Raw genomic sequence first — 56467 nt, 5'->3', positions numbered from 1 at the left:
GGCAACAAAAGCTTATCAACTAAATCGCTATACAGAATCAATAATCGGTTCAACAACAAAAGCTATATTATCCCGACAAATGATCCTGACTTTGGTGCCTTTTTTTATCACAGTACCATCACCTAAAGCAGTCCAATCAGTACCCAAACAGCTAATTCGACCGGTTTTTTGACCAGGGCCAATGGCTTGTTTAACGATAGCGACTTGATTATAGAGATCCGCCTCTTCATCAGTATTGTCGACATGAGAATCGCCGCCCACTAAACGCTGGGTCACATGACGAAAACTCAGTAATAACACCATTGAAGCCATAAACCATAATGTCAGACTTTGTACCAAGCCATCAATAATGCCAACAGCTTGTGCTGATGCGACAATAACGCAAGCCGCACCTAATAAAATAACGATACCACCCGGAATGATAATCTCCGAGATCATCAATAACAGCCCAAGCACTAGCCAGACTGCAATCGGATTTGAAAGCTCCATATTCTCCCCCATAAATGAGAATGTCCGTAAATTCACTATAACAGCTTTATTTATTATTGCGACATATTATGTCAAAGCGTTGTTACGAACAGTAAACGGGACAAACAATTCATCAACTTACCATTACCGCAAGAATGTGTATCGCTAATAATGAGTATTCCTATCAAAACCTATATTGCTGCAAAGTGACGTCTTATTTATCACCATAGTGATATTCGTTAAAATTAGATAACAGCGCCAATCAAACACTTTATGCGTTGCATCACACTAGCAGTGTTAATACCTGCCATAAGATTATATTGATGATGAAAACAATGAAATCTGTACATTCTAGTCGGTTTTAATTGTGCTCTTTCAAAATATTGAATATATTGCGCCCCATTGTGCACGATTGGGAATAATAGGTCACAGATTTAGCCTCGATCGCTATAAAACTTACCTTTAAACTGTCAAAATTGACGTATCTGATCATTTTACTAACCGGAAGAAAAATGAAAAAAATCTGCCTTTTAGCCACACTTGTACTCTCACAAAATGTTTTTGCTGACGATATAGTCCAATGGTGGGATGTTAGCGCAACTGTCTTGCATGGCGAAAACTATGACTTAGCACCATCAGAAAGACAAACTACCATCACCTTAGAAACAGCCGGTGGTTGGAAGTATGGTGATTGGTTTGCATTCCAGGATTTTATTAATTTCAATGGTAATAATAACGGTGTTGATAGCACGACTTATGGCGAAATATCTCCCCGCTTTAGTGCTAGCAAAATATTGGGCCAACCAGTGAGCTTTGGTGCGATAAAAGATGTCTCTTTAGCGTTAACTTACGAAGAAGGCGAAGGCCCAGTTAACAGCATGCTTTATGGTATTGGTGTGGACCTTGACGTGCCATTTTTTAGCTACTTACAACTGAACACTTACCGTCGTGATGCAATAAGCAGTGGTAATATCAGTGATGGTTGGCAGTTTACGCCAGTATTTAGAATCGACATGCCAGTGGGCAATGCCAATATTATTTTTGATGGTTTTATTGATTGGGTATTCTCTGCCGACAACAACGGCTACGACGAAAACCTGCACATCAATCCACAAATAAAGTATGACTTAGGTAAAACATTGTTTGGTGATCACAAACAAAACAAACTGTTAGTGGGTTTTGAATATGATTACTGGCAAAGTAAATACGGTGTTGCGGGTATCGACCAAAATACCTATTCAATTATTGCGCAGTATCATTTCTAATTTATGCCGCTATTGATATAAGTTAGATAACAAAAAAGGTGCCTAGGCACCTTTTTTAATGATTACATTTCAACACTCATTGATTTGAGGCAATTTGTTTTGCGCAATCAGTTTTAACACCATCAGCCTTAACACAATCTGTTTTTACACAATATCTTGTTTTGACGTGATGGTTAAAACGTTAGCTTAAGCTAACAATTTTTTCGCTGCTGCTACAACAATAGACACTGCACTTACTTCAGTCTTCTTCATTGTCGCTTCATCAGGGATCTCTTGCTGTGTGCGATTTACAATAACACCGGCAACACATGCTGCACGCCAACCTTGAGTTGCACACATTGTAAATAGCGTAGCTGATTCCATTTCATAGTTCAGCACACCCATTGACTGCCACTCTTTCATAGAGCCAACATAACGCTGAGTAATGCGACCAGAAACAGTATCGTAACGCTCTTGACCTGGATAGAAAGTGTCAGAAGAAGCAGTAATACCAATGTGCGGCTCTAAACCAGCGTCACGGCAAGCTGCAACCATAGCAGTGGTACATTCAAAGTCTGCTGCTGCTGGGAACTCAAGCGGTGCAAAGTGTAAGCTTGCGCCATCTAAACGCACAGAAGCTTGAGTCACAATCACATCACCCACGTTTACGTGCGGTTGGATTGCGCCAGTTGTACCTACGCGTAAGAAAGTTCTCACACCTAATTGTGCTAATTCTTCAACCGCAATAGAAGTTGATGGTCCACCGATACCTGTTGAACAAACAACCACGGCTTTGCCATCGATATAAGCTAAGTAGCTTGTGTATTCACGATGGCTCGCTAAGAACGTTGCGTTGTCCATTAGCTCAGCAATACGCTTAACACGCTCTGGATCACCAGGAACGATTGCTAAGGTAGCGCCATCTAACATTTTTTTAGTTAATCCTAAGTGAAATACATCGGACATTGTGAAAACCCCTTTCAGTTTTGAATATTAAATTCTTATAACCCAGACTTTAACCTAGTCTTTAGGTGGATAAGGTTAACTTGATCACATATAAATTCATAATAGTTAATATTCTTTCGTTAAATTATTACTAACATATGTCCAAAACCCACCAAATACACTGATTTCAGCATAGTTAAAGGTCGATAAAACAACAAATATCATATCTCGCCTAACAATCATTAACGTGATTTACATCAAGTTAACCTCGCAAAAATGGTTTTAGGCTGAAGGTAAGCGTAACCAATGAGCATAAAGTTAATCAGTATTAGATTCAACACATCTCATTTTTCAAGCTGTATTTGGTGCTGAAGTAAGCATCATTGTTATTGGAATAACATCTTGTTAATGCAAAGTGAAATGAGCCCTAAATCTACTGACACAACTTACAAGGAGTAACTTATGTTTCCAGAGTACCGAGATTTGATAACTAAACTTAAAGTAACCGATAAGCACTTTATCAAAAAATTTAACGACCACAATCAACTCGATGAGCAAATTACCGCACTAGAAAAGACCAGTAGCAGTGATGCGACAACTGAATTAAAACTAATGAAAAGCACGAGATTACATCTTAAAGAACAAATATTGGATATTTTAAAAAGTCATCAGCAAGAGGTTTAGACGCACATAAAAATAAAGGACGCTAGTGCGTCCTTTATGATGTTGTCAAACTACACCATCAATTAAAGGTAATAATCTTTAAGTGGTGGGAAGCCGTTAAAACATACTGCTGAATAGGTCGTGGTGTAAGCACCAGCGGTTAACCAGTACATGCGGTCACCAATGGCTAAATCAACCGGTAAACCATAGCTATAGTGCTCATACATAATATCTGCACTGTCACAGGTTGGACCGGCAATGACACACTTGTCTAACTCACCTTTACGCTCAGTATAGATTGGGAATTTAATCGCTTCGTCCATGGTTTCAATTAAACCAGAGAACTTACCCACATCTGTAAATACCCAGCGCTCTAATGCAGTGTTCGACTTACGAGAAATCAATACCACTTCAGATACTAATACACCAGCATTTGAAAGCAAAGAACGACCAGGCTCTAGAATAATCTCTGGTAATTCATCACCAAAGTCTTCTTCTAGGAAATGCTTAATCTGCTGAGCATAAACACCTAGCTCGTTCGTTTTGTCCATATAGTTGGCAGGAAAACCACCCCCTAAATTGATCATCTTTAGTACGATGCCGTGTTCTTCTTTTAAACGGTCGTAAATACTTTTCACTTTACCGATAGCAGAATCCCAAGCACCGATATCACGTTGTTGCGAACCCACGTGAAAAGAAATGCCATGCGGTTGCAAGCCTAACTCTTTTGCCAATACTAATAAGTCGTACGCCATTTCATTTTGGCAACCAAACTTACGTGACAAAGGCCAGTCAGCTGTGTGTGTACCTTCAGTTAAAATACGCAAGTACACTTTTGAACCAGGAGCTTCTTCAGCAATCATGCGTAAATCGGCTTCAGAGTCTGAAGCAAACATACGTACGCCTTGTTCAAAGAATGATCGTACATCGACACGCTTCTTAATGGTGTTACCGTAGCTAATACGGTCTGCAGAAACACCTATCGACGTTACCATTTCAAGTTCGTAAATGGATGCGATGTCAAAGTTTGAACCTTTATCTCGCAACAAGGTTAAAATTTCTTTGGCCGGATTTGCCTTAACCGCATAATAAATATTTGCGAAAGGAAAATTGTTAACCATATCATCGTATTGTTTCGCAACGATTTGGGTGTCAATAACTACAAATGGCGTTGGCTTATCTTTAGCAAATGCCTCAATGCGGTCAAACGTGTCCTTGTCATAATAATCTGCAACATCAATCGATTGAAATTGGCTCATTAGGCCAGTGCCTCCTGTAAGTAGGGCGATAAAAGTGTCATTACGAATCTGTAAAAACATGCGCAGTAAACGATATTTTCAATCAATACGCAACGAATTTTTATGCAAAAAGTATAATTTTTTATTCTTCGAGAAATATCAATAACACGCAACGTGTTACTCGCTAAATTCACTGCGTTATTGATTGGTTTCTGCGCCTAGAAAGTATAGACATTTGCCAGAAAAATGCCCATTAAGTCGTTAAAAATATTTTCACAGTGATGGCACTTAACACCCATCACAGATTTACACCTTAGAGTAAAAAGTTGTTATCATCCAATTTGATAACATCTTAACGTGCTTCAATAAGGAACATAGAATGAACGAACCCAGTTTAGATCAAGAGCTCCAACAACTGCAAAATGTCTATAGCGTCATCACTGAGTTTGTTGTTGAGTACAGCTTTCAAATTGCTGGTGCGATTATTATTTTCTTATTGGGGCTTTGGGTGGCAAACAAAGCGGCCAATGTTGTCGCTGCTCAACTGAAAAAACATAACATTGATATCACCCTCAGTAACTTTGCTTCCAACTTAGTTAAAATCATCATTATTGTGATGGTTGCCGTTATCTGTTTAGGAAAATTAGGCATTAGCGTAACACCAATGGTGGCTGCTATTGGTGCCGCTTCACTTGGAGCTGGCTTGGCATTACAAGGAATGTTATCTAATTACGCAGCCGGCATTACCATTATTGTCACCCGCCCTTTTGTGGTTGGAAATACCATTGAAATTAAAGGTGTCGGCGGTGTGGTTGAAATAATTAAACTGGGCCAAACCATATTAACTAATGAAGAAGGCGAACAAATTAGTATTCCCAATAAGCACATTGTCGGCGAAATTTTACATAACTCATTTGCTTATAAATTGGTTGAAAACAAAATAAATATTGATTACCACGCTGATGCCGATCATGTTATCCAATTAATTAATGACGTACTTGCCGCTGCTCCGGCAATTTATCAAGACAAAAAACCATTAGTCGGCATCAATGGATTTAATACTGTGGGTATAGAGATTGGCGTACGTTACTGGGTTCCGACAACACGCTATTTCGAAGAGAAGTACCACACTAACCTCGCCATAATCAAAGCACTCAATCAAGCCAAAATTAAGATACCTTGCCCGGTAAAGGAAATACATTTACAGCACTAGTTTTAGTGGCACTAGTTTAGTAACGAGAGTATTAACAGTGCTAGTATTTACAGTTCTAGTGTTCACTCTGCTGCCGGTACTCTTCATCGTGTAAAGTATTACGATTGTAAGTGCAACAAATAAAACGCCAATAAAGCAGCCGTTGCAGTTTTTAATCCATTCAATCTCACTGGCCCTAACAATCTGAACTGGGCCAACAAACTATTGCCGCCAATGGATATTCACCCGAGGCTCTATTGAATTAAGCAATTCACGCGCTGTAGTGGGAAGCTCAGCAAAAAATGTAATGAGAATGATAGTGCCGATGCAATAAGCCAGAATAATCAACAAGTTTGCCCCTATAAGTACGCTTACTCACCATACATTTATTATCCAAAGCTACTGCGAACAGTATGAATATTATAGTGTGTGAAGTAACCCAACCTCTTCTTTATTATGTACATTAAATGAAGCTCATGCAGCTAAGCTCATTGAAATTAATGCTGTCGAATCATTCACGCCCCCCAAATTACCAATAACGGATAGCAAACGAACCAACTCGTTCACTTTGCATGTTAAGCTCTTGTCTTTATCACAATTTATTTTCTGCAAAAGCACTATATTTCATTATGAAAAAACTAAGTCGAAATGAAAGACTGGCTGTTATTCTCAAGTTGCTTAACATGCATAAAGAACTGTCTAACCAAAAAATATCCACATTACTGGCGGTAACCGCTAAAACGGTTCGTTGTGATCTCGTTCAACTGGAAAAAGACGGCCTGGTAAAACGAGTTCATGGCGGAGTCTGTCAGTCTGAAGGGGTGGATATCAAAAAGTATAGCTTGGATGCCATGCTGGCAGAATTACTCGACCGCAGCATACTGAACGACAGCATGGCACTCGACTCAAACCAAGGTAGATTAATCAAAATGAAACATAATGTATTTGTACTTGGCTCATTCAATGTCGATATTGTTGCGAATCTAGCACGTTTCCCCCAACCAGGTGAGACCTTGCATTCAAGTAGCAGCAGTATTGGCGCTGGCGGCAAAGGGGCAAACCAAGCTTATGCTGCGGCTAAAAATGGTGCCAATATTAGCTTCATGACTAAAATTGGTACTGATCAATTTAGCCAATTTGCGCGCCAACATCTCAGCAGTACCGGCATAGACAATACGATTATCCTCGAGTCCTCAACTAGCCCGACTGGTACCGCGCTGATTTATGTTAGTGAACAAGCTGGCGAGAATATGATTGCGGTCAACGAAGGCGCAAACATGACGCTGACCGATGATGAAATACACTCAGCCAAACAGCATATTATTAATGCACAACTGTTTTTAACCCAACTTGAAACCAACTTTGATGCTATCAAGCTCGCGATGAGCATTGCCAAAGACAACGGTGCTAAAGTGATCCTCAATCCGGCGCCATATCATCAAAGAACTCTCGAGTTATTACCTTTAGTTGATATGATCACTCCTAATGAAACAGAAGCTTCGTTAATGACTGGGATCTCAGTAACCGATCTAGACAGTGCTAAGCAGGCCGCTATTGCAATACATGCCTTAGGCGTAACGTCGGTGGTGATTACTCGCGGATCTGATGGGGTATTACTTTATGAAAACGATCAATTTACCCTAATCGAGGTGTTAAAAAGCGCGGTTGTTGATACCACTGGTGCAGGCGATGCTTTTAATGGCGCTTTGGTCGCCGAGCTTGCTAGAGGCAGTACACTGCATCAGGCCGCTAAATATGCCAACGCTTATGCGTCACTCGCCGTTGAGCGCCTAGGCGCAGCAAACATGCCAGATGGCTCACTTGTCGCAGCTAGACTTAATGCTTAATAGCGAGTGCTGATTTCTAATGTAAAGCGCTAATGTAAAGCACTAGAGTCGAACTCCCATGAAAAAGCGCAGTGATTACTGCGCTCGTTTTAGGTAAGCGATATTAGTCCGCCAGATGCCGACAGTGCTATTTCATCCTTGCGGCATAACGGATAATACTGTGGCGATATAATTCCAACAGTTCGGCATCTTTCACCGTAACAGCAACCTGTTGTGGTGCTTGGTTCATCCATTCATCATGCGGGTAAACACGGTCATCAATTTTCTGAATGGTCATCCCTTCGGCAACACCATCGACAACCACTCTTATTGGCCCAGCTCTAAGCGTGAACAACTCTGGATTAATCACATAGGCAATGGCGGATGGGTCGTGCACATGGCAAGCTTCTAAGCCCACTTTTTCACTATAAAACCTCAAATAGAACCGGCTAACATCCCAAATAAATTGGCCAACGTCGCCTGCATTGTCACGTAATTGGTCAAGATAATCACGAGTAAAAAAGCTTTGTTCAGTCACGTCTAAACCAATCACAACCACAGGCCATGAGGCCGTCAATACCATATCAGCAGCATGAGGATCATCATGAATATTAGCTTCGGCAAAAGGGGTCACATTACCGCGATGACCGTTCTCACCAAAAGCGCCACCCATAATGACCACCTTGTTAACTAAGTCGACAATGCTTGGGTCAGCCTGAAGCGCTAGCGCAAGGTTAGTTAACGGACCAATGGCCACTAAAGTAATCTCACCAGGCTCCGCCTTTACAGCGTCAATGATGTATTGATACGCAGGCCGCGGATCAGCTTGTCCTTCTATTTCAGCTGGGACATTCACATCACCAAAGCCACCTTCTCCGTGTACAACGACAGTTGGGCCAACTGGAGATCGAACGATAGGCTTACTCGCGCCAGTGACAATATCGGCTTGCAACTGAAATTTTTGTTTAAGATAAAGCGCGTTACGGGTCGCATTTTCAATGGTTACATTACCATAAATAGTAGTAATGGCCTTAAGTTCAATATCGGGGTGTGCTTCGGCAAACAGAATAGCAAATACATCATCAATACCGGGATCTGTGTCTAATATTATTTTAGTTTTCATGGGGATCACTGTCCTACTTTTATTAAGTAAATCGATACACTATAAGGTTTTACCGAATATCCTGCGATGAGACTCACAGGCCTTTCAATGCATACCAACAAGATATTCGAAGATGATTAACGACTGCGACAAACGAACTGTTACAGGGTCCTGAGAGTCATTAAAGCCCTTGGCACTATACAAAAATAGTGCACAAAGAAGTGTGATTGCTCGTCAAACTTTTATCTGTAAATGAACATAATGGTTCACTTACACCTGTGCAACTAACTATGACAAATGCATCAGCGATAACATCACTTTACTAAACACCTACAGATATTCATTTCAGGCGTAGATGAGTAAATCCACTCTACAGTTTAGTTTTGCCATCAATACATTCATTAACCTAATCTGGCTCAATAAGTTAGTTTTTAGCTGCAATGCAATGCACTGCACTGCACTAGTCCAATCATTTTGACTCAGTCATTAATGTAACCTCTTAACCCGAGTTGAGGTTAATTTACAACACATCAAAAAGTAAAGCTTACTTGACAACCACGAATAGATTGCTATAACTTAAAGTCAAGCTTAGTTGACATAATGACAACTAAGCACGACCAAAGGGATGTTGATAATGTCACCACTAACACACAATAAAGACTGGAAAAATACCAACAAACATAATACAACTCGTTTAGCTAAATGGACCCTAGCGTGGGTGATAAGCATGGCCGTCGCTAACTTTGGTCCACAATTTATTTGGCAGCAAGATTTAATCACCATAATGGCCATAGGCACTAATTTCATGATGGGTATTGGGATGATTTTAGCCAATAGACGCCAACTACTTGGCTTAGATGAATTGCAGCAAAAGATTCAATTAAATGCGATGGGCCTCAGTCTGGGGGTGGGGCTAATTGTTGGCTTGAGCTACTCAAATTTAGACACGACAAACTTAATAGCAGGTCACGCGGAAATTTCTCATTTGGTGATCATTATGGGGCTAACCTATTTAGTCGGTATTATTCTAGGCCATAGGAAGTATCAATGAAAAATCGCTTAAAAGTGCTCAGGGCAGAACAAGACTTGACCCAAGCACAACTAGCAGACTTACTTGATGTGTCCCGGCAAACCGTTAACGCGATCGAAACCGGTAAGTTTGATCCGAGTTTGCCATTGGCCTTTAAAGCGGCACGTTTATTCAAGTTACCGATTGAAAGTATCTTTGAAGACGAGCAATAAAGCTAAGGCTGTCACTAAGCAGAAAATACAGGCTAGTTAATTAACCCATTCAATAAACTGGTTAGTATCATTGTAAATGCCGCTACAAACCCCGTTGCCATTCTTGTCGCAACGGGATCATTCCGTGTAATGCCTGCTCAATTTGAGTGATTAATGCAGACTTATCTTTGCCTAAAATACCTTTAAGCACTAAATAGTTCGAAGCATGATCTGAACGAAAAATGGTTTTATCCAACTTCAGATGGCTCAATAGCGTGTGCATTTCTGTCAATAAACCGCTTTGATCTGGCAATACAAACTTACCATCAAAAACATTATCCATGCGCTCAGTTCCCAGCGGTAATGTTACCACCAGTGTGGATAAATAATCGGGCTGAGCCGCATTCATTAATTCAGCAGAGGCTATCGCATGTTGACGAGATAACTGCACACCACCTAATCCCATGAGAATCATCACTGATGATTTTATGCCTGCTTGGCTAATCTTCTGTAACGCAGCTAAAGATGAGGCAAACGTTTCGCCTTTTTTAATGCGTCCAAGCACTTCATCATCACCGCTTTCACAGCCAATATACAAAATAGATAAACCCATTTGTCGTAATTGTGCTAATTGCTCAACCGTTTTATTGCTTAGGTTACGCGGGAGACAATAACTGCTAATCCGAGTGACATGAGGCAGATGAGTATTAATCAATTCACAAATCGCTTTTAAACGATTAAACGGTAACGTCATCGCATCACCATCGGCTAAAAAAACACGGTTAAATGGATAACCAGATGCGGCAGCAGTAATAATATCATCTTCAATTTTATCGAGTTTCTGTGCTCTAAACTGTTTTTGTGGCTGGGTATACATGTCGCAAAAACTGCACTGATTCCAGCTACAACCATTGGAAACCTGTAAAATTAATGACTTTCCCTCTGAAGGAGGACGAAATACTGGTTCAATGTAATTAAGCATCAGAGTGTCCAAATTGATGAAAATGTGAGTTAGCTAATGAAATTTGGGATTTTTCATACAAAATGCGTTCAAAAAACTATCATTCAAAAGTATTATTGTTATAGTAATGTTGTAAATAATAAATAAACAATTCAAAAGACTTAGGTGAAAGGATTATGACTCAAGTTGCATACCAAATAAATGATCGACGTGACAAGGATGTAATTCATCACGATGAGCATTGGAATTTAACCACAGCAGACCAAAAACTCGCACTGTATGACTTACATCGTTATGGTTATCGATTATTGTTCGTTCGTCATATGCTTAAAGGGCCAGTGGCTGTCATTAGTCAGCAAGATGATATCGCAGCCATTTACGCCGACGGTGAAGTCGATTTAAGGCCCTTAATTACCCTTAGAGAATCTCACTAACGCCTTTAAAAATGATTTCGCGTTATAAAAAAACCTACCGATGTTATGGTAGGTTTTAGCGTCTCTTTATGATTTTCGAGTTAACTTATAAACGGCTTCATTAAGCCAAGGCACGTGTTTATTCATAAACCTCGGATTGTCAGCCAGTACATCAACACACTCCAACAATTCAACATCAAAATATGGCGTTAAATAGCTTTCAACCCAACGTGGACTGACTGCAAATGGTGGCCCTTTTAGAGTCTCTTGTAAGTAATCTAGGGTGATTAATAAGCCACTTACATTCGCCGGTATAAGCGCAGCGAGTGCTTTAACATATTGTTGGCGCATTTCTTCTGGCCAAGCAATCAGGGCAGCACGATCGTAAAAACCACTAATCGACGCTGTTGCACTTTTAGGGAGAGTAAAAATATCACCTTGATATAAGGTCACTTGAACGGTAGAAAAGACCACATGTTCGTCGGTATGATTGACTTGATAAGTCAGGCCATTGTCGGTAAAAAATTGTTCAACCGCGAGGGTATTGAGTTCACATCCCAGCACAGAATGACGCTGCTCGGCCAAATAAAACATATCCAACGATTTACCACATAGAGGAACGAATACCTCAGTGTTTTCATTCAAACCAATATGCGACCAATATTTTACTAAAAAAGGGTTCACTTGGTTTTGGTGAAAACCAATTTGTTGTAACTGCCATTTTTCATGCCAAAAGCTGGGTTCCATGATGCTATTCTTCAGTCAAGTTGCTAATGAGATGCTGGCTACTTTAAAGACTAAAAAAAATGGATGCAACCTCCCTTGATGATTTGGCATTCAACTTACTAGGCTTTACCGTCTAGAGTCATTTGTACTTGCCTTAACCAACGACAGTTTTCACATTGGCACTTTCTACGCGACATATGATGCGGGCTTAAATTTGAGTCAATGTAATCGACCGCGATTAATAATTGTTGCTTTAATTGGTCAACCGACTTCATTTCAAGCGCAACCATTTCATCGTTATGATTAATCCACAAACACTCCTCTCCCTGATGACAGGTTATGCATTGCTCATCACTTTGATTAAAAAACACTGCATGGGGACAATGGGTAACTTCCATTGATTGTAAAATTCGCTGCCGAGGAAAATTAAACAACTGAATTAAATCAGTTTTATTTATATTATGCATATAACCTCTCATAAAATCGTTAATTAACTATTACAGCCATAGTACCTAGTGTTGATTGATTTTGATTTGATATAGGTCAAGGTTTACTTATCGTAATTTTTTAGATAGGAAGCGACCATTTACAAATCAAAAAGCTTACTCACAAAACAATACTGGGCGGTTTTTAGTAAAAGAACAGCCATGTTTAAATAGACTGTGCTGATGTGTGGATGGAATCTGTTGTTTTATATAAGAAGCACTTGCCGCAGTAAGGTTAATCAAGGTTTAATGGGCTTAAAAAGGAGGCTTACCTTTGCAAACACCGCAACTGCAACACTTTTATATCAATGAAGAGCAGTCCATCTACCTGCTCAGCGCCAATGATGCACGCAAACATAAGGCTTGGATTCGCCTGTGTAAGCAACAGCTGAGTAAATTGGGATATCAGCAAATTGAATTTATTGGTAAGGGAGCCTATGGCTTTGTGTTTGCGGGTATCAATGAATTTAGCCAATCACATGTTTTTAAATTCTCAAGGGTAAATTTACCTCAAAGCGTCCAAGATAGGCTTGAAGAAGAAGCCTATATGCTTAGCCAAGTAAAACACCCAAACATACCAGGGGCGATAAAATTTGAACGGGTTGGTAAGCAAGGCATTTTAGTAATGGAGCGGGCTCAAGGCGAAGACCTCGACAAAATTTGCCAACGATTAGGCGCTTTGCCACCAGTAATGGTCGTCAGTATCGCAAGACAATTAGCCAATATTTTATATTATCTTCGTAAAGGTAAGCCTTTAGTGCATGGCGATATTAAGCCATCTAACTTGGTTTATGATATTGAAACCGACAAGTTGTCGTTAATTGATTGGGGCTCTGCGGTATTTGCTCAGCGAGATGAACACGGCCGCGCGGTTGATGACAATGTCATGTCCTTACTATCAAGCGACCAACAGCACACTAACGCGCGTATGGGCGATGTGTATTTTATTGGTGACGAACAATTGAGCGGTGCGTTATCTACGCCTCGATTTGACGAACAAGGCGCTGCTGCAACCTTATATGCACTCGCGTCAGGACAAATTAGTCGTTTCGGCACAAAAATCATTCCTGCAACCAGCATAGGGTTACCTATCGAACTGGCAAAAATACTTGATGCAATGCTCAGTGATGATGTTGAACGGCGCAATCTTGCGGGTGATTACTTTCTCAAAAGTCTACGCCACAGTCATCGAATGCATTTGCCGATACTATCCACCCCCCCCCTCGCCCCCGACATTCCGGTATGGGCTCAACCGCGTTCGAAAGCCGTCGAAACGGTGAGTTACAGCTCGCGTAAATCGTTTTTGAAAGAGCACAATACTCAAGATCCCATTGCCAAAATGGATGATGTGCAATTAGAGAAATATTATCGCAATTTTATGGTGGGTATGGCCGATACCGAAAAAGGCTTTATTGCCGCAGTAGGCCGTTTAGCACAGTATCCTATCGTCGGCGGTTTGGTGATCCATTGGCAAGAGTCTGGCGTGTTTATCGACTCCAATTTAGCCATCTACGATCCAGACAGTAAAGCGCCGCTCGTGTTAGCGGTAAATAATATGGTCACCATGGCGCGAGGAATTAAGCGGATTGGGGTGTTCAAAGCTTGCTTTTTTAATGCCAAAGACACCTTACACCTTGAGCGAAAAAGTACCGAGCACCAATATAAAATAACCGGTGAACTGCAAATGCCGTTTGAAGTCGGTGATGTGCCCACCTTGGAAGATAAATCTCGGCTGCACTCATACTTTGAAGACGGTAAAGATCCGGAAGAAAACTTGGAACTGCCAGCAGAAATCATGACTGAACTTGGGTGGTTAAATCAAATCCATCATACTGGCTGTATTATCTTTGAAGCGTTACCAAACCATTTAAAAATCCACAGTTATTTACGTTTATTAAATCCACGAAAACAAGCAGCATTTCGAGCCTGTTTGGATAGAATTATGACTCACGCAAATAAAATTCAAGGTCATGGTATTTCAGGTTTTATGAAACTGCCCTATAAAAACACCCGTCAATTTAGCCATATCGATCGTAAAGCAGATGATTTCTATCCTAGAAACCCTAAAGTCATCGTTGCAGAACCCACTTTACCGCAAACAAAATAGTCATATTTTAAACGCTATCATCAGGTTATTGCACTGATACAAAGCAATACGCGACCCCAATAGAGGTCGCGTATTATCAGCTATACATCACTCAACACTATCACCAAACACTATCAGCCAACACTTAAATTGGCGAGCCAGGAGGCAAGTCCATCGGCTTGGTGATTAATCGATAAGTAGGATCGGTCATGCCTTTCGTTACACCTTGAAACAGCCAATCGTAATGCGCCGATTGATAATCGCTGCCACGGTTACTGCGGCGCTTAAGCTGCTTAATAATATAGTCAACTCTTGCGGCTAACTGCGCTTTAACTTCAGGTGCTGTTTTAGGGCTATGGTACGTTGCTAATAGACTATCAATCACCACAGTATTGACTCGCATTTGCATCGCTAGACCCTGACCACTCGGTAAATCTTGATACAAACTGGCACCCGCAAGCTTATCGATTAATTGAATCACCGACAGTTGCTGACTGTCTTCCATATAAGCCTGACTGACACGGTTTAAACGTTCAGGGGTTAATAACTGCGTCACTATATGACGGCTCAACACTTCAGCCATCGCCACTGGATCGGTTATCACGCCTAAGTTTGACCCAAAGCTTTCACGAGTTTTTCGATAATTGCCGGCTTTGGGCACTAATGCTTGTAACACATGACTTGGTACTAATAAGCTCTCGGTTTGCAAACTCGCCAATAATGCATCGAGTGCAGCAAGTTGCATTTTAGGACGAATATAATTCCAACGTACGCCTGAACCTACTTGTTGATAACTGTAATCAGTCCCGCCAATCCACTTTGCTGCGGCTTCTATTTGGTAACGCGTGAGCAAATATATGGGCACAAACACATCGGCTAATTCGCCATGAGGTTCATCGGCCAATAAAGCATCTGAATTAAAGTCCTCAATCGCTTTACGGCGCACTGTTTCTAAACGCACTAATTCCGCTACTGCATCGTTACCACGGTCCCATAAACTGGCATACGCATTACTGGCACTGGCACTACGAGAGTCTGCTTCCCCAATATAACGAAAACCTTTAGTTAAGGTCGACGTTAACAAAGACTCGGTCTGCGTAAGGCCTCCATAACCATAGGCTATGGTGTATTTGTCCCACTCACCCATTCCTTCGGTGTAAGGCGTGGCAATATCAATTTTATCACCTTCAATACTCACGTACGGATGTGGGTAATCCATTACCGAAGCATTATCGTTTGTTGATGCAGCAAAGTTATGGTCAAGCCCTAGCGTATGGCCCACTTCATGGGCAGCTAACTGGCGAATACGGGCAAGCGACAATTCCATGGCGGCATCAGCAGCGGCTTTACGATCGGGCCAACCAGCAGTGAGCCCTCGAGCAATGAGATGGTCTTGGCGTACTCTTAGGCTGCCAAGCGTGACATTACCTTTAATGATTTCACCGGTACGAGGGTCGGTTACTGCTGCGCCATATGACCAACCTCTTGTGGCGCGATGCACCCATTGGATCATGTTATAGCGCACGTCTTGAGGGTCTGCACCTTCTGGCAACAATTCAACTTTAAAGCCGTCAATAAAACCTGCATCAGTAAATGCGCTCTCCCACCAACGTGCACCTTCCAGTAAAGCACTTCTAATAGGCTCCGGTGCACCAGGATCAAGATAATACACAATAGGCTTAACCACTTTACTTGGAGCGTCACCAGGAGTGACTTTTTCTAATCTGTGGCGCAGCAAATGGCGTTGAGTCAGCGGTTGATCAACTGCGGTAGAATAATCGGCATATTCATCCGATAAATAACCGCTCATAGGATGATAACGACGAGGTTGATAACCCACATCTGGGAGTTGTATAAATGAGTATCGCACGCGAACAGACAACAATTTACCGTCTGGAGTAACTTGCTCAACTTGCTTGCCCGCTTTGCTGGCTTTAAAGGTTAAATTCACATCAATATCAGCATTACGTTCGAACGATTTAATCTTTTGCGGCAATATCATTGAGCGGCTACTGTCTAAGCTATACAGACCTTGCTTAGTTGCCGTTAATACATCAGACACACCATGCAAATCATTAATCACTAAGTCATTAATCGCAACTAGAGCCGTTTTGCCCTCGACTAATTTACCGCGCCATAAAATCGACTCAGCAAAAGCTTGCGTTACCGCTTGACGTTCGGCGACATTATCACTGGAGGCTCGAAAATAGGTATTAAGCTGCTTGAGCACAACATAAGGACCATGCTGTTCAAATTGTACCATTCGAGTTTGACCTAACTGGCCACGGTCTAAACCGATATCATTCGAACCAACGCCATGAGGTAAACTGGTCAGCAATAGAAAGGGTTGATTGAGCTTATCCGCTTGCAAATAAAGCTGGGCAGATTTGGCATCGTAAAATAGATTAATAAAGCCTTTTGCCGCTTCAGCATTTTTGATTATTTTTTGGGCTGAGTCGCTGGCAGCTATTGCAGCGTTAGAAAGTAATGTTGCTGGTGTGACGGCCAGCAACAATGCCAATGAAATACTACGGCGGATCATAAATAATCTCCCTGTCGTTAATATCCTATCTTCAAAAAACTAATCGTCTTTATGATTATGTTTATATGCAATCCAATGAGATAAGGTTTCAAATAATTCAGTAAGCACAATTGGCTTAGTGATATGTGCATTCATGCCTGCAGCTAAACTTTTTTCTTTATCACCCGACATTGCGTGCGCAGTCATGGCGATAATAGGCATTTGTTGTTTGCTATAACGTTTGCGTAATTCGGCGGTAGCAGTTAATCCATCCATTACCGGCATTTGAATGTCCATTAACACTGCATCAAATGGTTTAGAATCAATCACATCTAATGCAACTTGACCGTTGTCGGCTATCACTACTTCATAACCGGCACTTTTCAGTAATTCAGACGCCACTTGTTGGTTAATAAAGTTATCTTCAACCAACAATACTAAACCAGATGCTTTGGCGGGTTCGGCTTCAATAATAACCGGCATTGCATTCAGCTTAGGTTCTTTGGCAAAGGCATTAATAATTTCATCAAATAACGCCGAGGCCTTAAACGGCTTTTGTAATACCGCATAAACAGAATTTTTTTGCAGCTCATGGTCTAACGGCTCAGCAGCATAAGCGGTCATTAAGATAATAATAGGACGCTTTGCTATGCTACCATCAGCGACCATTTCATCTATCGCCTTAATAACATCACAGCCGTTCATTTCTGGCATCATCCAATCTAACAACAATAAGTCGACTGGCTTTTTACGCAATATATCCAGTGCTTTTTGACCACTGTCTGCCGTGTTCACACCAAAGCTAAAATCGGTCATCAATGTCGAATAAATTTGTAATGCACTTGGGTTGTCGTCAACCACCAGCGTTGTTAGGTTATTTAATTGTTCTGGCACCACCAGCGGCGCGATCACTTGTTCTTCGGCAATTTCAAAGCTAATGGTAAAACTGAAAATGCTGCCGGAGCCCAGTTCGGACTCAACTTGCATGGTTCCACCCATCATCGACACTAAATGTTTACTGATAGATAAACCTAAACCCGTGCCGCCATATTTACGTGTAGTTGAACCATCAGCTTGTGAAAATGCATCAAACAGCATTGCTTGTTGGTCTTTACTGATCCCGATACCGGTATCGCGTACCCAGAATTTCATGGTGATACGGTCGTCACGCTCACCCACATCTTCGCAACCCAGCTCAACTTCACCAGTTTGGGTAAATTTGACCGCATTAGACAATAAATTAACGATGACTTGGCCTAAACGCAGTGGATCGCCATACAAAATAAGCCCTGCGGTGACTGGCGCATACAGCAGTAATTCGACGCCTTTTTCTTGCGCTTTAATGGCATTAATATCAATAACATGATCAAGTACTTTATCCAGCGGGAACGCGACTCTTTCTAACTCTAATTTGCCTGCTTCAATTTTAGAAAAATCTAGAATGTCATTAATAATTCGCAGTAACGATTGGGCAGAAAAACCGGCTTTATTAAGATAATCTTGCTGTTGCACAGTCAAGCTAGTGCGTTGTGCTAACTGCAACATCCCAATAATCGCATTCATGGGTGTCCGAATTTCATGACTCATGTTGGCCAAAAATTCACTTTTGTACATGTTGGCTAACTCGGCGTCTTGTTTTGCTTCAAGCAAGGCGACTTCGTTACTCTTCTGGCGGGTAATGTCTTTATGTGTACCGAGCATTCGCTTACTACAACCATCCTCAGAAAACTCAACCGCTCGCCCACGAGATAACACCCAGAAATACAGGCCATTTTTACCGCGCATTCTAAATTCGATTTCATAAGTGCCAACCGGATCGCGCACATATTGAGCGCGGTACTCTTGTACTCGTTCACGATCGTCAGGATGATATAACTCATCTATTGATTCGAGTAACGGTGGAAACTCATTAGCTTGATAACCCAACATTGAATAGAAAGCCGGATTACAAATAATCTGTTCAGAATCAATGTACCAATCCCACAAACCATCTTCTACCGCATCCATAGCAAGATGGTAACGTTGCTCAGACATGCGTAATTGCTCAGCGGCTTCGTATTCACGGGTAATATCACGCCAAACAGAAATCAAACCTAATAGATCGCCACGGCGATTGTAAAACGGCAATTTAAAGGTATCGAGCAATACCGGTTTACCTTCAATATTGACTCGTTCTTGGTAACGTAATGAATGCTGCTGGGTCAGAACTTTGTTGTCTTCTTCCCCAATGCGCAAGCCTTGCTCTGGGCTCACCACTTCTGATGACGTTAAACCAATAATTTCATTTTCGGTATAGCCCAGCATTCTTTCAGCTGACTTATTACAGCCTAAGTATTTGCCTTCTTTGTCTTTAAACACGATCGCTTCAGGGATCGAATCGATCAATGATCGTAGCAATGCAAACTCGCGCTCACGGCGCTCAGTTGTTTCACGTAAACGCTGAGTACGCCTAGCAACTAAGTTATCAAGACGTTTATTTTGTTCGGCGAGATGATGAGTATACTGGCGGTTTTCTTCAAAAATACGACTCACTAGCGCAAACCACGGTTCCCAACCACGGGTAATTTTCTCTGGCGGACGGATAGGCGTTTGTGAACACGCTTCTAGATGGGTTAATAAGCGTGAAGCTGGGCTAACGAATGCTCGGCGAGTTTGCCAATGCACAATGGTAACCAGCAGTGACAAGGCCAATACCACTAATAGAAAACTCAGTTGTAGCTTGTCCCACGAATCTTTGAATAAATCATCTTCATCTTGTAAATACAGTAACCGCCAAGGCGCGTTATGCAATGCCACACTATGAATGTAATATCCATTTCGCAAAATGCCTTCATGGGCGTCAAATAGCTCAGACTCCGATAACGAATGTAACTCTGCCGGAATTCGCTGGCTAATGTGGTAAACCTTATTCATTTCACTGGAGTCAAAATCACTGTGAGATAAAATATTATTTTGCTGGTCAAGCAAGATCACCGTACCGGGCATTTTAAAATAGGTACGAATTTGTTTATCCAGCGATGATAACGTCATGTCGAGGTTAATCGAACCGATAAACTCATCTTCTAGATATACCGGTAAACCAAGCGTAGTAATAAGGCCTTGATGCGCCGAATCGATGTACGCCTCACTCCAAAAAACACTACGTTGTGGATTCATTGAAGGCGTTGATAATTGAAATTGTTTCTTATTGAGCAGCTCATCTCTAAAGCGTAAATCATTATTTTCCCATGGATAAAATGACATCATCCGACGGTTAGAAATATAATAGATCGACGAAGCTTTAGGGGCAGCTTCTTTCGCGACAGGAAAGGATAATGATAGCTCAAACAGCATTTCAAGCTCTTGATAAAAGCTCTCGCTACGGTCATCTAATGAACCCGCACCAGTAATGCGTCCCATATTGGTAAACGGCACACCACTGTTGGCATAATTGGGTTCTAAAGTGAAATACTGGCCATCTTCGTTAAATTTTTCATACTCTGGTAAGCGCTCTTTACGCACAAACTCGCCCAAACGTAAATGATCCACCGCTACATCACGCAAGCTTTTCACCGCACGAATGCTCGACTCAAGCAATAAGTCGATTTGCATAACATGACGAGCTACTTGTTCTTCTCGTTGTTGAATTTGCTGCTCTTTTTGACGTTCAAACATAATGCCAGCGGTCAGCAAAGCCATCACAATTACCCCGATATAGGTGTAGAACACCGCTCGGTTATAATTACGTTGAATAGGAGATTTTAGTTGTAAATCTGGCTCAGTCGGTTTCATTAACCACCCTTGATACAGCGTAAAAAAAAGACCCGCTGTCGAACGAATAACACCAAAAAACGGCAGTTATAACAGTAATGATTATGATATCAGGAAGATAAGCTCAAGCACATGTATTAATGGCCTGTGAGGTACTTGTCCAACCTGCGAGTAATGCAGACTGCAAATATTAAGGCATATTGTCGGCGATTGAAAATACATAAGGTTATCTTGTGTAACCTTATGTATATAGAGAGAATATTTTTATGATGACTAACGTAAAATTCTTATTAAGTTAAGCCGTTACAAATGTTCTTCAGCAAACTCCGCTAAACGGGACCGTACGACGCCATTAAGATAAATATTGGCGCTGCCTTCAAAGTCTTTAAAACGTTCAACCATATAAGTTAACCCTGATGTAACCGCAGTTAAATACGTTGAGTCTATTTGGGCTAAATTACCACTACAAATCAGCTTAGTCCCCTCACCCATACGAGTGATCATGGTTTTAATTTGTGACGCTGTTAGGTTTTGACATTCATCTAAAATAACCACCGAATTTTGAATAGAGCGGCCGCGCATAAAGTTAATCGATTTAAACTGAATGTTGGCTTTTTCCATTATGTAATTAACGCTACCTGCTGGGTTTACATCATTTTTATGGAGCACTTCAAGCGTATCGGTAATTGCGGCAAGCCAAGGGGTCATTTTCTCTTCTTCGCTGCCGGGTAAAAAACCTATTGATTCAGCAATTTCGGGGGTATTACGGGTGACGATAATTTTGTCATATAACTTACGTTCAACGACCAACTCTAATGCCGCGGCCATCGCCAATAGCGTCTTGCCGCAACCTGCTGGCCCCGTCAAAATAATCAGTTCAATATCAGGATCTAACAAGGCATCAAGTGCCATACCTTGGTAAATATTCTTTGGGTTAATGCCCCACGCTTCATGATGTAATAAGCGATCTCGGCCGCGATCGATCATCTCTAAATGTTTATCGGTTTTACTGACCACTCGACCACAAAAATCTGAACTGTCATCGATTAAATACTGGTTAAGATAAAAGTTTTCACTACCAAGATGTTCCAATGGCACTTGGTGAACCGTATGTAACCCTCTACGTTCAGTGGAGACTTTATCGACATTTTGCCAAAAATCCCCAGAAAATTGATAAAAGCCTTTCGCGAGAAAGCGCACATCATCAATTAACTGATCGCTGCGGTAATCTTCTACACGCTCAATACCTGCACCTTTGGCTTTTAAGCGCATGTTAATGTCTTTGGTGACTAACACGACGGTGCGAGGAAAATGGATTTTTTGTAAATGCAGGGCGGTGTTGATAATGCGGTTATCGTTATTGTCTCCAGGCAGCGAGCCGATGATAAACTCTACTTGATGATCTGGGAAAATCGATAAATGCCCAGAAACCTGAGAATGTTCTTCGCGAGTAGGCAATGCTACGCCTTTTAAAATTTGCTCCGGGGTTGTGGGACCACCAAGAATATCTTCTAATGCACGTATGGCAACTCGTGCATCACGACTCACATCTCGCTTGCGATCCTTAATACTGTCGAGCTCTTCTAACACTGTCATGGGAATAATTACATCATGTTCTTTAAACGAATATATCGCTAAAGGCTCATGTAGTAACACGTTGGTATCCAGTACAAACAACTTTTTGTCGTTTTGTTGCATGGTGCCTCCAGAGTGCTCTCAATGAATAGATATCAGTATCACTTAACTAAACGTATAACATTAAAGGGATAATTAAAGTCTCTATTGAAAACAGGCCATTGCCATGAGCAATGCTGCCTTAATAAAATATGCCATTTGTCGGGTTAGAACTCAATGTCATCATCATCGCCTTTGTTTCACACTATGACGTCAATGTGACGCTAACATGTCAAGATGATGTAAAAATGAACATCTAAACGATAAATCAATGCTAGAATTTCAATCTGGATGGGTTTGGTTTAACATACGCCCCCTTTTTTGTTTCACGCAATAAATGAGAGTAAAAGATGCCGTTTGCCTTAGGTCAACGCTGGATAAGTGATACCGAGTCAGAACTCGGATTAGGAACAGTCGTTCAAGTTGAAGGCCGCATGGTTACGCTGCTATTCCCTGCCACTGGAGAAAACCGGATGTTTTCTCGCAGTGAAGCTCCCTTAACCCGAGTTATTTTTAACCCAGGTGACACTGTCGAAAGCGGTGAAGGTTGGAGTATCACCATTGAAGAGCTTGAAGAAAAAAACCAATTGGTGATTTATCATGGTATTCATAGCGAGACTCAAGAAAAAGTCAGTCTTCGTGAGACCATGCTAAGCCACAATATTCGCTTTAATAAACCACAAGATCGTTTATTCGCCGGACAAATTGACCGCCTCGAACGTTTTGGGGTGCGTTATCAATGTCAGTTATTGCGCCACAAATTAGCCACCTCAGATTTACTCGGCCAGCAAGGCCCGCGCGTCGGTTTGATTGCCCATCAACAATGGATTGCTCACGAAGTTGGTCGTCGTTATGCGCCACGAGTATTACTTGCTGATGAAGTTGGTCTAGGTAAAACCATTGAAGCAGGCTTAATTATTCATCAACAGTTACTGACTGGTCGTGCAGAACGGATTTTAGTGATCGTGCCTGATACCCTACGCCACCAGTGGTTAGTTGAAATGTTGCGCCGCTTTAACCTGCGTTTCTCCGTGTTTGATGAAGATCGTTGTGTAGAAGCGTATGCCGACAATGACAACCCGTTTTACACCGAACAATTGATCATTTGCTCACTTGATTTACTGCGTAAGAAAAAACGTCTTGAACAAGCTGTAGATGCTGATTGGGACTTAATGGTTGTCGATGAAGCTCACCATTTAGAATGGTCAGAAGACGCACCAAGTCGCGCCTATAAAATCGTCGAAGCGTTAAGTGAAGTGGTCCCAGGCGTATTGCTCCTTACCGCGACCCCTGATCAACTCGGTCATCAAAGCCACTTTGCTCGTTTACGTTTGCTCGATCCTGATCGTTTTTATGATTACGATGCTTTTTTAGCTGAAGAAGCAAGCTACAAAGATGTGGCAGAAGCGGCTGAAGCATTAAGTCAGGATAAAAAATTACCCGACAGCGCAATTAATAGCTTAACTGAGTTGCTTAGCGAGAAAGACATCGAGCCAAGCATTCGTTTGATCCAGTCAAAAGATGTTGATGCAGAATCACAGCAAGCGGCACGTCAAGAATTGCTCCAAGAATTACTCGACCGCCATGGCACTGGCCGCGTACTGTATCGTAACAGCCGCGCATCAGTTAAAGGCTTTCCGAAGCGTTTATTTAATGCTTACCCACATGACATGCCTGCGCAGTACGTTACCGCTGAACGCGTTAACGCCATGATGGGCAGTGCCAAGCAACCACAGGCCAAAGCAGCACAAGCATTAAGCCCTGAGAAGCTTTACCAGGCATTTGAAAACGACAGTGCCAGCTGGTGGAAGTTTGATCCACGGGTAGACTGGTTAATTGAGTTTCTAAAATCGCATCGCAGTAAAAAAGTACTGATTATTGCTAGCCAAGCAGAAACAGCATTAAGCCTTGAAGAAGCCCTGCGAACCCGCGAAGGTATTCAAGCTACGGTATTCCATGAAGATATGTCGATTATCGAACGCGATAAAGCCGGCGCTTACTTTGCTCAAGAAGAAGGTGGCGCTCAAGCATTAATTTGTTCTGAAATTGGTTCTGAAGGACGTAACTTCCAGTTTGCTAGCCATTTAATTTTGTTCGATTTACCGCTCAACCCTGATTTATTAGAGCAGCGTATTGGCCGCTTAGATCGTATTGGACAACAAAACGATATCCAAATTCATTTGCCTTACTTGCGCGATACCGCTCAAGAAAGATTGATGCGTTGGTATCATCAAGGGCTCAATGCATTCGAACTCACCTGCCCGAGCGGTCATGTGTTGTTTAACGAATTTGCCGATGAACTGATTAACGTACTTTGCAACGAAGATGAAGATCTGATGACTCAATTGCTGAATCACACCCAGCATCGTTATAAAGAACTTAAACAGGCAATGGAGCAAGGTCGCGATAAACTACTTGAGATCAACTCTCATGGCGGCGAGCGTGCTAATGCATTAATTAAGCGCTTATCAGACAGCGATAACGATACTCATCTCATCGGTTCGGTGATTCGCTTGTGGGATATTATTGGTGTCGATCAAGAAGATCGCGGTGAAAACTCAATCATCTTACGCCCGAGTGAACACATGATGTTCCCTACTTATCCTGGGTTAAATGAAGACGGTATTACTGTGACGTTTGATCGTGAAACCGCTTTGTCTCGTGATGACATTGCATTTATCACCCAAGAACATCCTTTGGTACAAACCGGTTTAGATTTAATCACTGGCTCAGAAACGGGCACCACCAGTGTGGCAATTCTAAAGAATAAAGCGCTTCCAGCGGGCACTCTGTTTTTAGAATTGATTTACATGGCCGATGCATCTGCACCAAAATCGACTCAGTTATACCGTTATTTACCACCGACACCTATCCGTGTGTTACTGGATAAAAATGGTCTTAACATGGCAGATAAAGTGGACTACGCCAGTTTTGATAAACAGCTAAGTGCGGTAAATCGTCACATCGCTAGCAAGCTCGTCAATGCCTCACAGCCTATTTTGCATCCGCTATTGGCCAAAGGTGAAGAGTATGCAAAAGAGTCGCTTACGCAGCTAGTCGTGGAAGCCCGCGCTAAAATGACTCAGCAACTTACAGGCGAACTGGAACGACTTGAAGCCTTAAAAGCAGTAAATCCGAACATTCGTGAAGACGAGCTAGAATATATTCGTAATCAAATGACCGAGATAACTGGCTACATGGATAACAGTCAATTACAGCTTGATGCAATACGTATGGTACTTGTCAGCCACGTATAACGGCTAACAAGCATTAAACAATATTGTAGTAATCATGTCGTGTAACCAATGCCCTGTATATCAGGGCATTGTTTTTATTCGCGGTTATACATTAAGCTAACCGCATTATGGTTTCATTCGCTCGAGGTTATGGTGCAACTAGGACAATTTAGTCAGTTATTAATCGTAACGATAAGCATATTGCTGGCAGCGCCTAGCGCAAAGGCACAGCAACCCTACGGTCACTTACCTGCCGATGAAATCAAATTTATCACTATTGACGGTAAACAAACTGAAGTGCTTGTAAGGTCTTGGCAGAGTAAAAAACACTTTGGTTCGGCGATGATTATTGCAGCCTCTGACACCGATGCTGATGCTGCCGGCTTAGCCAGCTACTTACGAACCAATATTAATGCTCGTGGTTGGGCAAGTATTAGCTTAACGCCAGCAAAAGGGCTATATCGGCCTAACTATGCAACAAAACCTGAAGAAGTCACCAAAGCAGGCATCGAACAACTGCAATTAACCAGCAATAAAAGCATTCCAAAGTATGAGTCATCTCAGTTGCTTGAGCTGCGCAACTTTCAACAAAGTAATCTCAATGAAGCCCTAAACCAATTAACCTCAACCACCAGTTTATTTCCTGGGGGCAAGATTCTAATTGTTATTGATGACACAGCCGGCATGGTCACAAATCTGCTTTATGACAAAAAAATCCCTACCCCTGATGTGCTAGTTATCGTCAATGCTTATCGCGAGTTTGAGTACTTAATTGATCCGCAAAGTCAGCGTAAATCGATCGCCGAGCAATTAGTCACCATGTCGATCCCGATCCTAGATATTCAATCCGCTGACGCACACCCGAATTCAATTGAACAAGCACCTACCCGCCTCAACTACAATCAAGTGAAACCTGCTAAGTATTATCGCCAATACCAAATGAGCTTGGACTTAAGCAGCCCTAGTGGCTGGGAAGAAGCCCTCGATCAAATAGAAGGCTTTTCCAGAACCGTTATCGGAAGATAGTATATTCAGCGTAGCCATGACTAAAAATAGAGCATTAGCGAAAACAGATCATTACCACCAAGATTGACGAGAACGATAGGCTTTATCAGGATTTTTAGTTTGTCTAATTGCTGCAATCACGCGGTTTTTACCCAATAACAATCTTATTTGGCTTAGTGATTCTCGGGCTAATAGGCTGCGCACTGAGGCGGTCCAACTTTGATTGATGCTGCGTTTAATGGCTGCATTAGCATCCGGGGAAGTGCGGATTATTTTTTGGGCTAGTGTCGTGGCGCACTCATAAGCGTTATCACTTATTTGAGTTACCAAACCTAGCTCAAGCGCTTGCTCGGCAGTTAAAATATCCGCGGTATAGGTCAACATCAACGCTTTGTCTTTCGGCATAATTTGTCTTAATGCCACCAAACCACCCATATCTGGCACAAGCCCCCACTTTGCTTCCATGATCGACAGCTTACAGCTTGGCGTAGCAATACGAATGTCAGCACCCAATGCAATTTGAGTCCCACCGCCATAGCAACAACCTTCTAAAACCGCAATGACAGGAACAGGCAAACGCTGCCATCCCAAAGACACACGTTGGGCTAAATTTGCATTGCCAGGCAACCACTTGAATAAAAGCTTTAATGCACTTGTGGGTGAACTCGCGACACTCTTCACATCTAAGCCAGAACAAAAGTTACCTTCTGCGCCAGATAAAATAACCGCATTAATTCGTTTATCACCACGGAGTTGTTTAATCACCTTATCAATCGCAGTAAACATTTCAACATTAAGTGCATTAATTTTACTGGGTCTATTTAAGCAAACATGGGCAATGCCATTATCTACTGTTAACTTAATTAACTCTCTTTCCATGAAACACCCTACTGCTGGTCAGTCCAGTTTACAGGCTAACATATCTGGACTATCTGGACTATCTGGCGAATAGTAATAACATGACAAATAATCGGCGTTGGTCAAAATATTGCCACATTTTATTTTGAACAAAATTCATTGAGTGTTAGCCTAATATATTATCGATATAGGCATAACCATCCAATCTTCATGCTTGTGTGTTAAATGTAATGCCAGATCGATATGACATTGATGACAATATGATAACAGCTAGACAAATGTTACCAACTTAATGAAATGTTAAAACTAAGTTATCAATATTGTAAGCAAATAAGTATAATGCGCTAACGAACAAAAAATCGCTGTAAATAGTCTTATAATAATAACTATCCGCCTCGCTCCACTCGCGGTTGCATTAATGAGTGTTTTTTTCCTAAAGGCGAAATAAGGAAGACCAGCAACAATGACCATTCCAATATTAATATGCGACGATTCTGCACTCGCCAGAAAGCAAATGGCAAGAACTCTCCCCAAAGATTGGGACGTTGAAATTAGTTACGCCACCAATGGCGCTGAAGGCCTTGATGTCATTCGCGCGGGTAAAGGTGAGATTGTGTTTCTCGATCTCAATATGCCTGTCATGGATGGTTACGAAGTACTCCAAGCAGTACAACAACAAGATTTGCCCGCATTGATTATTGTGGTGTCTGGTGATATTCAAATTAAGGCTCATGAACGAGTCAAAGCATTAGGCGCCCTCGACTTTATTCAAAAACCCGTTAGTGCAGAGGCTATCAGCCATATTTTGCAAGAGTACGGTATTTTGACCCTTACTCAGGGTAATAAAGCTGAAGAAACACCAATGATGAAAGTTGATATGCGTGATGCATGTCAAGAAATAGCCAACGTCGCGATGGGTAGAGCCGCAGACTTACTCGCTAAGCTTCTGGATGTATTTGTACTATTGCCTATCCCTAACGTTAATGTGCTTGAAGTCAGCGAATTAACGATGGCCTTAAAAGCAACCGAACGAAATTCAACAGTCTCAGGGCTTTGCCAAGGATTTATTGGTGCAGGTATCGCGGGTGAGGCATTATTACTGTTCCATGATTCTAGCTTTGAAGATATGGCGAAGTTGATGGGATTAGAAAACCCAAATGACGTTAGTACTGAAATAGAAGTGATGATGGACACAGGTAATGTGCTCATTGGAGCATTTTTAAATGGTATTTCTGAACAACTTGACATGAAATTCAGTCAGACCCATCCAGTAGTACTTGGCAGGCACTGCAGTGTCAACGAACTCATTCACGACAACTCTGACAAATGGCAGCGCACTCTCGCGATGGAAATTAACTATCGGATAGAAGATTACAATATTGAATGTGATCTTCTGCTGCTATTTACTGAAGACTCAATTCCTACGCTGAACTACAAACTTGGCTATTTACTCGACTAATGTTGGATACTTTTTATGTCAAATGATCAAAGTGCGATGAACGAACTCCACTGGCTAATCGATATGGTACAAACCATTGAGGTTGGTTTAGTAGTGCTCGATCGCGACTATAATATCCAACTTTGGAACGGTTTTATGGAAAACCACAGTGGTGTCTCACCCAATTCCATTAAAGGTAGTAATCTATTTGAAAAGTTTCCCGACTTACCAGCCACGTGGTTAAAACATAAAATGGAGTCGGTTTTTTTACTTAAAAACCGCACCTTTATTAGTTGGGAACAGCGCCCATACGTATTCCAGTTTAAAAACTATCGCCCGGTGACTGGCCGAGCCGATTTTATGTATCAAAACATTACCTTACTGCCATTAGCGTCATTAACCGGGCAAATAACTCACATCAGCATTATTGTCTATGATGTGACTGATATTGCGGTTAATAAACTGCAACTTAAAGCCGCTAATGAGCAACTTGAACAACTTAGTCAAACCGATGGTTTAACCCTTTTGCATAACCGTCGTCATTGGCAAAATTGCATGGAAAAAGAGTTCGATCGTTATTCTCGCTATGGCGATGCTGCATCATTGGTGATGATTGATATTGATAATTTCAAGCGTATTAACGATGAATATGGTCACCCTGCCGGTGATAAAGTGATCCAACATATTGCCTATTTGTTAAAGCAAGCGTTGCGTGACACTGACTGTGCTGGCCGTTATGGCGGAGAAGAATTTGGGGTGGTGTTATCTAAAACCTCTGCAGAAGAAGCTCTCAACTTTACCGAACGGTTAAGAAAACGCATTGAAGCATCGGAAGTCGCATTCGAAAACCGCCTTATAAGAGTCACCGTAAGCTTGGGTATTAACGATTTAGATTCCGAAATAGATAATAGCTCAACCTGGTTATCGGGTGCAGATAAAGCCCTATATGTCGCTAAGCAAGAAGGCCGTAACAAAAGCGTTATCCATAAATAAGCGCCTATAAAATCTTTTTGTTATCCATAAAAAAACGCCCATCATCGATGAGCGTTTTTTATGGAATTAGATTGCCGACTGATTAGTGGAATGCACCATCAGACTCATCTTCATAGTCTTCGTCTTCTTCATCGCCTTCAACTTCATCACCGACAAAAAAAGTACCCCAACCGTCATAGTCTACTTTTTGCTTGCCTGCCACGAGAATCAACTGTTCACATGCTTTATCCAGTAAAGGCACTTCTAGCTTATGCTTAGCAATGGCGTCAAAACAGAAAATAATCGAGCCATCTTCAAGTTCCATTTCTTCTGCATCATTCACTTCAAAACCAAGCTTAAATGCATCAACAGCGGCTTTTTCTAAACGATCAAAATTAGTCGCCGAAAAATGATGTTCAATCGTATATTCCGCATCAGGCTCTGAACCATCAGCAAGTAAGGCATCAACAATTTCAAGATTCTCAGCAAATTGCTCTTTTAACTGACGCTCAACAGACATGGATTACTCCGTAAATAGGACTCGTAAAAATTTAATCAATTATACCCAAACTAACACAAGTTGCGAGCTTGCTAGAGATGTTTGGTGATCAGTGGTTATGTTCGAGCTTTTAAGGTTAACACTTCAGCTTCTTTATTTAACTCAACCAAACGTGCTGACATCAATTGATGCACCTTAGTATTTAAGGCTTTAACCTCATTTTTATCTAAGCCAGCCGTTGGGATAGGTTCCATCATCTCCACAATCACCACACCGTTGTTCCAACGATTAAGGTTAATGTGGCTCTGACACGAAGCTAATACTGGTACTATCGGCGCTTGAGCGGCTATTGCTGTATGAAATGCTCCCACTTTAAACGGTAACAATCCGCGACCGCGAGAACGAGTTCCTTCAGGAAATATCCATACCGACAGTCCTTTATTTTTCATTCTTTCTACGGTTTTAGCCATAGTATCAAAAGCACTGTGACGATTTTTACGATCAATAAGAATATTGCCCGATAACCAATAAATTTGACCAAATAGCGGCATCCACGCCAGGCTCTTTTTACCTAAGCTAACCGTCGCTTTTGGTACCACTGACGTGTGAGTAAACAAATCAAAATTATTTTGATGATTCGCAAGATAAATGCAAGGTTCCGATGTAGCACTTACAGGATGAACACGTTTAATGACCTTAATGCCTAATATTGGTGCAACAGAACCAAAGATACTGGCAATTACATGTACATTATTACGATGCATTGGCCGCACAAGGCAAAAAACAATCGAAAATACAAAGAGTAAAAATAAAAGTACGGCGAGAATGATTGAACGAGCGATAAGCAGCACAGCATACTCCTGCAATAAAATTGGCGTCAGTATAACGATGCTAGTCTAGGGACTCAACGTTTTGTTTACATATGTACGCTGAAATACTCTGCCCCTGTGATCTGGGGCAGAATAACTTAGCTTATATGACAGCTAGATGGCAGATAATTATTTAGCAGGTTGATGTGCTGATGTTGGTGAACGTAGCTTAAGTAGCATTCTAAATAACAATGCACTTAATGCTAACGTTGCAACAATAGCGGCACCACTGGGCAAGTCGTAGCTAGCAGACAACAGTAGCCCAGCAATATAGCCCACTATGCCGACACAATAAGCCCACACTAACTTGGTTTTACCTTGATACTTATTTAATGCCAATGCCGGTAAAATAAGCGTGCTAAACACTAAGTACACGCCTACTAACTCCACCGACAAAGTAATCACTAATGCAAATAAAAAGTAAAAACCTGCACCATCTAATATCCGTGGTTTAGCGATGATCACCCCAAGAATACCTGCAGAGACCACTGCAGGTAATGCTAATTGAGACCAACTCACCCACAATATTTGACCAGACATTAACTGCTTTAATAATTCAGCGCCATGAGGATCATTGGCTAACAATAACATTGCCGCCACCGCACTGAGCACATAAAAACAACCAATAAATGCCTCGAGTTCACCGACTAACCGTTTTGCCATCCAAGCGATCACACCCGCACCAGCTAATGCAAATAACGCAGGCATCCATACATGAGCAAACGGTAACTCTTCTACTCGATGATCTATGTGCGATACGATTGCCCCCAATGCAGCGACCTGAGCGATAGCCAAATCAATGAAGATAATGCCACGCTTTAGCACTTGTTGACCTAACAACACATGAGTTGATAACACTAATAGTCCTGCCACTAACGCAGGCAACAAGATAGACAGCAGCTCGACATCAAACATAGTGTTATTTCACTCCATTTAATAATGTCAGCAGACTATCATATAGACTGATCAAGTCTTTACTTTCATCGTTACCGCCTACCGACATCGGTAACACCAATACCGGCAGATTTGCGCGTTCACCTAACCATTTAGCCCCTCGTTCATCTTGGTATGAAGCCACTATTACCGCCATTACATCGCCTTTTTCAGCACGAGTAAGTAATGAGGCTAGATGGCTGCTGGTGGGTGCTAAGCCTGGTTTAGGCTCAAGATCTGCCACTTGCTCTATTCCAGTCCAATTAAATAAATAACGGAAGCTCGAATGATAAGCGATGACCTTTTTGCCGGCTAAGTTTTTAGCTTGCTCTTGCCACTGCGGTATTTTAGCCTGCCAACGTTGGCTAAAGTCGCTCAACGACTGGGCATAACGACTGGCATTTTCTGGATCAACTTCAGTAAGCTTAGCGCTCAAGGTCTGCGCAACGGTCAACATCCGCAAGGGATCTAAATGCAAATGAGGATTTCCCTTTGCATGCACATCGCCCATTGAACGATCCACTTGGGTTAACTTATCTAAGGTATCAATTTGATCTGCGGCAAAAAACAAGCCTTTATCCGTTGATCGAACCTTAGGATTAGCAGACTTCATTTGTAACATTGGCAACCAACCAATTTCTAAATCGGCCCCGGCACACACAACCAAATCAGCTTGGCGCATTTTAGCAATCAAGCTTGGTCTTGCTTGTACTTGATGTGGATCTTGCATCGCTGTGGTGGCCGAATACACCCTAGCATCGGGCGCTAAAGTTTGCGCTAATGCGGCATATTCAGGTTCACATGCAAACACGTTCAGTTCCGCTTTAGCTGTCGCGGTAAACAGCAGCGACATTGAAGTCACTGCTAAAAGCAATTTAGAATTGATGCGCACCGTGAGCTCCTAATGACATGACATATTGTAAAGTAAAGATATTATCATCTTCAAAACCATCGAAATTAGTTCCAGTCTGATGAGTGTATTGCAAACGCACGGTCGAAAAATGACTGCTATGCCAAGCAAGACTGACTTCTGACTCTTTTAATTTCTGTGGGTCGAGGTGATCTTCATGGATTTCATTAGTATCAATTTGACCGTAACGAATCCCAGCAGACCAACTTGGTGAAAATTGATACACACTACTCACGTACCAACCTTGATGATAGTCATCGGTACTAACGTCCTCATGATCTGCCTCAAGAATATGTCCTGGCTCCATACCAAAAATATCAGTGACTCTAAAATATTCGCCACTGACGGTTAAGTTTTGATATTTGTAATTACCATTCGGTGCCCACTTATAAACAAAGTCAGCAATGTAGGTATTTTCGCCTGTGTAAGATGCACTATGACTATGCTCAGCATGTCCTTCTTCATCAGCCGCTTCGTCTTCGTGCTCGTCTTCGGCATAAGCTTGGCCATTCTGATTACGCAAATAGCTCAATCCTAGTTGCCAAGAACTCTCGATACCAATGTCACCACCGATTTTGGTTAATGCCGTATACACGCCAACATCATCAAAATCACGCTCTCCGTGCTCATCTGTAGCGCGTAAGCTTTCGCCTTTAAATGCTTCAACACCCATGGTCCAGTATAGATCTGTTGGGGCCACATAATTTAAACGAATACCATCATCAAAATAATGACCACCTAAAAATGCACGATAGGCCGCTGGACGATCCGTAAATGCATCGGTATGTAAATGTTGATTATTTAAATAACCAATATCCGATAAAAATCGACCCGCACGAACCGATAAACCGTAAGGCATCGCTAACGTTTGGATAAAGGCTTCTTCTAAATTAAGCTCTGTTTCACCGTCATGAGACTCAACAACTGCGGTCACTTTACCGTAAAACATTTCATCAATATTGGCACTTAATGCCAACTCTGTTTCGCCTAAACCAAAACCTTCAGCACGCTCAGCTAATGGTCGGTCGCCCGTTTGATAATAACCATCGAGCACAGCACTAATACTAGGATTAGTTAAACTAGAATCTTCTGCCATTGCAGAATACGAACTCACAGCACAAGCCAGTGCCAATAACGAAACACGTGTGTTTAACGCAGACATAATATCTCCAAAATACAACAAGTAGCCGCCTACCTAGGTTTAGAATAAACCGGCAGATAACGGAAAATAAATCATTACAATGTTGGACTAACGAGATACAGGTGGGGCACGACTTTGGTAGTAGGCTTGGAATACGCTAAGTAAAAAAGGCAGCGAATATTGTTGGCGTTCGAACGTTTGCTTAGAAACGGCAAAAACTAAATTGGAAGAGTGAAGCGTTTTATTAAGCTGATGCTGATGAAAACACAAAGTACAATGATTTTGTACCCCGTCATCGAGATGTTTAACTGAGTGTGCAGACGCAGCAATAGACAACACAATCAAAATGGCACTTAGCCAGATTGCGATAGTTTGTCTTATTTTGATGCGGGAACTCACCAGAACAACTCCACCAGGTAAATAAAAGTGAGCATTAGTGTAAAAGACCGCAGCTGAAAAGCAACACTTAGATTGTGACAATTCATGACAACCCGTTCACAATCGCGTGCATTAACAATTAATCTTAACAACTAATGGGTAACTAAAACGTTATTTTTAAGATAGGCTTAAGCTATTACCCATACCATAATGGATGTGTAAAACATCATCATTACAGGACAAACACCATGGCACAATTTATTAAAGAAAATATTGGCATCATTTTAGTCATGATCATTGTTGGGGTTGTCGTGCTAGGCGGGATTTACTATGTTGAAGAATCACTAGAAAGCCAAGTTATTGAAGTTAAATAACAAACTTATTTCGCGTGCGTCTCTGCATTAGGATCATTTTCAGGCGCTTCAATCAGCTGCAAGTGGTCCATAATATGAGATAAACCCACCATAATAACAGCCAAAATAATCAATGGTGTAGTGATAACGGTTACACCCTCAACAAAATAGCCTACTACAGCAGCAATAACCCCACCATAGAAACCGACTATTTTAACAACTGACAAATATTTATTATGCCCAAGCCATGCAGCGCAATGAGGGCATTGAACTTCTACTGACAAACCTTTCCCGCGACTGTCATTCACCTTCGCAATTGAAAAAGATTTATAGCAATGAGCACATTGCAGCGACATGATAATTTCCTCAGTTCAATAATGGCGGCAAGTGTAACAAATTAACCTACCAATTACTGTATTTGGCTCCTATAGGATTTTTCCATTATCATAGACGCAACTCAGAGCCCTAGGACAACCTTACATGCTACGGATTTTACTAACGTTATTATTATTCACATCGGCAGTGTTTACGACACAATCACTTCGTGCAGAACAAGACGCTGTTACACCGATTGTTGCCACTAGTCAGCTAACTGATACTCAAAATCAAATCAGCCGTTTACAACAAACTATCGAGCAAGATACCAGGCTATTATTTAAGGCAAAAGGTGAACTACGTACATTTACTGAATATCGCATTAAAAACAAGTCGTCTGAATTACGCGACAAAATTGGTCAACTTATTGCCACACCAGACGCAGACCAGCAATATCTAGTCACCTTAGTGCAAAGCCAATTGGCCTTTTTAGAGAATGTCAGTGCGTACTTAGACGCCCAAGTTATGGCCATGCGCCTTGGAGTAAGCCAAGGTGATGACAGTAAAAACATCTTAGCCATTTCACAACGAGAATTTGAACGCGACCATTACCTCAAGGCACAATTAACCACTCTTCAGTGGGCAGAAACACTGAATATAGATGTGAGTGTCCAAAAGCAAAAATTGACTGAGTTTATGCTCACTAGAGCGGATCAGTTCGATAGTTTAGTGCATTACACACAAGATGAATTACAAAAAGCCGTTGCAGAAGCCGCTGATGCAGGTGCAGATATCACCACCGAACAAAAAGCTGATGTGGTGGCACTAAAAGAACGCTTGGAGCAAAGCAGCTCTAGCTTAGCGGTTTCAGCGGGCATACTCGAAACATTAGGCCAGAACGTGGCACCATTTAAACAAACATTGTTTAGTGTGTCTGGTGATATCACCCAAGATGTATTGAATTTTAGTGTCGCGTCTAATCTGCTACAAGGTTGGGGTAAAGTCATTAAAGATCAGACGATTAATAATGGACCCAGTTTAACCTTTAAGATTTTAGTGTTTCTATTCATATTATTTGCGGCAAGTTTAATCGCCAAAATTGTTACACAAATTATCTCAAAAACAGTACGTGCATCGAAATTACAATTTAGCCAACTGTTGCAAGACTTCTTTATCTCGTTGTCGAGTAAAATAGTGTTTGCCCTAGGATTATTGATTGCCTTATCACAGCTCGGGTTTGAGCTTGGGCCGTTACTCGCTGGTTTTGGTATTGCGGGAGTCATTATTGGTTTTGCACTGCAAGATACCCTGTCTAACTTCGCTTCTGGCATGATGATCTTAATCTATCGTCCATTTGATGTCGGCGACTTAATCAATGCAGCTAATGTTACCGGTCGCGTCAGCCACATGAGCCTAGTATCAACAACAATCAAAACGCTAGATAACCAACGCCTTATTGTGCCAAACAATAAAATCTGGGGCGATACCATTAACAACATCACCGCAGAGCATCAGCGCCGGGTAGACATGACCTTTGGCATTAGCTACAGCGACAATGTTGAACATGCAGAAACCATATTAAAAAGTATTGTAGAACAACATCCTAAGGTGCAAGCGCATCCAGAACCGATAGTAAAACTCCACACATTGGGCGAATCGTCAGTCGACTTTATTGTAAGGCCTTGGGTTAAACCCGATGATTACTGGGAAGTATACTGGGACATTACTCGCGCAGTGAAAATACGCTTTGATGCGGAAGGCATTAGTATTCCGTTCCCGCAACGCGATGTACACATATATCAAAAATAAGCTTTGCGCTTAGCAATAAAAAGGCTCAAGTCGATGACTTGAGCCTTTTTATTAATAGATAATGTTAGGCTTATAAATAAGTGATGCTGCCCTGTAAATGAGGTCGGCGGCCTTTAACATCACGCATTTCAAAACGTTTACCATTTTCAATACTTTCAAACGCAAACGTCACTTCAGACGGCATAAATACTGGCAGTTTAAATTCAACATCAACTTGAAATGGTCGATCGCCAACAAACGTCATTAACTGAGACATCACCCGCGCTTTAGACCACATTCCATGCGCTAACACTCGCTCAAAACCAAAGCGTTTTGACAACAATGGATGTAAATGGATCAAGTTATAATCGCCAGAAGCTTTAGCATACCGACGGCCTAAATCATCGGTTAAGCGCCATTGCTGAACGTTTTCCCATACCATTTCTGACGCTTTAGGCGGACGAGCACGACGACCAGCAGACTCGATACGATATAAGTAAGTTGATAGCGCTTGCCAAACTAACTCTTCACCGACAAACACCTTAGACACCAAATCAAACTCAAGCCCCGCATCGGTAGTACGGCTTGTGGTTAATTCACACTGTACAATTAGGGTTTCATCCGCTCGTACTGGGCGTAATACACTAATACTATTCTTTAAATGAAGCATGCCAAGTAACGGAAATGTCACCGCTTTATGGGTAAAAATCATCGCATGCAAACGAAATGCCCAGACATACAGATACGTTGGCGGTAACGTCATACCGTCATATTCAAAACTGCATACCGCAGCATATTGGCTAATTTTATCTTGGGACAACACCACATTCGACGCTTGTACATAAATATTCGGAAGCGGTTGTTGGTTCCATCCCGGTTTACGTCCAAACAGGATTTTGCGATACAAAGACAAAAGCGAAGGCATCGCTTTTAATTCGATAGCGTAGTCGTGACTCACAATGTTGTACCCTAAAGTAGGCAGCAAAAAAGCTGTGCTGCAAAACGATTAATAGATGATTATACCTTAGACTCTTGCAGTTGCTAAACCGCTAATTACTTAATGCGTTTAAAACAGCATGTCGAGACAACATATATTGATGCCATCAACACAAAAAATACTCGACACAATTGTTGTGACAACTCACTTACTACAACTAATTTACCTTTACCTTTTTCAACCCAAAATGCGACAATTACCCGACTTAAATGACTTAACGTAGCCGATACAGTGCAAGATAAAAACTTCGATAAACTTAGCCAAAAGTTTGCCCAAAATATTTACGGTACCACTAAAGGTGAAATCCGTGCTGCAGTATTATGGCGCGACTTAGCACCTGCCCTAGCCAGCCTTGGCAAACCACGATTACGTATTTTAGATGCCGGTGGCGGTTTTGGTTATTTGAGTCAAAAACTAGCGGCTTTAGGTCATGATGTTGTGCTGTGTGATATTTCAGAACAAATGCTTTCTCTAGCACGGCAACAGATTGAAGCCTCAAATACCGCATTATCGATACAGTTAATCCACAGCCCAATACAAGCATTAACCGTTGAAGATTATGGTCAATTTGATGTCATTCTCTGCCATGCGGTAGCAGAATGGCTAATTGATGCTCGTAGCACCTTGCAAGGTTTATTGAGTTTGCTAAAACCTCATGGTTTATTTTCTCTGATGTTTTTTAATAAAGAAGCCTTACGGTTTCATAGCTTAATATCAGGTAATTTTGACTATGTTAACCGTGACTTTAAGGTCAAAAAGAAGGTCGGATTAACGCCGACTCACCCGCTGTATATTGAAGATGTCCGCAGTTGGTTTAGCCAATGGCAACTGTCGATGGTGAGTCAGTCGGGGGTAAGAGTTATCAATGATTACTTGAAAAATAATCTGCCACCTAACTTCGACAAACATCAACTGATTGAAATGGAGTTGGCCTACTCTCAACAAGAACCTTATTTGTCGCTTGGGCGCTACATTCACTTTGTAGGCCGATCGATTTCATAATAAACCCATTGCTTTAGCACTTTATTTTCAATAACTTACTTATTGAATAGCTCGCGCGTCATCGACATTAACACTGTAAAAAGCTACAGCGAGTAATCGTTGCACCTTGCTGTTTTAGTAGGTCAGGAATGGCTTGCTGCCCGACAATATGGCCCGCGCCCACCACGATAAATAATTGTTTGTGGGTTTTACTTTGTAACAACTGGATGATTTTTTGCGCCATCGTGTGATTACGTTGCCACAACAGTTTTTCGAGTAGTTCATCAGCATCGCCCGCTTGCGATTCCATAATGTTTGCTAGAGCATTACCATCACCTTGGCGCCAAGCGTAGATTAAATCAAGCATTTCAGCATCGCTAGCGTTAATCGAATCATCAAGCATTTGCAGTTGAGTCGCGGTTGAAAATGATGAGATTAATTCAAATTGAAACTGAATACTCTCCAGCTCAACTACATTTTTACCACTGCGATTTGCCATAAAATAAGCGTCGACACCCTGCTCTGCGCTGTAACCTAATTGCCCAAAACGGCCCATGCTAATTTGCGCAGACTGCAACCAAGGTGCATACGGTGCCAGTGCTTGGCACAAGGTTTGATGACTTTGGCAATACTCTTGCCGAGTCGCATTAACGTCTGCGGCAATATCTGCCGACAAACCACCATACCGTTGTAATAACGCTCCAGTATCGCCTTGGCTAATATCTGCTTCAACAACCAGTGCATCCGATTGTTTAAATGCTGATTCTATATGCTGTGCTAGTGGGTAGAAGTCTTGACGACCAACATGAATGGAGCCCAATAAATACGCTTGCTGTTGCTGATACTCAATTTTGTAGAATACCGGAGAATCCAACGCAGCTGCCGATGTGGATGTAAAACACAGTAGTAATGCGACTAAACCGTAGCAATTTCGCTGTAAGCGACCATAAATCAAATTGATATTGAAAATAAGCCGACTTTCTCTTGTTGCCTGCATACTAGCTCCTTATAATTAACTTTATTCTTTGCACATGCACTATGAGGCAATTATGCCGTACACCAATGTTTTTCTACAGATAAAAGAAAACCTGCAAATAGCCTATAGACAAGCCATTGATTCAGATGCTCGCCTAGATGAATTACGTAAAGAAGGCCACGGCAAGTTTGTGGCGATTTTTACCGAAGAGCAAGGTTTTACAACTAGTAGTAATCGTTTCTTACCTTATGTACAAGAATTGGTTGCTGAATTTGATGCGATGCAGAGCAGCACTCATGTTGCACCAGAAACACTTGAAGCCTTTGTCAAAAAGCTTGCGGCCTTACTGCAAACACTACAAGTATTTAAACTCGCCAAATAATCGGTATGCTCATAGGGTCTGTTGATCTTTCAAAGTTGTTTTTGCAGCTATATTGTTAGTCATTTAAACAAGGCAGAGGCTTTGTCGTGTAGTTATTCTACACAAAGAGCCGATAACGCAGTAGAAATGACTAACAAACACAGCCCGAAGGGTTCGACTAAAAACGTTTTACTCTTTGTTGAGTGCCTCTTATTGAGAGATTGTTGCTTAGATTGCTAGGCACCAATCACCTCGATTAACACATTTTTATCTCGAACAAAATTTAACTAACAAAGATCAACAGACCCTAATACTTTCTTATTAGGAGCTTTCCATCATATGACATAATCTTGTCATATTTTCGCAATAGACTTGTCTCTCATTGGTAACAATACCAAACGCAATGCCGTTAGGTAATAAATAGAATGAGACGCAAAGATGACGGCTTTACAGCTAGTAAGCGAACTTGATCACATCATAGAACAGCAATCTATCGACGCTGTATTCCAGCCGATTTTCAATGTTTCAACAAATCAATTGCACGGTTATGAAGCGCTCAGTCGTGGCCCTAAAAATAGCCCGTTACACACGCCTTTCGCTCTATTTACTACCGCCGAAAAACAAAACTTATTAAGCGAACTTGAAACCTTATGTCGCAGCATTTCAATTAATGCATTTCACTCACGCCAGCTTAATGGCAAGCTATTTATTAATATTTCACCAAAAGCATTGCTCGATCCCAATCATCCAAAAGGCATGACACTACAGCTTATTAAACAGTTGGGGATCAACCCGTCGGATGTGGTTATTGAATTATCCGAACAATATCCTGCCGACGATATCGACTTGCTAAAGTCCTGTTTAAACCATTATCGCAATCAAGGGTTTTTAACCGCTATTGATGATTTAGGCGCCGGTTATTCTGGATTACGCTTGTGGTCTGAATTAGCACCAGATTATGTCAAAATCGACCGCCATTTTATTCATCAAATAGATACCACCGCGGTAAAACAAGAGTTTGTCCGCTCTATTGTCGATTTATGCCAAAACTTAACCTGTAAAGTGATCGCAGAAGGCATTGAAACCAATGAGGAACTCACCACTCTAAAACAATTAGGGGTAACCTATTGCCAAGGCTACTTTCTTGGACGACCAGCTCTCCATCCAAACCAGCAATTTAGCAGTGAACTGAGCACTCCCATAGCTCAACCTAATTCTCGTTATTGTGAAACAGCTGAAAGTTTATGCACCAACGCCATAAAAGCATCTCCTGGTACACAACTTAAAAAAATCAGTCAGACTTTTGCTGAACAACCAGCATTACAAGCCATTGTGGTAACCGAAAATAACAAGCCATTAGGTATCGTCAATCGCAGCACATTACTCGAGCTATTCAGTACACCTTATGGCCGTGCATTACACGAAAACCGCCCTGCGAAAATGGCAATGGACACCAAGGTGTTACACATTGACGCCAACGAACAGCTTACCTATGTCAGTCAATTACTTACCTCAGATTCAGTCAACACGGTGGCGCAACAGTTCATTATTTTGCGAAATCAGCAGTTGATTGGCATTGGCCATACTAAAGATTTATTACAGCGTATTACTGAACATAGAATAAAAATGGCGCGACACGCAAACCCTCTCACCAACTTGCCAGGAAATGTGCCAATACAAGAAGAGCTAAAACGCTTAAGGCTACAAAAAAAATCTTACTATCTTGCCTATTTAGATTTAAGCCATTTTAAACCTTACAACGATATTTATGGATTTTGGCGGGGGGATGAAGTCATTCAGTTAGTAGCAAACTTGTTGCTGCCTTATCAAAATGAACATTGTTTTGTTGGCCATATTGGTGGGGACGACTTTGTTATGATAAGCATGCAAGACGACACGCTAGCCAATTGCCAAACAATTATTGAATTATTTGAGCAACAGAAAATGAGTTTTTACAATGGCGATCACTGGCAGGCGCAAACAATGCAAGCACAAGACAGACAGGGGCTGCAATTCCAATACCCTTTGGTTTCATTATCCATTGGGGTTTTACCGCCATTGGTGACCCAGCAAGCAACAGAATATCAAATATCAACGTTAAGCGCCCAGGCCAAAAAGCAGGCAAAAATCGCTTCAAATGGATTTTACCTGCATGAAAAACAATCGACATTGCTTAGCTTATAATTTGGGAGCTACCGTTTTTTGTAACCAATCATCAAATAAGTTGGTTTCATATTGAAACGGTCTGTTATTGAAATTACGTGTATTGTTCATAAAACTCATGTCGATAATTTTTTCATCTCCAGCAATAATGACTTTGTCACCTTCATTTATGCTGTAACTAAACGTCGCTCTGGGTGGGTATAAATCTTTTACAATACGTAAATCACCTGGCGTAGCCCCAAATGTTGGTCGCATGTCTCCAGCCAAATCAAGGTTGGTCACTTGCATTTGCAACGTCTGCCCTGGCTTAAGGATTTTTTCAGCTTGTTTATTGATGTTTTTGGTTAAGGTTTCAAATAAACGGTTTTCAAAGCGCGATTGAAGTTCATTTGAAGTTTTGATATCACGAAAATCTTTTGGATTTTGCCACTCAATTTTAACCATCCCCACTTCGGTAACCGGGTTCGGTTCTGGCGCATCTTCGGCCAGAGCAACTTGGCATACCAATACCGGTGCAAGCAGTAAATATTTTACGTTCATAATAGACCTCCAAAGGGCTTAAGACGCTTACAACACAACCGCCTCAAACGGTAGGTTAAACAATCAATTCAGCACGTCATGTTTAACGTTTATCTAAACTGTTGTTGTCATATTGCAATGCGGATAATCGTCATTAAATTGAATGTTAGCCATCTAGCCAGCATCATATGTAATAACTATAGACCTGTTAAGCTGAACCAACGCTTAACAGTTTCATCCCACTAAAAAGGAAACCGTGCGCTCAATAAAGGATAGGTTTGACGCATTATTTTTGGCTTGGTACTGAATTTTTTACCCACAGGTGCGTTTAGCCCAGATGGCACAAACGGCAACTCATCCCCATTACGGTCTTCGTAAATTTTACCTGCAATTAAATCGTACTCTTCTACAAACGGGTAAGCATAATCATCCACTAACGGCCATTGTGCTAACTCACCCAAGCAATCAGGATTGGCAATAACCTTGTCATACCATTGCTGACCTAACGACAGTAAAAAACATCTAAACTCGGCAAAGGCATAGTCAGAGTCGCAGCCGGTAATGATGTATGCCGCGCCCCAAACTGACCATAAATAACTACGGCGTAATTGTTGGCCTAACATTTTATCAAATGTCTTTAGCGCTTCATCATCCAAGACTTGCAATTGTTCGCGTAAACGCAATTCAAGATCAGCAGAAGACTGCTCCGGTTGATCTCGTGTTACTAGCGCCCAAAAATGTGTTTCTGTCATCAAAATGTATCCATCACTCTATTTTGTGAGATATTCTACCTCAAATTTTCCAGCTAGATGATCAATATGAACCAAAATGCAGCCCCCCGAATGCCAATTAGAGTCATGCTTCTTATCTCACTGTATGTTGTACTCACGCTTATTGCTATTTGGCGCGCGACAACTTATCAAGCATATGATTTATTAACACTGGGAGTGATACCGGTTTTTATTGGCTTAATCAAACGTGCGGCATGGACAAAAGTACTGTTGATCAGTTATGTATGCTTACAAACTCTCGGACTTGCAGCGATGACTACAACAGCAGTGATTGCTTATCAAATCACCCCTGATGACGTAAAACTGGTGTTTCAAGGTTATAACATTCCATTGATCCCACTGTGGTTGTTACTGTTGAGCGTGGTGGTATTTCAATGGTGGGTTGGACAGTCTAACGTGACTAGAGACTATCTCGTTAAAAAGTAAGCATAAAATGCTATTACTCAGGCCTGACTGCCATCCTCAGGCCATTTTTAGTGTATAATTCGCTCATGCGCGCAACATTAAAACAACAAAATAATAATAAATATATCTGTGGAACGTGAATTATGACTAGTTTATCCCCAAGTGAATTATCCATCCTATTACTTGAGCCTTCAGAGACTCAACGTAAAATTATCATTACACGTCTTCAGCAAGAAGGAGTGAGCAGCATTCAAACTGCCGCAACGATCGCTGAAGCCAAAACGATTATTCAACGCCATAAACCTGACTTAATCGCCAGTGCGCTGCATTTTGTCGATGGTGAAGCCACAGAACTACTGCAGTACATCAAAAGTACCCCCGCATTAAATGATATTCAATTTATGCTGGTTTCCAGTGAGTGTCGCCGTGAACAACTCGAAATCTTTAGGCAATCAGGTGTTGTCGCCATTTTGCCTAAGCCATTTAATGCAGAGCATTTAGCCACGGCACTTAATTCAACCATTGATTTACTCAGCCACGACGAGCTGGATTTAAGCCACTTTGACGTGCATAACATCAGGGTGCTAGTGGTTGATGATAGCCGAATGGCGCGTAATGTGATTAAACGCACTATTGGCAACTTAGGGATGCAACTGATTACTGAAGCGGTTGATGGTGAGCAGGCTATCAATCTGATGAAAGAAAACATGTATGACTTAGTGATAACCGACTACAACATGCCTTCGGTAGATGGATTAGCATTAACGCAATATATCCGTAACCACAGTCAACAATCACATATCCCGATTCTAATGGTGTCGTCAGAAGCCAATGATACCCACCTAAGTAATGTATTTAGTGCTGGGGTTAACGCCTTATGTGATAAACCTTTCGAACCACAGTTAGTAAAGAAAATTCTTTACCAACTGCTAGAAGAATAACCACAGAGCGAAAAAAGACATTATTTGTACTGATTTTGCTGTAAAACCACTACAGATACTGAATTTATGGGATAAAGTGCTTTTAAACCAGCATGGCTTGTGGCATGTTATTCATGTTTTAAAAAACACTTCTATGGAAAGCAGAGAATATCAATATGAACAAAAGTGAATTAATTGCAAAAATCGCTGAAAATGCGGAACTAACTAAAGCTGAAGCTGGCCGCGCACTAAAATCTTTCGAAGAAGCGGTAACTGAAGCCATGAAAAATGGTGATAAAATTTCTATTGTTGGTTTTGGTTCTTTTGAAACCACTCAACGTGCCGCACGTACTGGCCGTAACCCGCAAACTGGCAAAGAAATTCAAATTGCTGCAGCTACTGTGCCTAAGTTTAAAGCTGGTAAAACACTAAAAGATAGCGTTAATTAATTATACGCTCAGTCTTTTTTTGATAGAAACCTCCTCTGTGGAGGTTTTTTATTGGTTATTTTTCAGCTTTGCTTATTCTGTTATCCAGATGCCCGAGTTAAATTAATAATATAGACCACCTCAGACCACCTACTATCCCACAGCAAAACGCTAATCTACTCAATATAAGCGAATATCTAACGCTGATGTATTGTTGCACATTAAAAGTGCGCTCCTGCATCATTTAGCAGCAACAAAGATGCAACAAAATGATCCAGAACTACATAACTTACTAATTTAAAATGTAAAAAAATATTGGCATGCGATTCGCTAATTAATCTTCAGACAAACCAACATTGAGCTCATTTAATGCTACATAAATGCCTCAGTGATAATAAAACTTTAAGGGATGAAGATGAAAAAATCACTATATCAAGCAATTGCGTTATCAACAGGCTTATTACTAAGCGGCTCAGCCCTTGCTGAAGTCACTGGCAATATTGGCGCAACATCGAACTACTTATGGCGTGGCACCACACAAACCAATAATGAAGCAGCCGTTCAAGGCGGCATTGACTATGCTCATGAGTCTGGATTTTATGCCGGTACTTGGGTATCAAATGTCGATTTTGGTGATGAAACCAGTTACGAACTAGACCTTTATGGTGGTTATGGCGGTAACTTTACTGAAGACCTAACTTACGACATCAGCTACCTTTATTATGCTTACCCAGATGCTGGTGGCAGTATTGATTTTGGTGAAGTGGCCTTGGTGCTTGGATGGAAATGGTTAGATGTTGGTTATTCTCAAGTGATCAACGCTGACTCTGATGTGTCTGGTGCAAGTGACGAAACAGATTGGAACTATATTCAAGCCAATGCCAGTTTCCCGTTAACAGAAAAGCTCAGCATTGCATTCCACTACGGTTATTCACAAGGCGATGTTGTTGAAGATTTATTTGGCGACACCTATGCAGACTACAACGTGACTTTAAGCGCTGAAACAGACCTAGGAACAGTCTCATTTATGGCCTCTGACACAGACTTACCAGACAATGATGCTAAAGTTGTTTTAGGCTACTCATATGGCTTTAGCCTATAACGAGTAACCCTATCGCACATGCGCTTTGCTGTATTCGTGTTATCGACGCCACCTAATTGAAGGTGGCGTTTTTTTACCTGCTTGAAAGCGGAGCATTATCTACGCTCAGCACATCCAGAATATTTGATCACAAGCACACTCTACGCACCAACTAGTTGGTTTTACTAGCAAGAAAAACAATTAATGCTAAGCTCAAAGAGAAAGGTAAAAATAGCTGTCCAACTGAGGAAAAATATTTTACTTCCCTATTTAGGTTTTTTTAGTTAGAAAATGCTCATTGAATTAATACCACGCTTTTATTCAACATGAGGGTTTTGTTATGGCTAATCTTAGTGAAAGAGTGCCTGATGACACAGAAATGGACGCGATGACAACGCCTAGAAACGTTAAATCCGCCGAAACATTACAACATAAACGCCAAGTAAAACGCAGATTAGAAGATTTCCTCGAACAAGCTCAATTACGTAAAGCAATTGGTGACGACGATTTTTTCTAAAAAATAGGGATAAACGCCAATGTCGTTTATCCCTGTCTATTTTAAGCGAGCGAACTTAGGCACTACTAAGCGCTATTTAATTGCCTATGCACTTTTAGTTTGTATACGCCTAGTGTGCTTACCAACTTGTGCTTGTGTGAGTAGCAGCTCAGCTTTGGCACCTAGATACACATATATCCCTAACCCAACCAATAGCCCCACGACCGCTAACATCATCAAAATGGCAGGCTCAATATATTGTTTTTCTCCCAGCGATGCTTTAAACATCGTCAGCAAAGCTTCAATTGAAATCGCAATCAAAATGGTCGAAATAAACCGCGTAATCGTTCTACGAGTCGAGCTGTGACGGAAGATATCTTTATGCATCAGCACTTCTTCTTCCAAAATGGTTTTACCCAAATCAAAAATAGCTAATGCCAATGTAAGAAAAATGATAATACCAAAGGGCTGTAGCGGATCATGGGTCGCAGATATTTGGCTAAACAAGGCATAAATATCGCGGATCACGGTCCACATGAGTACGCTCACCAACACAAACAGACACAATACAATCGCAGTATAAATACTTTTAAAAAACGGAGACATTTTACGCCGAGCACTGTCGCCCATCATAAACTCGATCAATCGTGTTAGGTTGACATCAATAACCACAATAACCACTTGCCCAGAGGCCGATTTAATCATTTGTGATGCCGACAAGCACAACCCACCACCAGAGTTTGATAAATAGGGTCGAGTAATATGAACGGTGTCGATAGCGATCAATTGAGTAAAATAAGGTCGTTGGCTTCGGTCAACATGATGACCGCAAGCCATTAGCTTAACTTGCTGATTAATGACGCTGATATTAGGACAAATCTGCATCCCTTGCTCATCAAGTAAATAAATGAGTTCAACGAAGGGATAACTAATCGCCATGTCTTCAAAAATTTTTGCCGAAATGGGTTGTTCGAATAAATTAATATCTCCCACACCGATCAAAATAGATTCTAATAATTCGTGTACCAGATGTTCATATTCATGGTAACGCTCGATCACACTTAAATAGCTCATCGCTGCCATAGGATTTCCTTTTAATCTAGATTACTTTAGCTAAAGCAGTTTTAATGCCAAATAAATAAGCTATTATTTTTAGATACTTAAATAAAGTGTCTGGAAGGAATTGCGATATAAACTGATTTGTCGCACCAAAATAGTGCTACATTTGAGGTTTTTTTTCATTGCCGTTTTGCAATCAACATCTGCTAATATAAGTGCTAATACTGCTTACAATATTTTCAAGATTAGGAAAAGACAATGTCTGACTCTTTATTGCGTTATCAACAAGATATTCGTCGTTTTTCTGATGAATTAATTCGTATCCAAGCACCGATTAAAATTTTAGACTCGATAAAATGGCCAAGACAAGTTGAAGATGACTTTTTAGCTAAACAAAGCAAAGAGTTACCCAACATCAGCAATGATTTCTATCAATCGATTCCTTTATCCTTTAACGCAGATCAGACCCAAACTGACCTACAAGGGTTAAAAAATGCCGTTGAGCGAGGTTTAGGTAAACGCGATAAGTTAGGTAAAATTTTACTGGCTAACATTGATCAATATCGGATCGTGATAGACATGCTACACAATCGTGGCAAGCCAATGTTTGGTAAACTCAGTCAAGAATTGTATGGCAGTGCCAGCCACAAATTACATGGCGATCGTCATACGGTACGCCAACTGGGCGATCGTTTAAGCCATATATTTTCGTTACCTGCTGCGCGCCACATGAGTAGCCGTCATCCAAAAATTATCAGCGCACCAGAAGCGGTCAATGTTCTCAGTGAGCGTTTAGTAAAATATTTTCACAACGATGAAATTCACGTTAAATTGAGCGATGGTATTGTGTCTGACGCTGCTGTAGGTGGTGACACCGTAAAACTCAACACCCGTGCCATGTTCAGCGAATCTGATTTGAATGTGTATGAAGTACACGAAGGCTGGGTTCATGTGGGCACCACGCTTAATGGTCGTGCGCAACCACATGCGACTTGGCTCAGTGTCGGTTCTCCGCGAGTGACAGCGTCGCAAGAAGGCTTAGCAGTGTTGATGGAAATGCTGACCTTAAGCTCAAATCCGGGTCGTGCACGACGAATTAGCGATCGTGTATCTGCTGTCGACATGGCTGAACAAGGTGCCGATTTTATTGAGGTCTATCGCTACTTTAGAAACCTAAACCTGAGTTCAAAAGACAGTTATCGTGTTACTCAACGGGTATTTCGTGGTGGTATGGTTGGCGGAGGCAGCTTTTTCACTAAAGATATCTCCTACGTACGCGGTTATGTTGAAAACATTAACTTTATCCGTAGCGCCATTAGCACGGGTTTACCAGAGTTAATCCCTATGCTGTTTTTAGGTAAATTAGCCATCGAAGACATTCCGGTTCTGTATCAAGCTTACCAGGAAGGCATTATTGCCCGCCCTAAATATTTACCACCAATGTTTGAAGACATTAGCGGCCTTTATGCCTGGTTTGGCTTTGCGTCCGGTATCGGCAATATCGACTTAAAAGGGGTGCAACGCCATTTTGCACGCCAATTCAAAAATGTTGTCCCTACTTCTGCAGTCGACTTATTTGAAGATTCAGAGTTTGATAACAACTTCGAATAAACTGCAGTCATAGTTTAATTGGCTAAGTGACTAAGTGACTAAGTGACTAAGTGACTAAGTGTGGCATAAGTCACACTTAGCCTACTAAACAAGTGTAATGCTAATGCCTTGTTACCTAGTGAGTTTGCTATAGTGTAACTACGGCTATGGTTGAGACTTGCTATGAAACACATTCTATTTTCAGCGTTATTTTCAATGTTATTATCCAGCTTGATATTAATGAGTGGCTGCACGCCAGCAAGCCCTTCACAAGCATTAGGTACCTTAGAGCGCGACCGAGTCATTCTTCGTTCAACCGCAGCAGAAATCATTACTGCACAACCCATTAAAAAAGGCATGCAAGTCAACGCCGGTGACTTATTAGTCCAATTTGATACCCACAAACAAGCCGCGCGCTTAGCGGTAATGCAAGCCGAAGTGGTTAAAGCCCAAGCCTACTTATTAAAACTCACTAATGGCGAGCGCCCAGAAGATATCGCCAGTGCCAATTCGGCATTAAAGAGTGCCAACGCCGCCAAAATCGAAGCGCAAAAATCTTATCAACGCAGCGCGAGTTTATTAGCAAAAAACCTGGTCAGTGAAGCAGAGCGCGATCGTGCTTTAGCGCTTCGCGATCAAGCCAATGCAGAATATGATGCCGCCAACGATCGATTAACAATATTGATCAAAGGTGTTCGCCAAGAAGATATTTTTCAAGCACAAGCAGCACTCGATGCTGCCAATGCCAACCTACGTTACGAGCAGCAGGTTTACAGCGACTTAAGCATTCGTGCAACTCGCAGTGGTAAGTTAGATAACTTGCCCTACAATGTTGGCGAACGCGTCCAGCTAAGTGCGGTGGTAGCGGTTATCCAAGCTGATGCTGCGCCCTACGCCAGAGTGTATATACCTGAACCCTATGCAGCTAAACTTCGCATTGGCCAAACGTTGTCTGTCAGTGTAGACGGTATCGACAGCACATTTAACGGCACACTGCGTTGGATAAGTACTGAACCGGCATTTACCCCCTACTACGCACTGAATCAAGCAGATAGGTCACGATTAGCCTTTCTAGCCGAAGTGAGTTTAGACAGTTCGGCCAGCAAACTACCTACGGGCATACCAGCCCAAGTTATATTACCGACACAAAAATGACCTCATCCGTAGACCCACAATGGGTAATTCAAGCTCATGGGCTAACCAAAAAATTTGGCGACTTTACTGCGGTAGAGCAATTAGACTTATTGGTGCCTAAAGGCAACATTTATGGTTTTTTAGGCCCTAATGGCTGTGGTAAATCAACCACTATTAGAATGTTAACCGGTTTACTCACCCCCACAGAAGGCACCATTAATGTCATGGGGTTAGCCATCCCGAAGCAAGCTGAAGCATTACGCCATAATATTGGTTATATGACCCAAAAATTTTCCCTCTACGATGACTTAACCGTTACAGAGAACTTGCAATTTATTGGCCGAATCTATGGTATTGACAATAGCACCTGCAAAAAACGCATTGATCAACTGCAAAGCACTTACAAACTAAGCCAATATCAGCATCAACTGGCCGGTACCCTTAGCGGTGGACAAAGACAACGATTGGCCCTCGCCTGCGCATGTTTAAATCAACCAAAATTACTGTTTTTAGATGAACCCACCTCAGCCGTTGATCCACAAAACAGGCGTGACTTCTGGGAGCAACTGTTCGATTTATCAGAACAAGGCACCAGTATTTTAGTGACTACCCATTATATGGATGAGGCCGAACGCTGCCATAAAATTGCCATTATGGAAAAAGGCAGGATCAGAGCGGATGACACGCCAAAAGCATTAATGGATAACATCAATGCCCATGTGGTTGAAATCAACACCACTGATTTAAGGCCGTTAAAACAAGCATTAATTAGCCACATTGAAGTGACCTCTGCGGCGCAGTTAGGCCATAGATTACGGGTATTGGTCAGCAAACAAGTGGTAGATCCTATCTCTTGGTTACTGCATCAGTGCCAACAGCATAATCACCCCGTTAACCTGCAAGATATTCACTTGGTTAGCGCTAATCTTGAAGACGTGTTTGTCAGTCATACTGGCCAGCGTGTTCCAGCCTCCCATGAAGCAACATAAGGGCTAACAACATGCTGAACAGTATTCGCCATAGCTACATGCGTATTCATGCCATTACCGCTAAAGAAGTTAAGCAGCTTATGCGCGATCGAATTACCTTTGCCATGGTGATAATGATCCCGCTGATCCAGCTGTTGTTATTCGGCTATGCCATCAATACTGATGTGCGGGCAATACCAGTAGCAATTGTTGATCAAAGTGATTCAGCTGCAGGACGCTGGATAGTCGAAGCGGTAAAAGTCACCCAGGTAGTGGAAGTCACATCCTATCTCACGACAGCAGAGCAAGCACAGGCTGCTATTCGCCGTGGTGACATTAAAGCGGCATTAATTTTACCGCCTACTTTGAATGAAAAAATCGCACGCAATGAACCGATTGGCCAATGGATAGTCGATGGTTCAGACACCATGATTGCAGGCGCGATAAAGCAACTGCGCAACCTATCGCTCAACGATATTGTACCGGAGCAAACCAGCAACCAATCTCGGTTTGAAGTTAGCTTATTTTATAATCCCGAGCAGCGATCCGCGGTGAATATTGTTCCAGGTTTAATCGCCGTCATTCTGACCATGACCATGGTGCTGTTTACTTCATCAGCTATTGTTCGTGAGCGTGAACGCGGCAACCTTGAATTATTGATCACCACCCCAATAAAGCCAATAGAACTGATGATTGGAAAAATATTGCCATACATCGTCATCGGCTTAGTGCAAATGACCATTATTTTAGGCTTAGGCAATATTATTTTTGCCGTGCCCATCAATGGCGCTATCAGTCATTTATTGTTGGGCACGTTACTGTTTATTACCGCTAGCCTGACATTAGGGTTAATCATATCTACTATTGCAAAAACACAGCTACAAGCCATGCAAATGACCATTTTTGTATTATTGCCAACCATATTACTCTCTGGATTTATCACCCCATTAGAAGCCATGCCGACAGCAGCAAAATGGATTGCCGAAGCACTGCCAGGAACCCATTTTATGCGGGTGATCCGAGCGATTGTGTTAAAAGGGGCAACGTTAGGCGAGTTAATAAACGATGTATTGTGGCTGGTGGGTTTTACAGTCATTGGATTATGGATTGCAGCGATGCGATTTAGCAAACGATTAGATTAACGCCTATTGTATGACTCCAATAGGCGCTAGAAAAATGGGTCTAGTTATAAGCCACGGTCGATGACATATGCCTCGCCGTTACACTCTAAATAAACAGCACAAGACGAGTAATTAACTTTGCCGCATTGCTTCAACACAATGGCATTACCGCCTCGTTGGGTCACTTGTAATTTGAGTGACTTAGTCATTGAAGACAAACTTGGAAGATCATCTAACTTTTCAGGATCTGATGAATTTTCACAATATGAAGTGGTCACATCGCCAAGAAACTGTGCTTTGAACCTAGACATTTCTGCTGAGGTGTAGGTATCAACCCCTGCTATTGTGGCGTTACCTAGCGCAATTGTACCCGCATTGGTTCGCAGTGACAGGTTAGAGCAACCCGACACAAACACCATACTCAAGATGGCGGCAACAGAGACAGTAAAAACAACGTACTTCATAAAAAATCCTTTTAAAAAAGCATGTTCATCAATGTACTGATAAACATGCTTAATAATCATTTGGCTAAAGTTAACCTAAAATAACACTTAGCCAACTATTTACGACAATATTAATTGGCTTTTTGTTTTGCGTTAAGCGCTCTTTGCTTGAGAAAGTATTCGCGAGTTAAGCCAAATACCACAGGACTTAATAGCACTAACGCAATTAAGTTTGGAATCGCCATCATCGCGTTCAATGTGTCGGCTAATAACCAAATAAATTCTAGCGAACTCACTGCACCTAAAGGCACAACCAAGGTCCAGATTAGACGAAATGGCTTAACTGCTTTGTCGCCTAATAAGTATTGAACACATTTTTCGCTGTAGAAACTCCACCCTAAAATAGTGGTAAAGGCAAACACAGCCAAAGCGATGGCCACGATATAGTTACCCATGGGCAGTGCATGTGAAAATGCTAGAGAGGTTAATGCTGCGCCGTTTTCGCCAGATGTCCACGCACCAGAAACCACAATCGCCAAGCCCGTTATTGAGCATACAATGAGCGTGTCAATGAACGTACCTAACATGGCCACTAAACCTTGCTTCACTGGGTTATTCGTTTGCGCCGCCGCATGGGCAATTGGCGCACTTCCTAACCCGGCTTCATTTGAAAATACCCCACGTGCCACACCAAAACGAATCGCAGCCCATACCGCCGCCCCCGCAAAACCACCTTGGGCCGCTACTGGGTTAAAGGCACTTTCAATAATCAACATAAAAGCAGCAGGCACTTCGTCTGCATATACAACCAATACCGCTAAACCAGCGGTAATATAAAATACCGTCATCAATGGCACTAACTTACCAGCCACTTCAGCAATACGTTTAATACCGCCCATGAGTACCGCACCCACCAGCACCATTAACACCACACCTGTAACCCAACTAGGTACACCAAAGTTACTGCTCATCGCATCAGCAACTGAGTTAGCTTGTACGGTATTACCAATACCAAAACCGGCAATGGAGCCAAACAGAGCAAATGCAGTACCTAACCAGGCCCATTTGCTGCCTAAACCATTCTTGATGTAATACATCGGGCCGCCAACATGGTTACCGTTAGCATCTGTCTCACGATATTTTACCGCCAGAACGGCTTCCGAAAACTTAGTAGCCATACCCACGAGCGCCGTACACCACATCCAAAATAATGCCCCTGGCCCACCAATAAAAATCGCCGTAGCCACACCAGCAATGTTACCCGTACCAATGGTGGCCGATAATGAAGTCATGAGGGCATTAAATGGACTGACATCACCTTTTTCACTTTCATCAGTAACCTGACGACCCGACCATAATAATTTAAAACCTCGATTCAGCTTTAAAATAGGCATGAATTTTAAGCCTATCGACAAAAACAGCCCGACCCCTAAAATCAAAATAAGCATGGGAACGCCCCATACTATACTGTTAATCATACTGACAAATTGCGTGACTGCTTCCATGTAAAAAACCTCATAATGAGTAATGACTTATGTCGAATATTATAATTATTAGATATTTGGTTATTTTTATTATGGTTACAGTGGCCCAACTCCACTGCAACGATTGCATTTTTTAGATTACCCCGATTAAGTTAACCATGGCAACCCACCGCATGAGCTAATGAATCATCTTCAAGATGAGTCATTAGGTCATGCGCATACAAATTATTTTTCGAGTACCACTTTCAATGACTCTAGACCTTGCTGTAAATCAGCACCTATCATGGTTTCAAAATCGATAAACAAAAACATTAAGTTAGTTGGATAAGCAAAATGACCACTAAAACCCCAATCAACTTTAGTTTGATTAGCATTAACGGCTGCAGTGCTCATATAGGCAGGCTCGGTCGCTTCAAAGGGTGAGATAAACCGTAATTCAAAATCGATACGTTTACCTTCATCTATGGCAATAATTTCTTGCTCGCCAACACCTACATCAGGGTTTTCACTGGCCCAAGCAGACACAAAGCCTACTGTCGCATCAGTACCGCGGTAGGTTTTGACCATATCGGGATCCATTTGCGCCCACTTACTAAAATTATCCTGGTTTTTTAGATGTTTAACGTAATTAAAAACCTCGGAAATCGGTTTATCTATGGTGATAGTACGAGTGACTGAATAGTCTTTTTGAACAAATAGGGCGACAACAAAAGGGATCGCAATAATAGTCGCGACAACAACGAGAATTTTTCTAAGCATTATTATTATCCTCAAGTATACATAGCGTTATATGACAGACTTTTTGGCTTAATGGCCAAAACGCAATCTCCTCAGTATACCGACTAACAGCAGGCTAACAATAAAAATTAACATCGAGTTAACAGTAGTTTCTCATTAAACACACAACTGACTTTGCACCAACGGCTAGCGCTAGAAATGCACTAGCATGAGCAGAGGCCTTTAATAAATGACAAACCTTTGCCTACATTATATCCACTGATCATTTAACGCCGTTCGATCGCTATCGATTTCGCCCGTATTGACGACACCTCGAGGTTCGATAATCATGATTTTGCATTCTTCTTTCGCCATGGGCTTATGCTCAACACCTTTAGGAATAACATACATTTCCCCAGCCTGAAGTGTGATGTTCTGATCGCGAAAAGCAATCTGCAACGTTCCCTCCATCACAATAAATACTTCGTCAGTATCGGCATGTTCATGCCAAACAAACTCACCCTCGACCTTAACCAATTTAAATTGATAGTCATTCATTTCCGCAATCACACGAGGAGACCAATGCTGATTGAACAAAGAGAACTTGTCATTGAAATTAATCA

53 protein-coding genes are annotated in these 56467 nt (G+C 41.7%); 26 read left to right on the top strand and 27 right to left on the bottom strand.

Annotation, left to right across the window (positions count from 1 at the left end; genetic code table 11):
• Positions 1 to 27 precede the first annotated feature (27 nt).
• Positions 28 to 489, bottom strand: a complete 462-nt coding sequence (locus tag H5181_RS17230; protein ID WP_011638838.1) for an NfeD family protein — start codon at positions 487 to 489, stop codon at positions 28 to 30.
• 491 nt (positions 490 to 980) lie between these two features.
• Between H5181_RS17230 and H5181_RS17225 the strand changes: the two genes are divergently transcribed.
• The gene (locus H5181_RS17225) at positions 981 to 1733 is read left to right on the top strand and encodes an outer membrane protein OmpK (RefSeq protein WP_182751604.1); all 753 of its coding nucleotides are present in this window, start codon (positions 981 to 983) and stop codon (positions 1731 to 1733) included.
• 186 nt (positions 1734 to 1919) lie between these two features.
• Here H5181_RS17225 and udp read toward each other — a convergent pair whose 3' ends face one another.
• Positions 1920 to 2678 (bottom strand): uridine phosphorylase, encoded by a 759-nt coding sequence (gene udp, locus H5181_RS17220; protein ID WP_011638840.1) that lies wholly within the window; start codon positions 2676 to 2678, stop codon positions 1920 to 1922.
• 441 nt (positions 2679 to 3119) lie between these two features.
• Here udp and H5181_RS17215 point away from each other — a divergent pair, with 441 nt between their 5' ends.
• A complete protein-coding gene (locus tag H5181_RS17215; RefSeq protein WP_011638841.1) occupies positions 3120 to 3341 on the top strand; it encodes a YdcH family protein in 222 nt (73 codons plus the stop codon).
• Between the two features lie 62 nt (positions 3342 to 3403).
• Here H5181_RS17215 and H5181_RS17210 read toward each other — a convergent pair whose 3' ends face one another.
• On the bottom strand, positions 3404 to 4579 hold the full coding sequence (locus H5181_RS17210; RefSeq protein ID WP_011638842.1) for a type III PLP-dependent enzyme: 1176 nt from the start codon (positions 4577 to 4579) through the stop codon (positions 3404 to 3406).
• A 358-nt stretch (positions 4580 to 4937) separates the two neighbouring features.
• On the opposite strand from H5181_RS17210, the gene H5181_RS17205 reads away from it, so the two are divergent.
• Together H5181_RS17205 and rbsK are read left to right on the top strand one after the other, a co-directional pair.
• Positions 4938 to 5771: a mechanosensitive ion channel family protein gene (locus H5181_RS17205; RefSeq protein WP_011638843.1), complete on the top strand. Its 834-nt coding sequence runs from the start codon at positions 4938 to 4940 to the stop codon at positions 5769 to 5771.
• A 551-nt stretch (positions 5772 to 6322) separates the two neighbouring features.
• Entirely contained in the window at positions 6323 to 7597 is a 1275-nt protein-coding gene (gene rbsK / locus H5181_RS17200) for a ribokinase (RefSeq protein WP_220491825.1), read from the top strand.
• Between the two features lie 127 nt (positions 7598 to 7724).
• Here the strand turns inward: rbsK and H5181_RS17195 are convergent, their stop codons facing one another.
• Entirely contained in the window at positions 7725 to 8699 is a 975-nt protein-coding gene (locus tag H5181_RS17195) for a nucleoside hydrolase (RefSeq protein ID WP_123883989.1), read from the bottom strand.
• Between the two features lie 613 nt (positions 8700 to 9312).
• Here H5181_RS17195 and H5181_RS17190 point away from each other — a divergent pair.
• Together H5181_RS17190 and H5181_RS17185 are read left to right on the top strand one after the other, a co-directional pair.
• Positions 9313 to 9729, top strand: a complete 417-nt coding sequence (locus H5181_RS17190) for a hypothetical protein (RefSeq protein WP_102036107.1) — start codon at positions 9313 to 9315, stop codon at positions 9727 to 9729.
• Positions 9726 to 9920: a helix-turn-helix transcriptional regulator gene (locus H5181_RS17185; protein WP_011638847.1), complete on the top strand. Its 195-nt coding sequence runs from the start codon at positions 9726 to 9728 to the stop codon at positions 9918 to 9920. Before H5181_RS17190 ends, H5181_RS17185 begins: the two co-directional genes overlap by 4 nt.
• Before the next feature lie 82 nt (positions 9921 to 10002).
• Here H5181_RS17185 and H5181_RS17180 read toward each other — a convergent pair whose 3' ends face one another.
• Positions 10003 to 10884 (bottom strand): radical SAM protein, encoded by an 882-nt coding sequence (locus H5181_RS17180; protein ID WP_102036111.1) that lies wholly within the window; start codon positions 10882 to 10884, stop codon positions 10003 to 10005.
• A 152-nt stretch (positions 10885 to 11036) separates the two neighbouring features.
• Here H5181_RS17180 and H5181_RS17175 point away from each other — a divergent pair, with 152 nt between their 5' ends.
• Positions 11037 to 11294 carry a hypothetical protein gene (locus H5181_RS17175; protein ID WP_011638916.1) on the top strand — a complete coding sequence of 86 codons (258 nt, stop codon included), beginning with the start codon at positions 11037 to 11039 and terminating at the stop codon, positions 11292 to 11294.
• A gap of 66 nt (positions 11295 to 11360) precedes the next feature.
• Here the strand turns inward: H5181_RS17175 and H5181_RS17170 are convergent, their stop codons facing one another.
• Both H5181_RS17170 and H5181_RS17165 read right to left on the bottom strand, forming a co-directional pair.
• A complete protein-coding gene (locus H5181_RS17170) occupies positions 11361 to 12020 on the bottom strand; it encodes a thiopurine S-methyltransferase (protein WP_182751602.1) in 660 nt (219 codons plus the stop codon).
• Positions 12021 to 12118: 98 nt separating this feature from the next.
• Positions 12119 to 12466, bottom strand: a complete 348-nt coding sequence (locus H5181_RS17165; protein ID WP_041413224.1) for a hypothetical protein — start codon at positions 12464 to 12466, stop codon at positions 12119 to 12121.
• A gap of 292 nt (positions 12467 to 12758) precedes the next feature.
• On the opposite strand from H5181_RS17165, the gene H5181_RS17160 reads away from it, so the two are divergent.
• Positions 12759 to 14591: a protein kinase domain-containing protein gene (locus tag H5181_RS17160; protein WP_059745681.1), complete on the top strand. Its 1833-nt coding sequence runs from the start codon at positions 12759 to 12761 to the stop codon at positions 14589 to 14591.
• A gap of 124 nt (positions 14592 to 14715) precedes the next feature.
• Here H5181_RS17160 and H5181_RS17155 read toward each other — a convergent pair whose 3' ends face one another.
• The 3 genes from H5181_RS17155 to H5181_RS17145 form a co-directional block, all read right to left on the bottom strand.
• Complete coding sequence (locus H5181_RS17155) at positions 14716 to 17112, bottom strand: zinc-dependent metalloprotease (RefSeq protein ID WP_182751601.1); 2397 nt, start codon at positions 17110 to 17112, stop codon at positions 14716 to 14718.
• 39 nt (positions 17113 to 17151) lie between these two features.
• Positions 17152 to 20862, bottom strand: a complete 3711-nt coding sequence (locus H5181_RS17150) for a response regulator (RefSeq protein ID WP_011638921.1) — start codon at positions 20860 to 20862, stop codon at positions 17152 to 17154.
• Between the two features lie 282 nt (positions 20863 to 21144).
• Positions 21145 to 22539 carry a PhoH family protein gene (locus H5181_RS17145; RefSeq protein ID WP_182751600.1) on the bottom strand — a complete coding sequence of 465 codons (1395 nt, stop codon included), beginning with the start codon at positions 22537 to 22539 and terminating at the stop codon, positions 21145 to 21147.
• A 326-nt stretch (positions 22540 to 22865) separates the two neighbouring features.
• Between H5181_RS17145 and rapA the strand changes: the two genes are divergently transcribed.
• Positions 22866 to 25772, top strand: coding sequence for an RNA polymerase-associated protein RapA (rapA, locus tag H5181_RS17140; protein WP_182751599.1), 2907 nt, complete (start codon positions 22866 to 22868; stop codon positions 25770 to 25772).
• 129 nt (positions 25773 to 25901) lie between these two features.
• Positions 25902 to 26777, top strand: coding sequence for an alpha/beta hydrolase family protein (locus H5181_RS17135; RefSeq protein ID WP_259397075.1), 876 nt, complete (start codon positions 25902 to 25904; stop codon positions 26775 to 26777).
• A gap of 51 nt (positions 26778 to 26828) precedes the next feature.
• On the opposite strand, the gene H5181_RS17130 is transcribed toward H5181_RS17135, so the two are convergent.
• The gene (locus H5181_RS17130; RefSeq protein ID WP_182751597.1) at positions 26829 to 27635 is read right to left on the bottom strand and encodes a crotonase/enoyl-CoA hydratase family protein; all 807 of its coding nucleotides are present in this window, start codon (positions 27633 to 27635) and stop codon (positions 26829 to 26831) included.
• Between the two features lie 442 nt (positions 27636 to 28077).
• Here H5181_RS17130 and H5181_RS17125 point away from each other — a divergent pair, with 442 nt between their 5' ends.
• Together H5181_RS17125 and H5181_RS17120 are read left to right on the top strand one after the other, a co-directional pair.
• Positions 28078 to 29073 (top strand): response regulator, encoded by a 996-nt coding sequence (locus H5181_RS17125; RefSeq protein ID WP_123776624.1) that lies wholly within the window; start codon positions 28078 to 28080, stop codon positions 29071 to 29073.
• Between the two features lie 15 nt (positions 29074 to 29088).
• Positions 29089 to 30045, top strand: a complete 957-nt coding sequence (locus tag H5181_RS17120) for a sensor domain-containing diguanylate cyclase (protein ID WP_102035802.1) — start codon at positions 29089 to 29091, stop codon at positions 30043 to 30045.
• 82 nt (positions 30046 to 30127) lie between these two features.
• Here the strand turns inward: H5181_RS17120 and rraB are convergent, their stop codons facing one another.
• From rraB to H5181_RS17090, 6 genes are all read right to left on the bottom strand, one after another.
• Positions 30128 to 30544 carry a ribonuclease E inhibitor RraB gene (gene rraB, locus H5181_RS17115; RefSeq protein ID WP_182751596.1) on the bottom strand — a complete coding sequence of 139 codons (417 nt, stop codon included), beginning with the start codon at positions 30542 to 30544 and terminating at the stop codon, positions 30128 to 30130.
• Positions 30545 to 30639: 95 nt separating this feature from the next.
• Entirely contained in the window at positions 30640 to 31374 is a 735-nt protein-coding gene (locus H5181_RS17110) for a 1-acylglycerol-3-phosphate O-acyltransferase (protein ID WP_182751595.1), read from the bottom strand.
• 147 nt (positions 31375 to 31521) lie between these two features.
• Positions 31522 to 32307 (bottom strand): metal ABC transporter permease, encoded by a 786-nt coding sequence (locus H5181_RS17105; protein ID WP_102035805.1) that lies wholly within the window; start codon positions 32305 to 32307, stop codon positions 31522 to 31524.
• Between the two features lie 4 nt (positions 32308 to 32311).
• Positions 32312 to 33217 (bottom strand): metal ABC transporter solute-binding protein, Zn/Mn family, encoded by a 906-nt coding sequence (locus H5181_RS17100; RefSeq protein WP_180957027.1) that lies wholly within the window; start codon positions 33215 to 33217, stop codon positions 32312 to 32314.
• Positions 33201 to 34397, bottom strand: coding sequence for a hypothetical protein (locus H5181_RS17095; protein ID WP_123884000.1), 1197 nt, complete (start codon positions 34395 to 34397; stop codon positions 33201 to 33203). The genes H5181_RS17100 and H5181_RS17095 overlap by 17 nt, the downstream gene beginning before the upstream one ends.
• A gap of 87 nt (positions 34398 to 34484) precedes the next feature.
• Positions 34485 to 34775: an ABC-type zinc uptake system zinc chaperone gene (locus tag H5181_RS17090; RefSeq protein ID WP_182751594.1), complete on the bottom strand. Its 291-nt coding sequence runs from the start codon at positions 34773 to 34775 to the stop codon at positions 34485 to 34487.
• A 227-nt stretch (positions 34776 to 35002) separates the two neighbouring features.
• Here H5181_RS17090 and H5181_RS20825 point away from each other — a divergent pair, with 227 nt between their 5' ends.
• Entirely contained in the window at positions 35003 to 35128 is a 126-nt protein-coding gene (locus tag H5181_RS20825; RefSeq protein WP_257984805.1) for a hypothetical protein, read from the top strand.
• A 5-nt stretch (positions 35129 to 35133) separates the two neighbouring features.
• On the opposite strand, the gene H5181_RS17085 is transcribed toward H5181_RS20825, so the two are convergent.
• Positions 35134 to 35463: a hypothetical protein gene (locus H5181_RS17085; protein WP_182751593.1), complete on the bottom strand. Its 330-nt coding sequence runs from the start codon at positions 35461 to 35463 to the stop codon at positions 35134 to 35136.
• A 124-nt stretch (positions 35464 to 35587) separates the two neighbouring features.
• Between H5181_RS17085 and H5181_RS17080 the strand changes: the two genes are divergently transcribed.
• Positions 35588 to 37231 carry a mechanosensitive ion channel family protein gene (locus tag H5181_RS17080; RefSeq protein WP_182751592.1) on the top strand — a complete coding sequence of 548 codons (1644 nt, stop codon included), beginning with the start codon at positions 35588 to 35590 and terminating at the stop codon, positions 37229 to 37231.
• 70 nt (positions 37232 to 37301) lie between these two features.
• Here the strand turns inward: H5181_RS17080 and H5181_RS17075 are convergent, their stop codons facing one another.
• A complete protein-coding gene (locus tag H5181_RS17075; protein WP_180957028.1) occupies positions 37302 to 38135 on the bottom strand; it encodes a MaoC/PaaZ C-terminal domain-containing protein in 834 nt (277 codons plus the stop codon).
• Between the two features lie 303 nt (positions 38136 to 38438).
• On the opposite strand from H5181_RS17075, the gene H5181_RS17070 reads away from it, so the two are divergent.
• On the top strand, positions 38439 to 39209 hold the full coding sequence (locus H5181_RS17070) for a methyltransferase domain-containing protein (RefSeq protein WP_182751591.1): 771 nt from the start codon (positions 38439 to 38441) through the stop codon (positions 39207 to 39209).
• Positions 39210 to 39276: 67 nt separating this feature from the next.
• Here the strand turns inward: H5181_RS17070 and H5181_RS17065 are convergent, their stop codons facing one another.
• The gene (locus H5181_RS17065; RefSeq protein WP_182751590.1) at positions 39277 to 40185 is read right to left on the bottom strand and encodes a TraB/GumN family protein; all 909 of its coding nucleotides are present in this window, start codon (positions 40183 to 40185) and stop codon (positions 39277 to 39279) included.
• A 52-nt stretch (positions 40186 to 40237) separates the two neighbouring features.
• Here H5181_RS17065 and H5181_RS17060 point away from each other — a divergent pair, with 52 nt between their 5' ends.
• Positions 40238 to 40546, top strand: a complete 309-nt coding sequence (locus H5181_RS17060) for a prephenate dehydrogenase (protein ID WP_102037830.1) — start codon at positions 40238 to 40240, stop codon at positions 40544 to 40546.
• A gap of 417 nt (positions 40547 to 40963) precedes the next feature.
• Positions 40964 to 42709, top strand: coding sequence for a GGDEF domain-containing protein (locus H5181_RS17055; RefSeq protein WP_182751589.1), 1746 nt, complete (start codon positions 40964 to 40966; stop codon positions 42707 to 42709).
• On the opposite strand, the gene H5181_RS17050 is transcribed toward H5181_RS17055, so the two are convergent.
• Both H5181_RS17050 and H5181_RS17045 read right to left on the bottom strand, forming a co-directional pair.
• Positions 42704 to 43228 (bottom strand): DUF3016 domain-containing protein, encoded by a 525-nt coding sequence (locus H5181_RS17050; RefSeq protein WP_182751588.1) that lies wholly within the window; start codon positions 43226 to 43228, stop codon positions 42704 to 42706. The genes H5181_RS17055 and H5181_RS17050 overlap by 6 nt on opposite strands.
• 221 nt (positions 43229 to 43449) lie before the next feature.
• Positions 43450 to 43959: a DUF4240 domain-containing protein gene (locus H5181_RS17045; RefSeq protein WP_123776634.1), complete on the bottom strand. Its 510-nt coding sequence runs from the start codon at positions 43957 to 43959 to the stop codon at positions 43450 to 43452.
• A gap of 66 nt (positions 43960 to 44025) precedes the next feature.
• On the opposite strand from H5181_RS17045, the gene H5181_RS17040 reads away from it, so the two are divergent.
• The 5 genes from H5181_RS17040 to H5181_RS17020 all read left to right on the top strand — a co-directional run bounded on the left by H5181_RS17040 (position 44026) and on the right by H5181_RS17020 (position 47349).
• The gene (locus H5181_RS17040) at positions 44026 to 44424 is read left to right on the top strand and encodes a hypothetical protein (protein WP_259397073.1); all 399 of its coding nucleotides are present in this window, start codon (positions 44026 to 44028) and stop codon (positions 44422 to 44424) included.
• A gap of 122 nt (positions 44425 to 44546) precedes the next feature.
• Positions 44547 to 45344 carry a response regulator gene (locus H5181_RS17035; RefSeq protein WP_011638949.1) on the top strand — a complete coding sequence of 266 codons (798 nt, stop codon included), beginning with the start codon at positions 44547 to 44549 and terminating at the stop codon, positions 45342 to 45344.
• A 155-nt stretch (positions 45345 to 45499) separates the two neighbouring features.
• The gene (locus H5181_RS17030) at positions 45500 to 45772 is read left to right on the top strand and encodes an HU family DNA-binding protein (protein ID WP_011638950.1); all 273 of its coding nucleotides are present in this window, start codon (positions 45500 to 45502) and stop codon (positions 45770 to 45772) included.
• Positions 45773 to 46166: 394 nt separating this feature from the next.
• Complete coding sequence (locus tag H5181_RS17025) at positions 46167 to 46853, top strand: TorF family putative porin (protein WP_011638951.1); 687 nt, start codon at positions 46167 to 46169, stop codon at positions 46851 to 46853.
• A gap of 319 nt (positions 46854 to 47172) precedes the next feature.
• Complete coding sequence (locus H5181_RS17020; RefSeq protein WP_011638952.1) at positions 47173 to 47349, top strand: PA3496 family putative envelope integrity protein; 177 nt, start codon at positions 47173 to 47175, stop codon at positions 47347 to 47349.
• An 84-nt stretch (positions 47350 to 47433) separates the two neighbouring features.
• Here H5181_RS17020 and H5181_RS17015 read toward each other — a convergent pair whose 3' ends face one another.
• Positions 47434 to 48411, bottom strand: coding sequence for a PDC sensor domain-containing protein (locus H5181_RS17015; RefSeq protein ID WP_123884003.1), 978 nt, complete (start codon positions 48409 to 48411; stop codon positions 47434 to 47436).
• 234 nt (positions 48412 to 48645) lie between these two features.
• Between H5181_RS17015 and H5181_RS17010 the strand changes: the two genes are divergently transcribed.
• The 4 genes from H5181_RS17010 to H5181_RS16995 all read left to right on the top strand — a co-directional run bounded on the left by H5181_RS17010 (position 48646) and on the right by H5181_RS16995 (position 53221).
• On the top strand, positions 48646 to 49998 hold the full coding sequence (locus H5181_RS17010) for a flavohemoglobin expression-modulating QEGLA motif protein (RefSeq protein WP_102036459.1): 1353 nt from the start codon (positions 48646 to 48648) through the stop codon (positions 49996 to 49998).
• 162 nt (positions 49999 to 50160) lie between these two features.
• A complete protein-coding gene (locus H5181_RS17005) occupies positions 50161 to 51132 on the top strand; it encodes an HlyD family secretion protein (RefSeq protein ID WP_102036458.1) in 972 nt (323 codons plus the stop codon).
• On the top strand, positions 51129 to 52100 hold the full coding sequence (locus tag H5181_RS17000) for an ABC transporter ATP-binding protein (RefSeq protein ID WP_102036457.1): 972 nt from the start codon (positions 51129 to 51131) through the stop codon (positions 52098 to 52100). The genes H5181_RS17005 and H5181_RS17000 overlap by 4 nt, the downstream gene beginning before the upstream one ends.
• Before the next feature lie 11 nt (positions 52101 to 52111).
• Positions 52112 to 53221: an ABC transporter permease gene (locus tag H5181_RS16995; RefSeq protein WP_011638957.1), complete on the top strand. Its 1110-nt coding sequence runs from the start codon at positions 52112 to 52114 to the stop codon at positions 53219 to 53221.
• 44 nt (positions 53222 to 53265) lie between these two features.
• On the opposite strand, the gene H5181_RS16990 is transcribed toward H5181_RS16995, so the two are convergent.
• The 4 genes from H5181_RS16990 to H5181_RS16975 form a co-directional block, all read right to left on the bottom strand.
• Positions 53266 to 53664 (bottom strand): hypothetical protein, encoded by a 399-nt coding sequence (locus H5181_RS16990; protein WP_011638958.1) that lies wholly within the window; start codon positions 53662 to 53664, stop codon positions 53266 to 53268.
• A gap of 110 nt (positions 53665 to 53774) precedes the next feature.
• Positions 53775 to 55148: a sodium:alanine symporter family protein gene (locus tag H5181_RS16985; RefSeq protein WP_011638959.1), complete on the bottom strand. Its 1374-nt coding sequence runs from the start codon at positions 55146 to 55148 to the stop codon at positions 53775 to 53777.
• Positions 55149 to 55352: 204 nt separating this feature from the next.
• On the bottom strand, positions 55353 to 55886 hold the full coding sequence (locus H5181_RS16980; protein WP_011638960.1) for an SRPBCC family protein: 534 nt from the start codon (positions 55884 to 55886) through the stop codon (positions 55353 to 55355).
• A gap of 228 nt (positions 55887 to 56114) precedes the next feature.
• Positions 56115 to 56465 carry a cupin domain-containing protein gene (locus H5181_RS16975; RefSeq protein WP_182751586.1) on the bottom strand — a complete coding sequence of 117 codons (351 nt, stop codon included), beginning with the start codon at positions 56463 to 56465 and terminating at the stop codon, positions 56115 to 56117.
• Positions 56466 to 56467: the final 2 nt, after the last annotated feature.

It is taken from the genome of Shewanella sp. SG44-2 (assembly GCF_014164215.1).
In the GTDB taxonomy this organism is placed as follows: domain Bacteria; phylum Pseudomonadota; class Gammaproteobacteria; order Enterobacterales; family Shewanellaceae; genus Shewanella; species Shewanella frigidimarina.
This window is presented reverse-complemented; position numbering and strand designations above follow the sequence as displayed.

Excerpts from the sequence above, each read along its gene's own strand:
- H5181_RS17000 (WP_102036457.1), top strand. The coding sequence starts at position 51,129 with ATGACCTCATCCGTAGACCCACAATGGGTAATTCAAGCTCATGGGCTA.
- H5181_RS17105 (WP_102035805.1), bottom strand. The coding sequence starts at position 32,307 with ATGTTTGATGTCGAGCTGCTGTCTATCTTGTTGCCTGCGTTAGTGGCA.
- H5181_RS17185 (WP_011638847.1), top strand. The coding sequence starts at position 9,726 with ATGAAAAATCGCTTAAAAGTGCTCAGGGCAGAACAAGACTTGACCCAA.
- H5181_RS17120 (WP_102035802.1), top strand. The coding sequence starts at position 29,089 with ATGTCAAATGATCAAAGTGCGATGAACGAACTCCACTGGCTAATCGAT.
- H5181_RS17040 (WP_259397073.1), top strand. The coding sequence starts at position 44,026 with ATGAACCAAAATGCAGCCCCCCGAATGCCAATTAGAGTCATGCTTCTT.
- H5181_RS17230 (WP_011638838.1), bottom strand. The coding sequence starts at position 489 with ATGGAGCTTTCAAATCCGATTGCAGTCTGGCTAGTGCTTGGGCTGTTA.
- H5181_RS17130 (WP_182751597.1), bottom strand. The coding sequence starts at position 27,635 with ATGGAAAGAGAGTTAATTAAGTTAACAGTAGATAATGGCATTGCCCAT.
- H5181_RS17095 (WP_123884000.1), bottom strand. The coding sequence starts at position 34,397 with ATGTCTGCGTTAAACACACGTGTTTCGTTATTGGCACTGGCTTGTGCT.
- H5181_RS16990 (WP_011638958.1), bottom strand. The coding sequence starts at position 53,664 with ATGAAGTACGTTGTTTTTACTGTCTCTGTTGCCGCCATCTTGAGTATG.
- H5181_RS17190 (WP_102036107.1), top strand. The coding sequence starts at position 9,313 with ATGTCACCACTAACACACAATAAAGACTGGAAAAATACCAACAAACAT.
- H5181_RS17030 (WP_011638950.1), top strand. The coding sequence starts at position 45,500 with ATGAACAAAAGTGAATTAATTGCAAAAATCGCTGAAAATGCGGAACTA.
- udp (WP_011638840.1), bottom strand. The coding sequence starts at position 2,678 with ATGTCCGATGTATTTCACTTAGGATTAACTAAAAAAATGTTAGATGGC.
- H5181_RS17125 (WP_123776624.1), top strand. The coding sequence starts at position 28,078 with ATGACCATTCCAATATTAATATGCGACGATTCTGCACTCGCCAGAAAG.
- H5181_RS17020 (WP_011638952.1), top strand. The coding sequence starts at position 47,173 with ATGGCTAATCTTAGTGAAAGAGTGCCTGATGACACAGAAATGGACGCG.
- H5181_RS16980 (WP_011638960.1), bottom strand. The coding sequence starts at position 55,886 with ATGCTTAGAAAAATTCTCGTTGTTGTCGCGACTATTATTGCGATCCCT.
- H5181_RS17215 (WP_011638841.1), top strand. The coding sequence starts at position 3,120 with ATGTTTCCAGAGTACCGAGATTTGATAACTAAACTTAAAGTAACCGAT.
- H5181_RS17145 (WP_182751600.1), bottom strand. The coding sequence starts at position 22,539 with ATGCAACAAAACGACAAAAAGTTGTTTGTACTGGATACCAACGTGTTA.
- H5181_RS17155 (WP_182751601.1), bottom strand. The coding sequence starts at position 17,112 with ATGATCCGCCGTAGTATTTCATTGGCATTGTTGCTGGCCGTCACACCA.
- H5181_RS17205 (WP_011638843.1), top strand. The coding sequence starts at position 4,938 with ATGAACGAACCCAGTTTAGATCAAGAGCTCCAACAACTGCAAAATGTC.
- H5181_RS20825 (WP_257984805.1), top strand. The coding sequence starts at position 35,003 with ATGGCACAATTTATTAAAGAAAATATTGGCATCATTTTAGTCATGATC.
- H5181_RS17065 (WP_182751590.1), bottom strand. The coding sequence starts at position 40,185 with ATGCAGGCAACAAGAGAAAGTCGGCTTATTTTCAATATCAATTTGATT.
- H5181_RS17195 (WP_123883989.1), bottom strand. The coding sequence starts at position 8,699 with ATGAAAACTAAAATAATATTAGACACAGATCCCGGTATTGATGATGTA.
- H5181_RS17025 (WP_011638951.1), top strand. The coding sequence starts at position 46,167 with ATGAAAAAATCACTATATCAAGCAATTGCGTTATCAACAGGCTTATTA.
- H5181_RS17015 (WP_123884003.1), bottom strand. The coding sequence starts at position 48,411 with ATGGCAGCGATGAGCTATTTAAGTGTGATCGAGCGTTACCATGAATAT.
- H5181_RS17050 (WP_182751588.1), bottom strand. The coding sequence starts at position 43,228 with ATGAACGTAAAATATTTACTGCTTGCACCGGTATTGGTATGCCAAGTT.
- H5181_RS17165 (WP_041413224.1), bottom strand. The coding sequence starts at position 12,466 with ATGCATAATATAAATAAAACTGATTTAATTCAGTTGTTTAATTTTCCT.
- H5181_RS17085 (WP_182751593.1), bottom strand. The coding sequence starts at position 35,463 with ATGTCGCTGCAATGTGCTCATTGCTATAAATCTTTTTCAATTGCGAAG.
- H5181_RS17055 (WP_182751589.1), top strand. The coding sequence starts at position 40,964 with ATGACGGCTTTACAGCTAGTAAGCGAACTTGATCACATCATAGAACAG.
- H5181_RS16985 (WP_011638959.1), bottom strand. The coding sequence starts at position 55,148 with ATGGAAGCAGTCACGCAATTTGTCAGTATGATTAACAGTATAGTATGG.
- rraB (WP_182751596.1), bottom strand. The coding sequence starts at position 30,544 with ATGTCTGTTGAGCGTCAGTTAAAAGAGCAATTTGCTGAGAATCTTGAA.
- H5181_RS17045 (WP_123776634.1), bottom strand. The coding sequence starts at position 43,959 with ATGACAGAAACACATTTTTGGGCGCTAGTAACACGAGATCAACCGGAG.
- H5181_RS17080 (WP_182751592.1), top strand. The coding sequence starts at position 35,588 with ATGCTACGGATTTTACTAACGTTATTATTATTCACATCGGCAGTGTTT.
- H5181_RS17005 (WP_102036458.1), top strand. The coding sequence starts at position 50,161 with ATGAAACACATTCTATTTTCAGCGTTATTTTCAATGTTATTATCCAGC.
- H5181_RS17170 (WP_182751602.1), bottom strand. The coding sequence starts at position 12,020 with ATGGAACCCAGCTTTTGGCATGAAAAATGGCAGTTACAACAAATTGGT.
- H5181_RS17075 (WP_180957028.1), bottom strand. The coding sequence starts at position 38,135 with ATGCCTTCGCTTTTGTCTTTGTATCGCAAAATCCTGTTTGGACGTAAA.
- H5181_RS17060 (WP_102037830.1), top strand. The coding sequence starts at position 40,238 with ATGCCGTACACCAATGTTTTTCTACAGATAAAAGAAAACCTGCAAATA.
- H5181_RS17035 (WP_011638949.1), top strand. The coding sequence starts at position 44,547 with ATGACTAGTTTATCCCCAAGTGAATTATCCATCCTATTACTTGAGCCT.
- H5181_RS17010 (WP_102036459.1), top strand. The coding sequence starts at position 48,646 with ATGTCTGACTCTTTATTGCGTTATCAACAAGATATTCGTCGTTTTTCT.
- H5181_RS16995 (WP_011638957.1), top strand. The coding sequence starts at position 52,112 with ATGCTGAACAGTATTCGCCATAGCTACATGCGTATTCATGCCATTACC.
- rapA (WP_182751599.1), top strand. The coding sequence starts at position 22,866 with ATGCCGTTTGCCTTAGGTCAACGCTGGATAAGTGATACCGAGTCAGAA.
- H5181_RS17225 (WP_182751604.1), top strand. The coding sequence starts at position 981 with ATGAAAAAAATCTGCCTTTTAGCCACACTTGTACTCTCACAAAATGTT.
- H5181_RS17175 (WP_011638916.1), top strand. The coding sequence starts at position 11,037 with ATGACTCAAGTTGCATACCAAATAAATGATCGACGTGACAAGGATGTA.
- H5181_RS17150 (WP_011638921.1), bottom strand. The coding sequence starts at position 20,862 with ATGAAACCGACTGAGCCAGATTTACAACTAAAATCTCCTATTCAACGT.
- rbsK (WP_220491825.1), top strand. The coding sequence starts at position 6,323 with ATGTTAAGCTCTTGTCTTTATCACAATTTATTTTCTGCAAAAGCACTA.
- H5181_RS17210 (WP_011638842.1), bottom strand. The coding sequence starts at position 4,579 with ATGAGCCAATTTCAATCGATTGATGTTGCAGATTATTATGACAAGGAC.
- H5181_RS17135 (WP_259397075.1), top strand. The coding sequence starts at position 25,902 with ATGGTGCAACTAGGACAATTTAGTCAGTTATTAATCGTAACGATAAGC.